The following is a 50,477-nucleotide window of genomic DNA, read 5'->3' as shown; positions in this document are numbered from 1 at the left end:
GGTCGGGCTCCGCCCTCCCTACGCCACGCGCAGCGCAAGGAGCGTTCCTCGACCGTCGTGCCATACTCGAAAGGGGGTCCCTTTTGCGCGCCGATCGGGGGTCCCGTTTGGACGCCGATTGACAGCTGCGGCCACCAATCAGGCGGCGAGTGCGCCCCAGAGCAGCGATAAGGAGAGCGAAACGCAGGCGCTGCGGGATGAGATTGCGCAGCTTCGCCGCGAACTCATGAGCGCACTTGCGCAGGTTGCGAGCAATACCGGCAAGACCGCGCGCATCCTTGACGATGTGACGGCCGATAGCGGTGGCCAGGCGATCAGCGTCGGGCAGGCCGCATGAAGCCGTTACTGTGGCTCCAAGGCCCTTTCTATCAGCTGCCGTATCGCTTCGGGGCGCGTGGGTCGGGGATCGGCCTGGCACTCGATCCAGCGATCGAGGGCGGCCAGCTGCTCGGGGTGCAGGCGCACGTTGATGCTTTCGCCCCGTCCGGTTGCAGGCCGTCCCCGTCTTTTTGTGGTGCCCGTAATTGACATTGCGAATAAGGGGTGCCATAAATTTCGAGCCGAAGCAAGGTTGCACCCTCGCTCCGGCTCTAACCATTCGACACGGAGCGAACCCATGTCTCAGGCTGACGCCGCCCCTATCACGGGCGAACCCGTTCTTACAGGCGGTAAATCCACTGCCGTTACCGTTTCCCGTCGCGCCGCGATTGGTGCGTTGGCGGTGCTTCCCGTGGCGACCGTAGCCGCGCCCTCGACCTCATCGCCGGCGGCGCTCTGGCGAGATGCGCTGCGCGCCTATCACTCCGCCGAAGCCGATTACCTCGGACATCTCAACAATGTCTGGAATCCGCTCATGGTGCGGCTTGAGCAGCTGTGCCCGATGCCCCCGATGCATGAAATTGTTGAGCGAAACGGAAGACCGTTGAAAGTCGTCTATAAATCGGCCGAGCCGGATAGTTGGATGAGGCTTCCTTCCGTCGAGGCGCGGGAAGTGGGACGGAAGCTCGCTGCGCAGTGGTCGACATGGTCGGAAGGCTACGGCGCACGGCAAGCTGAATACAACTTCTGGGAAATTGAGCAGGAGGATCTGCGCCTGTACGACCTCTACCAGGAGGCGCAGGATCGACTGATGCGAATGCCTGCTCCGGACGCAGCTGCCCTCCTGACGAAACTGGAGATCATTTGGGCTGATGAGTACCAGGATCGCCAGATTGAGAATGAGCGCCTGATTAGGCGCGACCTGCAGCGGCTAGCGGCGTGATCGTGGGAGCTTCGCCGGCCTTGGGAGGGTGGCACGTTTCCGCCCCAAAGGGGCGAGGAAAACGTCGCGGGTGGGATTCTGTATTATTACAGCTTGCGCCCGCATCCATTGCTGATAAAAGCACTGTATTGTTACAGGATGCCGCGATGAGCCAGACGATCGACTTCGATGAGCCAATATTTGCGCGCGACATGGCGCTTGCGATGTTGCGCGCTGATGAGACGACCCTCGATAACTGGCTTCGACATGGGCACGTGGTGCCCGCTGGGCCGAAAGGTAAGCGACTGTTCAGCCCGATGCATTTGATCGAAGCTGAACTGATCTATTCCCTTGCGAACACCTTCCGCGTGCCGCCTGGGATCGGGCGCGCCATAGCCCTGGACGCGATCGCGGAATATCGCCAGTTCGCTGACGCTGACATTCTCGATATCTGGAACGGTTCCGGCATCGGATCTTTGGCCGATGGTGGGGCCGGTCGAACCGTCATGAGCTTGGTTCGCGGATCAGACGGCGAGCTTCGGGCTTGGGAACGCGGAGACCGCCAAGAAGACGAGGTTACGTTGGTGTTGCCCACGAGGCTAATTGCTCGGTCTGTCTTCGCCAAAATGAAGGTGATGATGGAAGCCGTCACCAAGAAAGTGCCGGCGTGATGAGTGCAAGACGGGCCTCATTCAAGCAGGCTGATGCTACCCGCGCGCTCAAAGGAGCCGTGGCCGCTGGTCTAAGGCCGACAGGATTTCGGATTGATCCTTCGGGTGCGATCGAGGTGCAGTTCGAGGGTCAAGCGCGCTCGGCTGCCATCAACTCCTTTGACGACATACTAGGTCGGTGAAGAAGCGCTGGCTCCCCGAATGGGTCAGCGAATATCGCGACCGCCACGGCAAGCCGCGCTACCGGTTTCGTCGCAAGGGCTTCGCGCCTTACGCCTTCAAAGCAGCGCCCGGCACGGAAGCATTTCGTCAGGAGTACGCGGCTTGCTTGGATGGCACTGTCGCGCCGGCGATCGAGGCCGGAGCCGATCGCGCCGCACCGGGTAGCTTTGACGACCTGATTGCAAGGTACTATCGAAGCCCCGATTTCCTTGATCCGGGAGAGACGACGAGGGTTGTCTATCGCGGCGTCATAGAGCGATGGCGTAACCGTAAGCCTACAAACGGTCGCCGGTATGGAGAAGCGCTGGTTCGTGACCTTCAGCCCCGCCATGTCGAGAAGATGATGACGGATATGCTGCCGCACCGGACAGCAGCCAATATGTTGCGTAAGCGGCTGAAGGCGCTGATGCAATTTGCGATCAGGCAAGGTCTGGCAAAGACAAACCCTGTTGACGCCACGCGACCGTTCAAGGTCGAAGGCGAGGGCTTCCACACCTGGAGCGAGGATGAGATCGCCGCGTATGAGGCCAAGCATGCGCTCGGCACCATGGCACGCCTCGCTTTCGATCTCCTGCTATTCACCGGGCAACGCGGTGGCGACATTCGGCTGCTCGGCCCGGGACATGTCAAAGGCAAGCGCATTACGCTCACTCAGGAGAAGACGGGGGTAACGGTCAGCCTGCCAATCCTTCCGCCGCTCGCCGCGTCAATTCTCGCCACGCCCTCAAAGGCGATGATCTTCATAGTAAACGGCCTTGGGAGGCCATTTACCCGAAAAGGCTTTGGCAATCGCTTCCGCGTCTGGTGCGACGAGGCGGGCCTGTCAGAGTGTAGCGCGCATGGCCTTCGCAAGGCAGCCGCCCGCCGATTCGCTGAAGCTGGGTGTAGCAACCAGCAGATCAAGGCGTGGACCGGTCATACGACTGACAGCGAGGTCGCTCGATATACTTCAGCGGCCGATCAAAAGCTGCTTTCAGATGAAGCTGGCGACAAGCTGATGGCTAACCTTCGCAAAAGGTTAGCCAACGAAACTAGTAACCCGTTGGAAAAGGGCGCTTAAATGTCAAAGGTGGCGCACCCAAGAGGATTCGAACCTCTGGCCTTTGCCTTCGGAGGGCAACGCTCTATCCAGCTGAGCTATGGGTGCGTGACGCTGGTCAGGAGGGGCGGTTAGCAAAGTCCTTTGCGCCGCGCCAGCGTCAAATGCGCGCGCCGCGCATCTTTTCCCGCCAATCCTATTTGCCGGCGCGCGCCATGGGCTGGAACGGGCCGAGGCCGCAGCTTGCGCCCGGCTGCAGGCTGGAGCCGACATTGTAGAGCACGGTGATGATGTCCACGGAGCAGAGCTGCGACAGGCTGGTCCGGTAGGAGAAGCGCTTTTCGAAGCCCAGCGTGGGACAGCTGTTGGGCAAGATGTTCCGATAGACCTTGTTGCCGTTCATGATGAAATCGATGGTCCGGTCGTCGCGCACCTGCGTCGTGCGGATGGAGCGCAGTTGGATGCAGTCGACGGGCTTTCCCTTGGCGACATAGGGATCGGGCTTGGGCGGAGTCCGTCCGATGGCCGGGGGGGCGATGCCGGCCAGGGCCAGGCCGATGAACAGGGGGATCGAAGGACGGATCATGGATTTTCTCCAGCGTGTCTGTCGGCAAGAAGACGGCGAGGGCCGGCTGGTTCCGTCCCATCATAACATGGGTCGCATGGAGCAGGATAGCGGCGATCAGGCTGCGGGAAGCGTTGAGGGAACAGCGCCCTTGGGCGGCGGCGTCTTGGGCTTGTAGCGGCACAGGTCCGCGACGATGCAGCGCCAGCATTCGGGCCGCCGCGCCTTGCACACATAGCGGCCGTGCAGGATCAGCCAATGATGCGCGTCGCGGCGGAACGGGGCGGGGACGCGCTTGTCGAGTTTCTGTTCGACCGCCAGCACCGTCTTGCCCGGCGCAAGGCCGGTGCGGTTGCCGACGCGGAAGATATGGGTATCGACCGCGAACGCCTCCTGCCCGAAGGCGGTGTTGACGACGACATTGGCGGTCTTGCGCCCGACGCCGGGAAGGGTGGTGAGCGTATCGCGATCCTGCGGCACCTGCCCGCCGAAGTCCCGTACCAATATCTCCGAGAGGGCAATGACGTTCTTCGCCTTCGCGTTGAAGAGGCCGATGGTCTTGATATGCTGCTTGAGGCCGTCTTCGCCCAGGTCGACCATCTGCTGCGGTGTCGTCACCTCGCGGAAGAGGGCGCGGGTCGCCTTGTTCACCCCGACATCGGTCGCCTGCGCCGACAGGACGACCGCGACCAGCAACTGATAGTCGTTGCCATATTCCAGCTCGGTCTGCGGCGCCGGGTTCGCCTCCGCCAGGCGGCTGAAGAAGTCGAAAATCTGCGCCTTGTTCATCTACAGGCCCAGTACGCCCTTCATGTCGTAGCGGCCGGCGGGCTGGGCGGCGAGCCAGCGCGCGCCCTTCACCGCGCCGCGCGCGAAGATGATGCGGTTTTCGGCGCGATGGCCGATCTCGATCCGCTCGCCGTCTGTGGCGAAGATCACCTGATGGTCGCCCGCGACCGATCCGCCGCGCAGTGCTGCAAAGCCGATCGCGCCCGGCGCGCGCGCGCCGGTGATGCCGTCGCGGCCCCGCTCACTATGGTTCGCAAGGGCAATGCCGCGCCCGCGCGCCGCCGCTTCACCCAGCAGCAGGGCGGTGCCGGAGGGCGCATCGACCTTGTGCCGGTGGTGCATCTCGACAATCTCTATGTCCCAATCGTCGCCGAGGGAGGCGGAAGCGCGCTCCACCAGAGCGGCGAGGATGTTGACGCCGAGCGAGGTGTTGCCGGTCTGGAGCACGGGGATGTGCGCGGCCGCCTGGTCGATCAGGGCATGGTGAACGGGTTCGAGGCCGGTGGTGCCGATCAGGATCGGCGTCTTCGCGGCCACGCAGGCGTCCAGATGCGCGGACAGCGCGCCGGGCACGGAAAAGTCGATGAGAACGTCCGCCGCCTCCGCCAGCGTCAGGGGATCGGCGGTCATGGGGATGCCGGGCGCAATGTCTCCGGCAGGATCGCGATCGGTGCCGCCGGCAATGGGCAGCCCGCCCTCCGCGGCCACCTGCGCAATGGCCCGTCCCATGCGCCCCGCCGCGCCGAAGATACCGATGCTGGTCATCCGATGTCCGTCCTTATCCTGTGACCGCGCCAGTGCCAGAGCGGCGCGTCCTTGTCATCCCCAGGGGCGCAAGCAGGCGCCACGAAATGCGACAGGTGAAGTTCACACCGTTGTGCAATATTTTTTCGGCGGAAGCACTCGCGACGCGTTCGCGAAGCGGCTGCCGTGCACGTCCGGCGCGCCATCGGAGCGGCATGCGCGCGACAAGTAGGTCATGGCAAGGGCACGGTCGCGCGACAGGAACGGGACAGCGCGAATGGAGCGACAAGGGCGGGACGGCGACGGGCATCGGCCGAATAAAACAGAGGCGCGGAGGTTAGGAAAGCCTACGTCGATGCCCTTCAATCAATAGCTGTCCCCACCGCAGGTCACTTGCCCGACGCCGCGATTGTCGACGGTGCAGGCGGCTTTCCCTGCGATGCTGATCGTCCCCGATCCGGTCGAGACCAGCTTTGCAGCGACATCGGCGGTCAGCGCGACGCTGCCCGCGCCCTCATTGCCGACCGTCGCCTGGCGCACGCGCAGCGGTTCGGCGGCGACGGAGCCGGGGCCGGTCACATGGATCGTCGCAACGCCCGCGCGCCCCGCCAGGTTGACCCTGCCGCCGCCCGCCAGATTGACGTCGATCCGGTCGAGCTGCACGTCCGCGATCGCGATGTCGCCGCTGCCGCCCACCGCGATCCGCGCGCCCAGGCCTTTCAGCCGGTTGACCGCCACGGACCCGCCGCCGGTCAGCATCACCCGGTCCAGCATGCCGGTGGACAGGCGCAGCGTCGCCGCGCCGCTGCTCTTTTCGCCGGTGGTCAGCCGGTCCATCGACACGATGAGCAGGCGGCCCGAAACATCGACCTTCAGCCGGTCAAGCGCGGCCTGATCGCCCTCCGCCCGCGCCGACACGCCGACCCCGGTGGTGATGACGACGCTGACCGGCGCATCGACGCGGATCGCGTCGAAACTGTTGATGGTGAAGCTGCGCGTGGCCGCGCTGGCGGGCTGCGCGCCCAGCGCCGCCACCAGCGCCGCCACCTTTAGGGCCGACAGCGCGCCTCGCCCGATCCCATGATGCTCGTCTTGCACTGCGCCTTGCCCTTTACCGTCACGTCGCCCGATCCCAGGATGCTGATATCAAGCACGCCGTCGGAGGCAAGGGAGGCATTGCCCGATCCCAGCACGGACACCTCGCCGCCGCCGGCCTTCAGCCCTTCGCCAGAGAAATTGCCGGAGCCGGTCACGGACAGGTCCAGCTTGTCGGCCGATCCGGTCGCGCTCATGTCACCCGAGCCGGTGATTTCCGCCTCCAGCGACTGGACCGCCATGGCCGCGATCCTGACATTGCCCGATCCGGTCAGGTCGGCGTCGAACGATGCGCCGTCGACCCGGTCCACATCGATATCGCCCGATCCGGTCGCCTCCACGGCGCGGATCGCCGGCATCGAAACACGGATGGTGACGCCCTTGTCGTCGCTCCAGTTCATGCCGTACCGCCGCTTGCGCCCGATCTCCAGCGTGTCGCCGTCGCGCCGGATCTCCAGCCGGTCGAGGATCTTCTGGTCGCCCTCGGCCTTCACGGAAAAGGCGCCGCGCGTGATGATGACGGTGTCCGGCCCGGTCGCCTCGACCTTCGTGAAATCCTTGATCGCGGCCCAGGCGGCGGGATCGGCCGGCGTGGACGCGTCTGAATCGCTGCCGCCGCCCTCGCGCGAGCAGGCAGCGGGGATCAGCGCCAGCGATGCGATCAGCATGGCAGGGGCCAGAAGGGGTCGAGCGGCGGGGGCGCGCATGTCAGTCTCCTCTCGTGTGTTGCCTGCATAATACACAAGAGGATGGCGGTTCCAAGCCCCCTTGTTCGTCGCACCGCTTCAGGCAAGATCATTCCGTCATCGCCTGTGAATTTGGAGCGTCCTTCATGCGTCTGTCCCAGCTTGCCCGGCCCTTGCTGGCCCTGCCGTCGATTGCCCTGGCGCTGCCCGTAGCGGCGCAGCAGGATGCGGGCGCGCGCTGGTGCAGCCATGTGCAGGCCATCGCCAATGACGGGATGGAAGGGCGCGGTACGGGGACGCCGGGCTATGACCGGGCGGCCGACTATGTCATCGGGCAGTTGCGGGCGCTGGGCCTGAAGCCCGCCGGGATCGAAGGCTACAAGCAGCCGGTCGCCTTCGTCGAGCAGGTGGTGCAGTCCGACCGGAGCAGCGCCGCGCTGATCGGCGCGAAGGGCGAGACGAAGCTGGCGGTGCCGGGCGACCTGATCTTTTCGGGCGGGGGCGGGCCTGTGCCGGACGCTATGGAAGCGCCGATGGTGTTCGCGGGCTATGGCCTGCACCTGCCCGAGGCGGGGCATGACGATTTCGCCGGGCTGGACCTCAAGGGCAAGATCGTGGTGGTGCTGTCGGGCGGGCCGTCCACCCTGTCGGGCGCGCTCAAATCCCATGCGCGGTCGGAGCGGGCGAAATGGCTGGCCGAGCAGGGGGCGGTGGGCCTTATCAGCCTGGTGACGCCCAAGCAGGTGGAGATACCGTGGGATCGGCGGGTCGCGCTCGCCAGCGCACCTGCCCTCTATTATGCCGACGCGCAGCTGCGCGAGACGCGCGCGCCATTCCTCAGCGCGCAGCTCGACCCGGCGAAGTCGGCGCTGCTGTTCGAAGGGTCGGGCAAGGATTTCTCCGCGATCGCCGCGGCGGCGGACGCTTCCGCCCCGGTGCCGGGCTTCCCTCTGGCACAGCGGCTGAAGGCGAGCGTGGCGGCGACCCGGCGCGACCTGTCCTCGCCCAACCTGATCGCGGTGATGCCGGGCAGCGATCCGAAGCTGCGGGGCGAATATGTCGTGCTGTCGGCGCATCTGGACGGCTATGGCGTCGGCACGCCGATCCGGGGCGATGCCATCTACAACGGCGCGTTCGACAATGCGTCGGGTGTCGCCAGCCTCCTCGAAATCGCCCGCGCGCTCAAGAACGGCAAGGTGAAGCCGAAGCGCTCCATCCTCTTCGCCTTCGTGACGGCGGAGGAGAAGGGGCTGCTGGGATCGCGCTATTTCGCGCGGCGGCCGACCGTGCCGCAGAGGAGCATCGTCGCCGACCTGAATTTCGACATGGCGCTCCCCATCTTCCCGCTGACCAGCGTGACGCCGGTGGGTTACGACCAGAGCAGCCTGGGCAAGGACGCCGCGGCGGTGAGCGCGGCGATGAAGCTGCCCATTGTTCCCGATCCCTTCCCCGACCGCAACGTCTTCATCCGTTCCGACCAATATGCCTTCATCCGCGAAGGCATCCCTTCGCTCTTCTTCAAATATGGGTTCAAGGCCGGCACGCCGGAGGCCGAAACGGAAAAGGCATGGCGCGCGAACATCTACCACTCGCCCTTCGACGACCTGAACCAGCCGGTCATGCCCGCGGAAAGCGCGAAGCTGAACGACTATGTGACTGCGGTGACCCTGCGCGTCGCGAACAACCCGCAGCGGCCGTCATGGAACGCGGACAGCTTCTTCAGGCGCTTTGCGCAGTGAGGCGCTCGTAAAGCTCCAGCGGCAGTCCATCGGGGTCGGCGAAGAAGGTGAAGCGCTGCCCCGTATATTCGTCCACGCGGATCGGCTCGCACACGACGCCCGCCGCCGAAAGCCGAGCGACCTCCCCGTCGAGATCATCGACGTTGAACGCCAGATGCCGCAGCCCCTGCGCTTCGGGGCGGCTGGGCCGGGGCGGCGGCGCGGGGAAGGAAAACAGCTCGATCTGCGCCTTCCCCGCATCGAGATCGCACTTCCACGAGTCCCGCTCCGCCCGATACACTTCCCGGATCACTGGGAAGCCCAATATGTCGCGGTAGAAGGCGCGGGACCGCTCATAGTCGGAACAGATGATCGCGATGTGGTGGATACTGAGCATGGGGTTGAAGGTAGGGAATGCGGGGGTGAGGGAAAGGGCGGGTTGGGGAAGAGGTCGCGTGTGGTAAGTAGCAATCAGTTTGATTGTCTCTCTTCATGTCGCCGCTGCAACTCTTCTTGCGTTTCAAAACATTCAATGGGCATCGCTTGAAAGTCTATCCGGCCGCGTTCAGTTGATGTGCCGGATAGACCTTTCCAGCCCCCTAAAAAACAATAATCTTCTGAGAATTTATGGTTGAAAACATCAGAGAATATAATGCTGATAACCAGAGAAATAGATAAGCCGGCGTCCAGAGTATTCAAAGCTCTGTGTTCAAATTCTGATAGGGAAAACATTAATGTCGTGTCATAAGAAAGTTCGCCAGATGCTGGTATTATCTCGCCCCAATCTTCCGTATCATCAACATCTCTAGGGAACCGACGTTCACTCTGACGTTCTTGCATATAGTGGGAGCCATCCTTGAGAAAGTGGCTCATAAACTTTATCGAAAAATTGAATGACACTCCCATAGCAGGGCTATTTCCGTGGTTGCGAACCTTGAAAAAAATATTGGGATAAATTGAGTCTTTTTTGTTCGGATCATTCGGTTCGAACGTCGTTATCGAACTAGTTTCAGATTCTCGGCTGAGAGAAACCTGTACATTTTGGATGCTGAGGTAGCATCTCACTTGGGCTTCACCAGTCTGCTGTGCGATTTTGTTCGCTTCACGTGCTTCGGTAACGGCTTCCGAAGCCGCCGATGCGCTCTTTTTAGTCTCGTTAGCAGCCTGCTTAGCGAAAAACGCAGCGGCTATAGCGGCGCCCATTGTCACTATGCCGACCAACAAGCCACCCCCGGCGATTAGCATCTGCCACCATGACCAAGAAGCCGAACTGCTAGCTGCGTCTGCGGCCTTCCATTGAGCGCAGAGATCATCTTTGCTCTCATACTGCCCCGGTCCGCAGGGCGGCGGCATTATCGCGGGCTGCGTCATTAGGACGGGAGCGGCAATTGAAACTGCGAGCGGTTGCGTGCGCTTAATTATCTTAGTTTCGGGTGTCGCCTCTTTGGGTTTGGCCGCCGTGTTTTGTTCGGGGCTAGCGGCGAGGGTCAAGGTCGCAGCGGCTAACAAGATAATGCTGCGGCAAATTGCGTCGATTCGCTTGGAAAGGTGCCTGACCATTTAAGGATCATAGCGAAGCTTCCGCCGCTGTCATCTGGCCGCTAATGGAAACTCAACTGCCCCCCTGTCCTACACGCCCGCCGCATGATCCACTTGCGTCATGTCCTGCCGCCGCTCCGCTCGCCCGCGCCTCACTGTCGCCTCACTGGCGCGACCCCGTCGCCTCGCTGTCGCCTTCGCGTCGCCTCGCCGCCGCCTCGCAGCCGCGTCGCAGTCGCCTTGCGCCCGCAATCCGCGCCGAAAACCGCCATTCGCTTATTCCAAGAATGGTGTGAACTTCGCCCCTGTTGCCACTGACGCGTCAGTGTCGCGCCGCGCCTTGATCCGCTGCGCCCGCGCGCTTACACCCGCACCCCATGACCCAAGCCCCCTATCCCGCGCTTCGCCTGCGCCGCACGCGCGCCACGGCGTGGAGCCGGGCGATGCACGCCGAAAACCGCCTGTCGCCCGCCGACTTCATCTGGCCGCTGTTCGTGACCGAGGGGGAGGGCGTAGAGGAGCCGATCGTCGCGCTCCCCGGCGTGTCGCGCTGGTCGGTGGATAGGATCGTCGACCGCGCGAGGGAAGCGCGCGACGCGGGCATTCCCTGCCTCGCCCTCTTCCCCAACACGCAGGCCAATCGCCGTAGCGATGACGGGGCGGAAGCGCTCAATCCAGATAATCTCATGTGCCGGGCGATCCGCGCGATCAAGGATGCGGTGCCCGACATCGGCGTGCTGACCGACGTCGCGCTCGACCCTTATACCGCCCATGGGCAGGACGGGTTGCTCGATCCCAACGGCTATGTCGTCAACGACGCGACCGTGGACGTGCTGATCGGCCAGTCGCTCAACCAGGCGGCGGCGGGTGCGGACATCATCGCGCCCAGCGACATGATGGACGGGCGCGTCGGCGCGATCCGCGAGGCGCTGGAGGAGGAAGGCCATGCCAATGTGCAGATCATGGCCTATGCCGCCAAATATGCCAGCGCCTTCTACGGCCCGTTCCGCGACGCGGTGGGATCGCGCGGGCTGCTGAAGGGCGACAAGAAGAATTACCAGATGGACCCCGCCAATGGCGAGGAAGCGCTACGCGAAGTCGCGCTCGACCTGGCCGAAGGGGCCGACAGCGTGATGGTGAAGCCGGGCCTGCCCTATCTCGACATCGTGGCGCGGGTGCGCGACCGCTTCGCCGTGCCCGTCTTCGCCTATCAGGTGTCGGGCGAATATGCGATGATCGAACATGCGGCGGCGGCCGGCGCGGGCGACCGCGACGCCCTGATCCTGGAAACGCTGATGGCGTTCAAGCGGGCGGGCTGCTCGGGCGTGCTCACCTATCACGCGCTCCACGCCGCCCGGCTGCTGAATGGGTGAGGGCGGATGCATGACGCGGGCGGCATGATACATCCCGGAACCCGCGCCCGTTTCGTCCTGACGATCTGTGCGGGATCGTTCCTGCTGTTCCTGGTCCAGCCGATGATCGCGCGGATGGCGTTGCCGCGGCTGGGCGGATCGCCGGCCGTGTGGAACAGCGCGATGCTGGTCTATCAGGCGCTGCTGCTGGGCGGTTATGCCTATGCGCACTGGCTGGGCCGCTTTCCCGCGCGGCGGCAGGCGGTGATCCATCTCGGCCTGTTCCTGCTGGCGGCGATCTTCCTGCCGATCGGCCTGGCCGACTGGCAGCCTGCCGCGGACATCGAGCCGGCGCTGTGGGTGCTATGGCTGTTCGGCGCGTCGATCGGGCCGCTCTTCTTCGTGGTGGCGGCGCAGGCACCGTTGCTTCAACGCTGGTATGGGGAAACCGGGGAGGGGGATCCCTATCCGCTCTATTCGGCGTCCAACCTCGGCAGTTTCGCGGGGCTGATCGCCTATCCGCTGCTGGTCGAGCCGCTGATGACCCTCCATGCCCAGAGCATCCTCTGGTCGCTCGGCTATGCTGCGCTCTTCTTCCTCGTCTATGCGAGCACGCGGCGATTGCCCGCCGTTCCGGTCGAGCGCGAAGAGGCGAAGGACGCATCTGCCCCCGCGCCACATGCTCGGACGATGCTGCTATGGACGGTCCTTGCCGCCGTGCCTTCGGGCCTGATGCTGGCGACCAGCCTCTACCTCACCACCGACATCGTCGCGATGCCGATGCTGTGGGTGCTGCCGCTTGGCCTTTATCTGCTGAGTTTCTCGGTCGCCTTTGCCACGCGGCGAGGGGGCGCGGACCTGTGCGTCCTGATCGCCCCGCTCATCCTGCTGATCGGCGCGTGCATCGCCTTTACCGGGGGCGTGCATTTTCCCGTGTTCATCGCCATCGGCATCCTGGCGGTGCTGTTCGTCAGCGCGACGGCGCTGCATGCGCGGCTTTACGACCTGCGCCCCGCGCCCGAGCAGCTGACCCGATTTTACCTCGTCATGTCGGTGGGGGGAATGGTTGGCGGGCTGTTCTGCGCGCTGGTTGCGCCGCTGATCTTCGACTGGACCTATGAATATCCGCTGCTGCTGCTGGCCGCGTCGCTGCTGTTACCCGACCGGGAGGCGATGCTGCGGCTGCCGCGCCTGTTGTGGGACGATCCGCGGCGGCGCATCTGGCTGGCGGCGGCGATGCTGCTGCTGGGACTGCTGCTGTCGGCGGTGGGCGGCGGCCTGCTGGGGCCGGAATGGAATGCGCCGCCGATCAAGTCCATCTGCTTCGTCACCATCATCGCCATGGGCGTGATGGCGCTTGGCCACCGCATCCTGTCCGCCGGGCTGTTGCTTTATCTGATGCTGTGCCTCAGCGGCTGGGAGAAGCTGTCCCAGTCCGCGTCGGGCATGCTGACGCGCAGCTATTTCGGCGTCTATGGCGTCGCGAACCGTAGCCCGACCGAGCGCGTCCTGTTCCATGGCACCACCCTGCATGGCATTCAGGACCGCGCACCGGGTCGGGAGCGGAACCCGACCAGCTATTATGCGCCGGGATCGGGCGTGGGGCTGGCGTTGCGGGCCGCGCCCACGCTGTTCGGGCCACATGCGCGAATCGACATCGTGGGCCTGGGGGCGGGCACTTTGGCCTGCTACATGCGGCCGGGGCAAAGCTGGCGCTTCTACGAGATCGATCCGGCGATGGCGCGAATCGCCGTCGATCCTGCGCATTTCACCTTCCTGTCGCTGTGCCAGCCGCGCGCCGACATCGTGATCGGGGACGCGCGCATGACGCTGGCGCGGCAGCCGGCGGGCGGGGCCGACATATTGGTGATCGACGCCTTCTCCTCCGATTCCATCCCCACGCACCTGCTGACGCGGGAAGCGCTGGGCGTCTATGCCCGCAGGCTCTCGCCTGACGGGCTGCTCCTGATCCACATTTCCAACCGCTATCTCGACCTGCGGCCGGTGCTGGCGGCGGATGCGAAGGCGGAAGGATGGCGCGCCATGCTGCGCCACTACCGGCCCAGCGTGCGCGAGGCGGAGCGCCATTATTCCGCGTCCATCTGGGTCGCGCTGTCCCGCGATCCCGCGCAGCTCGCGCGGCTGGAGACGCGCAGCAAGCCCGCGCCGTGGCAGGCGCTGGAAGGACGGCCGGGCTTTTCGCCCTGGACCGACGACCATGCCAGCATCCTGCCGATCCTGAAAATCAGACCATAGGAGAGACGCATGTCGCACCCCGACTACCCCGATGTCAGCATCATCCCGTTCAACGGCAAGACACCGGTCATCCACCCCAGCGCCTTCATCGCGCCGGGTTGCCGCATCATCGGCGACGTGGAGATCGGGGAGGACAGCAGCGTCTGGTATAATTGCGTCATCCGGGCGGACGTGAACCGCATCCGCATCGGCGCGCGCACCAATATCCAGGACGGCACCGTCATCCATTGCGACGGCGCGGGCGAGCGGCAGGACGGCCGGCCGCTGGACGGATGGCCGACGATCATCGGAGACGACGTGCTGATCGGTCACATCGCGATGGTGCATGGCTGCGTGCTGCACGACCGCGCCTTCGTGGGGCTGGGCGCGGTGGTGATGAGCGGGTGCACCGTGGAAAGCGATGCGATGCTGGCGGCGGGCGCGATGCTGACCTCGGGCAAGACGGTGGGAAATCGCCAGCTTTGGGCCGGGCGTCCTGCAAAGTTCATGCGCGACCTGTCCGACGAGGCGCTGATCGATATGCGCGAAGGCGTGGACCATTATGTCCACAATGCCAAGGCGCATAAGGGCGCGGTGAAGGGAATGGGGTAGGGCAGCGCTACCCCCGCTTTCGTCACCCCGGATCAAGTCCGGGGTGACGATAAAGGCGGCCAGACTGCTGGCGGCTCCGCTCGCCCTTCAAGGCTGGGGCAGGCGGGCCTTCATCGCGTCGATGCGGTCGTTTTGTTGATCGACTTGGGCGAGCGCTGCCGTGCGGGCGGCGTCGATTTCCGCCAAGCCGCCGTCCGCCTTGCCATCCGCCACGCTGTTGCTGCGGCTGACATAGAGGGTGTCGAGGCTGGCGAGTGCGGAGACGCTGTCGTTGCGAGCCGCCTCCAATGCGCTGATCGCGACTTGCGCCGCGACCCAGGCGTCGCTGGAAACGGCGGATCCCTTCGCTGCGTCGACCGCCTTGTCGGCCTTGGCATAGGCGGCGTCGAAGGCTGCGGCGCCCTTGTCCGCCTGCGCCACGTTGCGGTCGATCTCCTGCTTGAGCGCCGGATCGGCGGCGGCAGGGGCGGAGGGCGGAGCGGCCTCCGCTACCGGCGCGCTTTCGATCGGGCGTTTGGCGAGCGAGGGGTAGCTTTGCGGCGCGCCGGCGCAGCCCGACAGGAACAGGGCGAAGGCGGCAAGGAGGCGGCGCGGAGTCATGGCTTGCATCTAGGGCGGCAGGCCAGGCGGCGCAACCGGGTCAGCGCGCCGAACCGTGCCGGGGCAGGGCGGCAGCCTCGCGGGCCAGGGCCTCGATCTTTTCCGCGTCGACTGGCCCCTTGGGCACGACCCAGCTGCCGCCCACGCATTTGATGAAGGGCTGGGCCAGCCATTCGGGCGCGTTCTGAGGCGTGATCCCGCCGGTGGGGCAGAAGCGGGCGGTGTGCAGCGGCGCGGCGAGCGCCTTCAGCGCGGGAAGCCCGCCCGACGTTTCCGCCGGGAAGAATTTGAAGTGGGAAAGGCCCATGTCCATGCCGCGCATGATGTCGGCGGCGGTGGCGGTGCCGGGCAGGAAGGGAATCCCTGCGTCGAGCGCCGCCTTGCCGAGAGGCTCGGTGAGGCCTGGGCTGACGACGAACCGCGCGCCCGCCTTCATGGCAGATTCCAGTTGCGCGGGGTTGAGCACCGTGCCCGCGCCCACGACAGCGCCTTCCACCTGCGCCATTTCGCGGATCACGTCGAGCGCGGCGGGGGTGCGCAGCGTCACTTCCAGAGCGGGCAGGCCGCCCTTCACCAGCGCTTGCGCGATGGGGAGGGCATCCTCCACCCGCTCGACCACCAGCACCGGGATCACCGGGGCCAGTTCCATCACCTGCGCGACGGTCAGGTTGCTCATCTTCACTTCTCCCTAAAGGCTGCGGCGGCGCCGAACAGCCCGATTTCTTCGTGGATGGCGCAGCGGATCGGCACGGTCGCCATCAGGCTTTCGAACCGGCCCTTCGCCTTGAAGCGGGTATGGAAGCCGCTTTGCGTCAGAAAATCCTTCATCCGCTGGGTGAGGCCGCCGGCCAGCACCACGCTATGCGGGCCATGGGCCAGCGCCAGGTCGCCCGCCACCGAGCCGTAGCACATGCAGAAACGCTCCAGCGCGCGGCGGGCGAAGGGGTCGCTGCCGTCGAGAGCCGCCTGCCACAGTTCGGGATCTTCCATCAACACGACCCGCTCATGGCCGATCGTCGCCAGCGCCTTGTAGATATAGTTGAGGCCCGGCCCGGACACGATGCGTTCGGTCGATACGCGCAGGAACTTGTCGCGCAGATAGGACAGGATGCGTTCTTCGATATGGTCGAGCGGCGCGAAATCCAGATGGCCCCCTTCGGTCGCGATGACATGCGGCTCGCCATTGTCATAGGCGATCATCGCCACGCCCAGGCCCGTGCCCGGTCCCATGACGGTGACGCCGCCATCATAGGGGAAAGGCCGGTCCTCACCGAAGAGCAGCGGCAGATTTTCAGGAGGCAGGCGCGAGACAGCGAAAGCGACAGCCTCGAAATCATTGACCAGGCGGACGGTGCGGACGCCGATATCCTGCGCCAGCGTGTCGGCGCGGATCACCCAATTGCTGTTGGTCAGCTTGATGACCTCGCGCCCGATCGCGGTGGCAAAGGCGATGGAGGCCGCATCAGGCAGGTCGCCCGCGCCGGCCTTCTTCTCATCCTCCGCAAAGGCGGCCCAGCAAGCCTGGAGGCTGGGATATTCCTCCACCTTATATTTGCGCACCGTGCCGAGCGTGGGCACGCCCTTTTCGTCCAGCGAGGCGCGGGCGAACCGGGCATTGGTCCCGCCGATGTCGGCGGCGATGATATCGGTCATCAGGGCATCCATTCTTTTACTCGTCATCGCAGCGAAGGCTGGGATCTCAGGAGGGCCGGGTCGCGCCGTGCCGCTTGAGATGCCAGCCTTTGCTGGCATGACGATGATTATTGAAGCTCAGTTTCCATCGCCGCCAGGATCGGCGACGCGCCCTGTTCGGCAAGGTCGCTGTGATGGCGGAAGAGGGCGAAGAGTTCGCGGCCGGTGTCGTAGGGCGGCGGCGGCGGGACGGGATGATCGCGCGCCTCCCATTCGGCCGCATCGACCAACGCCTCCACCACGCCCTGCTGCGCGCAGACGCGCACCATGTCGCCGTCGCGCAGCTTGCCGATGGGGCCGCCGCCGAGCGCTTCGGGCGACAAATGGATGGCGGCCGGCACCTTGCCGGAAGCCCCCGACATGCGGCCATCGGTCAGCAGCGCGACCTTGAAGCCGCGATCCTGAAGCACGCCGAGCGCCGGGGTCAGCTTGTGCAGTTCCGGCATGCCATTGGCGCGCGGCCCCTGAAAGCGGACGACAACCACGACATCCCGCTCCAGTTCGCCCGCCTTGAAGGCGCGCAGCACGTCGTCCTGGGTGTGGAAGACGGCTGCGGGCGCCTCGATCGTCCAGCGCTCCTTGTCCACCGCGCTCACCTTCATGACGCAGCGGCCCAGATTGCCCTGGAGCAGCTTCATGCCGCCGTCCGCCTGGAACGGATTGGACGCGGGCCGCAGCATATTTTCGTCGCGCGAGGCTGGAACGTCGCGCCATTGCAGCGCCTCGTCCTCCAGCACCGGCTCCTTGCCATAATCGGTGAGGTCGGCGCGCGCGACGGTCATGATGTCGCGGTGGAGCAGGCCGGCGTCGAGAAGCTCGCGGATCACGTAGCTGATGCCGCCAGCGGCATGGAAATGGTTCACGTCGCCGGAGCCATTGGGATAGACCCGCGCCAGCAGCGGCACGACATCGGAAATCTCCGCCAAGTCGGTCCAGTCGATGCTGATCCCCGCCGCCCGCGCTATGGCGGGCAGGTGGATCGCGTGGTTGGTCGAACCGCCCGTCGCCATCAGCCCGATCATCGCATTGACGATCGCCTTTTCATCGACGCAGTGACCCAGCGGGCGGTAATCGTCGCCATCCCAGCCGATGCTCGCCACCCGATGCACCGCCGCGCGGGTGAGTTCGGTGCGCAGCTTCGTGCCCGGGTTGACGAAGGAGGCGGCGGGCATGTGCAGGCCCATCATCTCCATCATCATCTGGTTGCTGTTCGCCGTGCCGTAGAAGGTGCAGGTGCCAGCCCCATGATAGGAGGCGCTTTCGGATTCCAGCAGTTCCTCGCGCCCGACCTTCCCTTCGGCATAGAGCTGGCGGATGCGCACCTTCTCCTTGTTGGCGAGGCCAGAGGGCATTGGCCCGGCGGGGATCAGTATGGTGGGCAGATGGCCGAAGCGCAGCGCGCCGATCAGCAGGCCGGGCACGATCTTGTCGCAGATGCCGAGCAGCAATGCGCCCTCGAACATGGCGTGGGACAGGGCGACGGCGGTGCCGAGCGCGATGGTGTCGCGGGAAAAGAGCGACAGGTCCATGCCCGCCTGCCCCTGCGTCACGCCGTCGCACATGGCGGGCACGCCGCCCGCCACCTGCGCCGTCGCGCCGACTTCCCGCGCGGCGATCTTGATCTGCTCGGGGTAGCGGCCATAGGGCTGATGCGCCGACAGCATGTCGTTATAGGCGGTGACGATGCCGATGTTCATCGCCTTGCCGGTGCGGATCACCGGCTTGTCCTCGCCGCTCGCGGCGAAGCCGTGGGCCAGGTTGCCGCAGGACAGCTGGTCGCGATTGGTCCCCGCGTCCCTGCCGCGCTCGATCAGGTCCAGATATTGGCGGCGGCGCGGTCGGCTGCGCTCGATGATGCGCTCCGTCACCTTGGCGATGGTAGGGTGAAGATCAGTCATGCCAGCTTGCTCCGTCGCGTTCGATCAGGGCAATGGCCGAAGACGGCCCCCAGTTCCCCGAACTATAGGGGGAGGGCTTCATGTTGGCGTCCTTCCACCCTTCGATGATGCTGTCGATCCAGGTCCATTGCGCCTCCACCTCGTCTCGGCGGACGAACAGGGTCTGGTCGCCGGCGAGCAGGTCCAGGATCAGCCGTTCGTAGGCGATGCGGCGGCGCTGCCCGGCGAAGGCGGCGGTCAGTGACACGTCGAGCGTGACTTCCTCCAGCCGCACCTGCCGTTCGAGACCCGGCCGCTTCGACATGATCTGAAGCCGGATATATTCCTCCGGCTGAAGGCGGATGACCAGGGTGTTGGGTTCAAGGCCAGTGCCATGCCCGTCGCGGCCGAAGATGCTGTGCCGCACCGGCTTGAACTGGATCACGATTTCCGACTGGCGCGCTGGCATCCGCTTGCCGGTGCGCAGATAGAAGGGAACCCCCTGCCAGCGCCAATTGTCGATATGCGCCTTCAACGCCACGAAGGTTTCGGTATCGGACGGTTGGCCCAGCTCGTCGGCATAGCCGGTCACGATCTCTCCGCAGACCGCGCCTGGCGTATATTGGCCGCGCACGCTGTGGGTCTTCACCGTCTCGTCGGTCATGGGGCGGAGCGAGCGCAGCGCCTTCACCTTCTCGTCGCGCACGGCGGTCGGGTCCATCCGCGCGGGCGGCTCCATCGCGATGATCGACAGGATCTGGAGCACATGATTCTGCACCATGTCACGCAGCGCACCCACGCCGTCATAATAGGAGACGCGCCCCTCCAGTCCGACCGTCTCTCCTACGGTGATCTGGACATGGTCGATGGCGGTCGCGTTCCACAGCGGCTCGAACATGACATTGCCGAAGCGCAGCGCGAGAAGATTCTGGACCGTTTCCTTGCCCAGATAATGATCGACGCGGAAAATCTGGCTTTCGTCGAACAGCGCGCCGATGCCGTCATTCACTTGGCGGGAGGAGGCGAGATCCTTGCCAATCGGCTTTTCCATGGCGATGCGGGTGTCCGGCTGGATCAGGCCTGCGTCCGCCAGTCCCTGCGCCGTCGGGGCGAAGAGCGAGGGCGGGGTGGACAGATAGACGGACAGGCCGCGAGCCGCCCGGCCGTCCAGCCGCTCGGCCAGCGCCTTGAACTGGTCCGCATTGCCGGCCTCGACCGGCTGATACTGGATCATCGGCAGGAAGGCGGAAGCGATCGCCTCGTCATAGCGGTCGGCTGCCAGGAACTTGCGCAGCGCCGCGTCCACATCCTTGCGGAAAGCCTCGTCGTCCATTTCCGAACGGCCCGACGCGACGATCAGGAAGTCGTCCGGCAGCAGCCCGTCCGCGTGAAGATTGTAGAGCGAGGGGAAGATCATCCTGCGCGCCAGATCGCCGGTGGCGCCGAACAGCAGGAACGTGGCAGACGGTTCGGTCAAAGGATGGTCCTTCTCCGTTTGGGTCACAACGATGTCTGCACGAGGCCGTCTTATAGCGGGGACGGTTCGTTACGCAAGCAGGCTATCGTGCTGGCATCGCGGCCGCAATGCTGCGGAACTTCGCTCCCTTTCGCGCGCTTCAAATTGCGTCTGCACGATCATTTTTCCCATCCATTCCTTGAAAGGAGCGTCCCATGCTGACGGCTCAGCCGCTCAACTGTACCCTGAAGCGCGGCACGGGCGAGCCCAGCTCGACCGACGCGATGATCGCCGTCCTGGCGGAGCAATTCGCCGCGCAGGGCGTAGAGGTGGCCGACACGATCCGCATCGCCGCGCACAATGTCTTGCCCGGCGTCACGTCCGACGAAGGCGAAGGCGACGACTGGCCCGCCATTAGGGAGAAGATATTGGCGGCCGACATCCTGATCCTGGGCACGCCGATCTGGATGGGACAGGCGGGCAGCGTCGCCAAGCGGGTGCTGGAGCGGATGGACGCCTTCCTTTCCGAAACCGACGGGCGCGGGCGGATGCCGAGCTATTCCAAGGTGGCGGTGGCGGCTATCGTCGGCAATGAGGATGGCGCGCACGCCGCATCCGCCCAGATTTTCCAGAGCCTGAACGATGTCGGCTGGACCATTCCCGCAGTCGCTGCCTGCTACTGGGTGGGAGAGGCGATGGGATCGACCGACTTCAAGGATCTGGAAAAGACGCCGGACAAGGTTCTGGAAACGGCGAAGATGGTGGCTGGAAATGCCGCGCATCTGGCCGGCGTGCTGAAGGCGCATGCCTATCCGGGGCAAGCGCAGAAGGACTGACCGGGGAACCGGCGCGTGCGTCCGGCCGTTAAGCAAGCGGAATGAAAGCCCTTGCCGCCAGTCTCCTGATCGTCCTTGCCGGATGCGGCGCCATGCCCCGTGATCCTGAAGGAACGAGCGAGGCGATCGCTCGGTCACGGCAGATCAGGGTCGGGCTGGTGCAGGGCGACAGCGACTTTGCCCGCCCGGCCGCCGCTCGGCTGCTGCGCCGCCTTGCCCACGAGACCGGCGCGCGGCCCGTGCTGCGCGCCGGATCCACCGAGACACTGTTCAAGCAACTGGAACGGGGCGATCTCGACCTCGTACTCGCGCCGCTCGATCCCAAGAGTCCATGGATGATCGACGTGACGCCCGGCCCACCGCTGGCCGCGACGGGGCAGGGGGAAGCGCGGATCGAATATTACCCGGTGCTGCGCAACGGCGAGAATCGATGGATCATGCAGGTGGAGCGGATCGCGCGTACCGTCGCCGAGTCGGGGGCTGAGCAATGACGGCCACCGCCGATGCCCTGCCCGATGACGTCCTGCACGCGCTGCGGCGGGCGGAACGCCTGGAATATTGGAATATCGGATGGACCATCAGCATCGTCATAGTGATGGGCGTCGTCATGGGGCAGAGCCAGACGATGAAGACCGCCTGGACCGAGGATATGCTCGGCCTTGTGCCACCCATCGCCTTCCTCGTGGCCGCACGGATGGAACGCAAGGCGCGGCGGACGAAGCGCTTCCCCTTCGGATTCGAGCGGGTGAATGGCCTTGGCTTCTTCATCGCCGCCATCTCACTGGCTGCGACGGGGGCGCTGCTGCTGTGGGATTCGATCATGACGCTGATCCGCGCCGAACATGCCACGGTAGGGTCGGTGCGGCTGTTGGGCCGCGACATCTGGCTGGGGTGGCTGATGCTGGCGGCGCAGTTTTATGCCCTGGTCCCGCCGCTCATCATCGGGCGGAAGGAATTACCGCTCGCGGAAAAGCTGAGCGACAAGCTGCTGCATACCGACGCGCTGATGAACAAGGCCAACTGGATGACCGGCGCGGCGGGGTTTGCCGGGATCATCGGCCTCGGCCTTGGCTGGTGGTGGGCGGATTCCGTCGCCGCCGCGATCATATCGGTCGACATCATCCATGACGGGATCAAGGCGTTGCGGTCATCGACGGCGGAACTGGTGGACGGCGCGCCGCGTGCCCTGTCCGGCCCGGACCTGTCGCCGGATGCGGAAGCGCTGCGTTTGCGGCTGGAGCAGCGCTGTCCCGGCGCGACCGTGCGGCTGCGCGAAACCGGCCGCCTTATCCGCGCGGAAGTGCATGGCCATGCAGGCCCGCAGGAGCCGGTGGATATCGATGCCCTGTGGCCCGGCGAGCCGGATCAGGCATGGCGGCTGGCGCAAGTCAGCTTCGCGCCGCCGACCCGGCGGGACGATTGAAGCAGGTCAACGGGATTTTCGGCTGGACGCTGCGCGCGGATTTTGCCATTTGGCCTTTCCCAGCCGTGCGGGTGTGGTGAAACTGGTAGACGCGCCGGACTCAAAATCCGGTTCCGCAAGGAGTGTCGGTTCGAGCCCGACCACCCGCACCATCTTTTGTCAGTCCTCAATCGCCGGCGGCGGCATCCGCCGCCTTGGCTTCCTCGCATAAGCTCGGGTGGCCGTTCGGCCTTGCGGCCCCTCCGGGACCGGTCGCTATCTCTGCATGCCTTGCGCCTGAAACCAAGGCGTCATGCGTGCGATGGCGTCTTCCACCCGATCGGTCGACACCGCGAAGCTGAAGCGGATGAAACGGTGGCCGTCCACCGGATCGAAATCCACGCCCGGCGCGGTCGCTACGCCGGTTTCGCGGAGCAGCTTCTGGCAGAAGGCGAGGCTGTCGTTGGTCAGGTGGCTGATGTCGGCATAGATATAGAAGGCGCCGTCGGGTGGCGCGATCCGGGCCAGGCCGAGCGCGGGCAGCGCGTGCAGCAACAGCTTCCGGTTGCGGCGATAGGTATCGACATGCCCCTCCAATTCGTCAACGCAGTCGAAGGCGGTGAGGCCGGCCCGCTGCGCCAGCACCGGTGGCGTCAGGAACAGATTGCCCATCCGCGCCCGCGCCGCGCCGATCACGTCCGGCGGCACCACGATCCAGCCGAGCCGCCAGCCCGCCATGCTGTAATATTTGGAAAAGCTGTTCACGATCACCGCGTCCGGCGCATATTCCAGCATGCTGTGGGCCGGCTCGCCGAAGCTGAGGCCATGATAGATTTCGTCGGAGACGATGCGGATGCCCCGTTCGGCGCAGACGCGGGCGATCGCGGCCAGTTCGTCCGGCGGGATGATCGTTCCGGTGGGATTGGCGGGGCTGGCGAGGATCAGGCCATCGGGCGCGGGATCGATCCCAGCCAGCGCGTCGGCGCTGATCTGATAGCGTTCGGCCGGGCCGCAGGCGATCTCCAGCGGCTCAAGATAGAGGGCTTTCAATGTATTGCGATAGGCGACATAGCCCGGCCGCGCCGTCGCCACCCGCGCGCCCGGCGCGAACAGGCAGGTGAGCGCCAGCACTAGCCCGGGCGACGCGCCGCAGGTCAGCAGCACCTGTTCGGGATCGACCGCGACGCCGTGCCGGTCGGCATAGAGCCGCGCGATCCGTTCCTTGAGCGCCGTGCTTTCCCAATAGCCCATCGGATCGGTGTCGAGCACATGATGCGCCTGCGCGATCGCCTTGGCCGGGGCGCCGGTGGACGGCTGGCCGAATTCCATGTGCAGGATCGACCGGCCCTGCGCCTCCAGCGCGTGGGCCTCGCGGCTGATGGCGATGGCGTGGAAGGGAGAAATCTCGGCGATCATGAACCTGACTAACCTATGTGCGTTTCGGCAACGGGCGCGGGCTGCCCCGCGTTGGGAAGGACATGAACCAAAACATGCTCACCGTCCTGCAATATTATGGCGCGGGGGCGGCGACGCTCGCGGCGCTCATTGTCTCTCTGAACCTTGGCCGCCGGATTACCGGATGGGCGTTCGTGCTGTTCGTCACCAGTTCGCTGGCGCTGACGGCTTGGGGTTTCCTGGACAAAAATAGCGAGGGGATCGGCTGGCAGAATGTGGCCCTTCTATTCATCAACGCGACCGGCGTCTGGCGCTACCTGATCTCAAAGCATGCGCCGGACGCCTAGCTTTCCGCGATCCACACCTCCACCGACGTTTCGTCCTGCAGCAGGGCTAGGCGGATGGGCAGTTCCTCGACCGGCCCGCCGGCAAGCGCCCGGTCATAGACCGCCTTCTTCGCCGCGCCGCCGATCTGGAGGAAGATATGGCGGCTGGCGAGGATCGCGCTTGCGGTGAGGGACAGGCGCTGGTGCGGCGCGGCGGGCGGCGTCACGGAGATAATGCGTGCGGGCGAGGAGAGACCATCGGCCAGTTCGGCGGCCTGCGGGAAGAGCGACGCCGTATGGCCGTCATCGCCCATGCCCAGCAGGACGATGTCGAGCGGCCAGGGGAGGGCGGCGAAGGCCTGCTCCACCTCCGCCTGGCCCGCATAGGCGTCGGCCGCATGGGTCTTCATCGGCACGAAACGCGCCTCTGCCGCCGGGCCCTGCAACAAGGTCTCGCGCACCAGCCGTTCGTTGCTGTCGGCGCTAACGGGATCGACCCAGCGTTCATCGACCAGCGTGACGATCAGCTTCGTCCAGTCGATGGGTTCCTTCGACAGGGCCTCCAGCACCGGGCGGGGCGACCGTCCGCCAGACACGGCGAGGGTGGCGACGCCCCGCTGAGCGATGGCCTCCGTCAGCAGGATGGCGATGCGGCGGGCAAGGTCGGCGGCGGCCTCTCCGCCTGTCTGAAAAAGATGTTCGGTCGGCATGGCTCATTCCGTGTCCTGGGGAAGGGTGCAGATGTCCACCCATTGCGCTCCGGTCAAGGCCGCGAGCCGATCTGGCGTCAGTTCGACCGAGGCGGTGCGCGATCCGGCGGCCGGAAAGACCGTCTCGAACGCCTGGAGAGAGATGTCGCAATAGACGGGCAGGGGCGTCGCGAGGCCGAAGGGGCAGACGCCGCCGACCGGATGGCCAGTGATCTCCTCCACCTCATGCCCGCCCAACATCCGGGGCTTGGCGCCGAGAGCGGCCTTGGCCTTGCCATTGGAAAGCCGCGCGTCGCCCCGTGCGCAAAGGAGAACGACCTGCTCCCCGATCCGCAGCGACAGCGTCTTGGCGATGCGGGCCGGCTCCACGCCAAGGGCAGCGGCCGCGTCCGCCACCGTCGCGGTGCTCACCCCCTGATCGATGATCGCGATATCGGGCGCGTGGTCGGCGAGGAAGGCGCGGACGCTCTCCTCGCTCACGCGCCCCGCCGGTCGCTCAGCTTGCGTTCCCAGGCCAGCGCGTGGGTGACGATCTCGTTCAGGTCGTCATGGGCCGGTCGCCAGGGGAATTCCGCCATTATGGCGCGATTGTCGGAAATCAGGGAATCCGGGTCGCCCGCGCGGCGGCCCTCGATCCGGCGCTCGATGGTCATGTTGGTGACGCGATCGACCGCATCCAGCACTTCCAGCACGGAAAAGCCCCGGCCATAGCCGCAGTTCAGCATATGGCTGCGCGAAGGATCGGCGATCAGCGCCTCCAGCGCCAGCACATGCGCGGCGGCAAGGTCGGTCACATGGATATAGTCGCGTACGCCCGTGCCGTCCGGCGTGTCGAAATCGGTGCCGAAGACGCCGACATGGCTGCGCTTGCCGAGCGCCGCTTCGACCGCGACCTTGATAAGGTGGGTCGCGCCCGCCGTCGACTGGCCGCTGCGTCCCTGCGGGTCTGCGCCTGCGACGTTGAAGTAGCGCAGCGCGCAATAGTTCATCGGGTGCGCGGCCGCGACGTCTCGCAGCATATATTCGGTCATCAGCTTCGACATGCCATAGGGATTGATCGGCCGTTGCGGCGTGGTTTCCCTGACCGGGCTTTCCTCCGGTATGCCGTAGGTGGCGGCAGTGGAGGAAAAGATGAAGTGCGGCACGCCCACACGCACCGCGCTCTCGATCAGGTCGCGGGTCTTGGCACTGTTGTTGTGATAATATTTGAGCGGGTTTTCGACCGATTCCGGCACCACGACCGATCCGGCGAAATGCATGATCGCCCGCACGCCATGCTCGCGCAGCGTCGCTTCCACCAGCGGCTGGTCGGCAATGTCGCCGCGCACCAGCGGCACGCCCTGCGGCACAGCCCAGTCGAACCCCGTCACCAGATTGTCGATCACGACGACGCCATAGCCGGCGTCCTTCAGCGCCAGCACGGCATGACTGCCGATATAGCCCGCGCCGCCCGTCACCAGAACCGTAGGCTTGTCGCTCATAAACCAAAGTCTCCCCAGCAGATGCCGGGGAGACCTAGCTTAGTATCATGACGATTTACAGGGGCGATCAGGCCGCTTTCGCACTCGCCTTGCCATAGAAGGTCGCGCCGCTCGCCGCCATGTCGCGCAGCTGTTGCGTCGGGGCGAAGCGCGGGCCATGCTCGGCCGCCAGCCGGTCCAGCGTCTCGACTACCTGCGCGATGCCCACCGTATCCATATGGCTGAACGGCCCGCCGGTGTAAGGCGCGAAGCCCCAGCCGAAGATCGCGCCGATGTCGCCATCCTCGGGCGTTTCCAACACGCCTTCCTCGAAACAGCGGGCGCATTCGATCAGCTGGCGATAGAGCAGCCGCTCCTTCACCGCCTCGACATCGGGCTGGTGCAGCGCGCGCGGAAACATCTCGCCTATGACGGGCGACAGATGTTTCTTCCCGCCTTCAGGATAATCGTACCAGCCCTTGCCGTTCTTGCGGCCCAGCCGCCCGGCCTCGACCATCTTCACCGCGACATCGTCGGACGCCTGGTGGACGTAGGCGTCGCCCAGCTCCTTCTTGGCGGCGGTCATGATCTTGACGCCAAGTTCGATCGACACTTCGTCACTCACCGCCAGAGGTCCGGTCGGCATGCCGAGCTGCTTGCCGGCATTTTCGACCAGCGCCGGATTGACGCCTTCGCCAATCAGCTCCGCGCCTTCCTGCACATAGGTGCCGAAGCTGCGCGAAGTGTAGAAGCCACGGCTGTCATGCACCACGATCGGCGTCTTCTTGATCTGCGCCACGAAATCCAGTGCCTTGGCGATCGCAGCCGGCCCGGTCTTCTCGCCCAGGATGATCTCGACCAGCGGCATCTTTTCCACCGGCGAGAAGAAATGGACGCCGATGAAATTCTCGGGCTTGCTCCACGCCTGGGCCAGTTTCGTGATGGGAAGGGTGGAGGTGTTCGACCCGAAGATCGTGTCCGCGCCCAGAACCGCCTCGACCTGTTTCGTGACCTCCGCTTTGATCGCTACATCCTCGAACACGGCTTCGATCACGAAGTCGCTTCCGGCGAGCGCCGCATAGTCGGTGGTCGGCGTCACGCGCGCCAGCGTCTCGGCCATCTTTTCGGGCGTCATGCCCTTGCCGATGCGTTTCTTGAGCTGCTCCTCGACATGCGCCTTGCCCTTTTGCGCATAGGCGAGGTCGCGGTCGAACAGCACGACCTCCATCCCGGCCTGCGCCGCGACGGTGGCGATACCGGCACCCATCATGCCAGCGCCGAGCATCGCGAGCTTGCGCGTAGGCGCCTTCGCCTCATCCTTCGGCCGGCGCGCGCCGCGCTCGGCCGCCTGCTTGTTGACGAAGAGGGTGCGGATCATGTTGCTCGCCTGGGGGTCGGCGGCGACCTTGGCGAAATATTTGCTTTCGATCTGGATCGCGCGGTCCATGGGCAGGGTGATGCCTTCATAGACAGCGGACAGCAGGGCGATCGGCGCGTTCATGTTCCGCTGCGTCTGCTTGAGCGTCATCGGCAGCGCACCGGCCATCGTCTGCACGAAGGCGGGGTTGAAGCCGCCCGCCCCGCCGGGAACCTTGAAGCCCTTGACGTCCCATGGCTGCGTGTTGGCGGTCGGGTTCGCCTTCACCCATTCGCGCGCGGCGTCCAGCGCCGTGCCCTGCGGTACGACGGCGTCCACGACCTTCAGCATCGCGGCCTCGGCGGGGCGGAACAGCTTGCCCTGGAGCATGTACATCAGCGATGCCTGCACGCCCATGATGCGTGGTAGCCGCTGAGACCCGCCGCCACCGGGGAAGAGGCCGATCAGGATTTCGGGCAGGCCAAGCTGCGTCTTGCTGCTGTCGCCCACGAAACGGCGGTGGCAGGCCAGCGCCAGCTCGAAACCGCCGCCGACGCAGGTTCCTTCGATGGCGCAGGCGACCGGCTTGCCGCAGGTTTCCAGGCGGCGGAGCAGCTGGTTGAGGACGAACACCTTGTCGAAGATTTCGGCGGGGGCAGGACGCTCGCCGGTGCCGGTCGCCAGCATCGACCCGAAATATTTGAGGTCCATGCCGGCCATGAAGCCGCTGTCCTTGCCGGATGCGATCACCGCGCCCTTGATGCCGTCTTCCGATCCGATGCGCGTGATCGCGGCATCCAGATCGGCAAGGAGGTCGGGACCGATGACGTTCATCGACTGGCCCGGCACGTCGATCGTCAGGGTGGCGATGCCGTCGCCGTCGATGTCGAAGCGGATGGTTTTCATGTCAGTCTCTCCTAATCCGCTGCTTACACGCGCTCGATGATGATGCCGGTGCCCATCCCTGCGCCCACGCACAGGTTGATGAGCGCCGTGCCCTTGCCCGAGCGTTCCAGCTCATCCAGCGCGGTGCCCAGCACCATCGCGCCGGTCGCGCCGAGTGGGTGGCCCATGGCGATCGCGCCGCCGTTGACGTTGATCTTCGAATGGTCGAGGTCCATCGCCTGCATGTAGCGCAGCACAACGGACGCGAACGCTTCGTTCAGTTCCCACAGGTCGATGTCGCTCTGTGTCATGCCGGCGCGGGCGAGCAGCTTGCCTGCCACGAATTCCGGCCCGGTCAGCATGATCAGCGGTTCGGACCCGATGGAAGCCATCGCCTTGATCCGGGCGCGGGGCTTCAACCCATATTTCTCGCCCATCTGCGCGTTGCCGACCAGCACGGCTGCCGCGCCGTCCACGATGCCGCTGCTGTTGCCGGCATGGTGAACATGGTTGACCTTCTCCAGCTCCGGGTAGCGCAGCAGGGCGACGGTGTCGAAGCCCGGCATCTCCTCGCCCAATGCCGCAAAGCTGGGCTTCAGTGCGCCCAGCGACTGCATCGTCGCGTCGGGCCGCATATGTTCGTCATGGTCGAGGACCACGCGGCCGATCACGTCCCTCACCGGCACGATGGACTTGGCGAAGCACCCTTCGTCCCACGCCTGCTTCGCGCGCTTCTGGCTCTCCACGGCATAGGCGTCCGCATCGTCGCGGCTGATGCCGAACTTGGTCGCGATCACGTCGGCGCCGATGCCCTGCGGCGCGAAATAGGTCTTGTAGGCGACCGCCGGGTCCATCGCCCATGCGCCGCCGTCCGACGCCATGGGCACGCGGCTCATGGATTCGACGCCGCCGCCGATGGCGAACATAGCCTCACCCGAAAAGACCTTTGCCGCCGCCATGTTAACGGCTTCGAGGCCGGACGCGCAGAAGCGGTTGATCTGAACGCCCGGTACGGTCTGGGCATAATCGGCGTTCAGCACCGCGACGCGCGCAATGTCCGCGCCCTGTTCGCCCACCGGGCTGACGCAGCCCAGGATCACGTCGTCCACGTCGGCTGTGTCAATGGCGTTGCGGTCGCGCACCGCTTCCAGCACCTGCGTCGCAAGCTGGATCGGCGTGATTTCGTGCAGCGACCCGTCCGCCTTGCCCCGGCCTCGCGGCGTTCGGACGGCGTCGTAAATATAGGCTTCCATGTTCATTCCCTCTCCGGTGAGGCCATTGAGGCGCGTCGGATATGCAGAGGAATGTATTTACGTTTACGTAAAGTGCAAGTGTCTATTGCGTTGTTCGGTCCAGCCCCGCCGCGCCGTAGGGGCGGATGATCGGACAGGGTTTTGGCTGTCTACTTTGCTGTCGCATTTCGCCCGCGAATCCCCTGAGCCGGAGCAACATCCGGTGGTCGTACGGTATCGGCGTTGCGCCGGGGGGCGAGTGGCCTATATCGATCGCCATGGATGTCGCGACCCAAGCATCGGCGGAAAAGCTGCCTTCGCCTTTTTCCATCCCGGTGTTCCGCGCCATCTGGCTTGCCAGCCTTGCCTCCAATTTCGGCGGCCTGATCCAGTCCGTCGGCGCGGCGTGGATGATGACCTCATTGTCGGCTTCCCCACTGCTGATCGCGCTCGTGCCGGCGGCGACGACCCTGCCGATCATGCTGCTATCGTTGTGGGCGGGGGCGGTCGCTGACAACCTGGACCGGCGCAAGGTGATGATCGCCTGCCAGTCCGCGATGCTCGTCACGTCGGCCGCGCTTGCGGTAACGGCCTGGATCGGGTGGATGACGCCGTGGCTGCTGCTCGCCTTCACCTTCTTCATCGGCTGCGCGACGGCGGTGAACGGCCCTGCCTGGCAAGCGTCGGTCGGCGACATGGTGCCGCGCCCGGTGCTGCCGAGCGCGGTGGCGATGAACAGCATGGGCTTCAACCTTGCGCGCAGCATCGGCCCGGCGCTGGGCGGCGTGATCGTCGCGACGGCCGGCGCGGCGGCGGCGTTCCTCACCAACGCGTTCAGCTATGTCGCGCTGTTGGCGGTGTTGTTCCGCTGGCGGCCGACAATCCCGCCCAAGCTGCTGCCGCGCGAGCGCATCGGCTTCGCCATGCTCGACGGCATCGGCTATGTCGCGGCTTCGCCCAAGATCAGGCTGGTGCTGCTGCGATCCGGCGCGTTCGGGGTGGGGGCGAGTGCCGTGTCGGCGCTGATGCCGCTGGTCGCGCGCGATCTGCTGGGCGGCGGCGCGCTTACCTTCGGCATCACCAGCGGCGCGTTTGGCCTCGGCGCGGTGCTGGGCGCGCTGTCCTCGCGCCGGTTGCGGGCGCGCGTTTCGGTCGAAACCCTCGTGCGCTGTTCCGCCCTTGCCCTTGCGCTCGGCACCGCGCTCACGGCGGCGAGCCCCTGGCTCGTCCTCGCCCTGGTGGGTTATATGGTGGCCGGCGCCGGTTGGGTGCTGGCGCTCTCCACCTTCAACGTGTCGGTTCAGATGTCCGCGCCGCGCTGGGTGGTGGCGCGGGCGGTCGCGCTTTACCAGATGGTCGCATTCGGTGGCATGGCGCTGGGCGCGTGGCTGTTCGGCTGGGTCGCCGAAAGCCATGGCGTGGCGGCGGGCCTCTATGCGGCGGCAGGCGCGCAGTTCATCGCCGCTATCCTGGGCTTCTGGCGTGCCCTGCCGCAGATCGGCAACGACAATCTGGACCCGCGCGGCGATTGGCATGAGCCCGACACCGCCGTCCCGGTCGAGCCGCGCAGCGGCCCCATCGTCATCACCATCGAATATCGCATTCCGGCCGGATCGGTCGTGCCCTTCCTGACCGCGATGAACGAGCGCCGCCGCATCCGTCGGCGGGACGGTGCGCATGGCTGGCAACTGCTGCGCGACCTAGGCGAACCCGACCTGTGGGTCGAGCGCTATCACGTCGCCACATGGCTCGACTATGTCCGGCACAACCAGCGGCGCACGGTAGCCGACATCGCCAACAGCGACGCGATCCACGCGCTGCATGCCGGGCCTGACGCGCCGGTCGTGCATCGCCGGATCGAACGGCAGACGGGATCCCTGCCGCTCGGCCGCGCACCCGACGCGCGCGAGATGGGGGAGGGGTGGATCGACCCCACCCGGTCGAGCTGAGTCCAGATTTCTGGTTTGCCGCCTTTTCCGAGCCGGCAGACGATGCCGTCTGCCTGGAAAAGGCTCAGCCCGGCGTGACGGACCGCCAGGATTGCAGGTCTTCCACCGTGTCGATGTCGTGCAGCACCGCGCCGCTCGTCTCGATCTGGATGCCGTGGCTCAGCAGCGCGCGCGCGCCCTGGTCGCCCTTCAGCGCCAGCAGTTCGGGAAAATGCTTGCGGCCGATGAAGGCGGGCGGCGAGGAGGAGAAGCCGTCCGTGCTGGCGACCACCGAGCGAATATCCTCCGCCGCCAGGCAGACGCGATTATAATGGCTGGGCGGGATGTTCGGCATGTCGGCCAGGCAGATGAGGATGCCCCGCACCCGGCGCAGCGGCATCACATGCTCCACCGCACGGACGATGCTGGCCGATATGCCTTCTTCCGGCTTGTCGTTGACCAGGATCGTGTAACCGCGCCGCTCCAGCTTGCGGTGGATGACGGGCGCCAGAGCGATCGGACGTGCCACCGCGACCAGCTCGGCAAAGGCCATGGAAGCGACCGTCTCAAGCGTGTGCGCCGCCACGGGCTTGCCGCGCAGATCGGCCATCAGCTTGTCGTCCTCGCCGAAGCGGGACGACGTGCCCGCCGCAAGCAGGACGGCGGCGATCCGTTCAGTACGCATGATGTGAAGGCAGGGGATGCATCGATTTGGCCGGTCCGGTAGGAGAATCGATGTGCCACCAGCCGGCCATCCTGTCCAGCGGGCCGAAAAGCCGCTGGCCATTGCGGGGCCGACCCGCCATATGCGGCCCAAAGTCGGAAGGAGGCGCCAGTCCATGGCACATGACATCGATGCGGAAACCGTTGGAGAGGGCAAGGAGCCGGTTCCGGCCGAAGTCAGCGACGCCATCCGCACCCTGATCCGCTGGGCGGGCGACGAGCCGGCTCGCGAGGGGCTGGTCGAGACGCCCGAGCGCGTGGCGCGCGCCTGGCGCGAATATTGCCGCGGCTATGGCGACGATCCCGCCTACCATCTGTCCCGCATCTTCCACGAAGTGGGCGGCTATGACGATGTCGTGCTGTTGAAGGACATTCCGTTCCAGTCCCATTGCGAACATCATATGGCGCCGATCGTGGGCAAGGCGCATATCGCCTATCTGCCCGGCCAATATGTCGTCGGCATATCCAAGCTCGCGCGGGTGCTCCATGCCTTCGCCAACCGGCTTCAGGTGCAGGAACGGCTGACGTCGGAAGTCGCCAATTGCATCTGGGAACATCTAAAGCCCCAGGGCGTGGCCGTGGTGATCGAGGCGACGCATGGCTGCATGACCGGGCGCGGCGTGCGGACGCCCAACGTGATCATGAAGACGAGCCGCATGTTGGGGGTATTCCGGGACGATGAAAAGTCGCGGGAGGAAGTGCTGAAGCTCATCGCTTCATGAGCGAGCCGCAGGAACCCTCCTATCGCCCGCTGGGCAAGGCGCGGACGACAGCCGAGCCGGTAGGCGCGCCGCTCGCGCCCAAGCGGCTGGCGCTCGTCACCGGCGGTCACCGCCGGCTGGGCGGGATGATCGCCGGCGCGCTGGCGCGGGCGGGCCATTCGCTCGCCATCCACGGCAGTCATGACACGCGGCTCGATTCCCATCTGGCGCTGACCTTCGAGAAGGAGGCGACCGAGTGGGAGGGGTTCGTCGTGGATTTCGCCGATCCGGAGGGCGCGGAAGAATTGGTGGCGAAGGTCGCCGAACGGTTCGGGCGGCCGCCCGACATCCTGGTCAACAGTGCGGCGATTTTCGGCCAGGACCGGCTGGAGAATGTGACTGCCGACGACCTGATGCGCCACTATGCGGTGAACTGCGCCGCGCCGGCGATGCTGACCAAGGCGTTCGCCACCATTCCTGCGGGCGTGGGCGACCGATGCATCGTCAACATCCTGGACCAACGGATCGACCATCCCCACGCCGACCAACTGGCCTACACCCTCTCGAAGGTGGCGCTCGCCGGCCTCACCCGCACCGCCGCGCACAGCCTGGCCCCGCGCGTCCGCGTCAATGCCGTCGCGCCGGGGCTTACCATCGCCACGCCCGATTATGACGAGGCGCAGATGGAAAGGCTGGCGGACCTGATGCCGCTCCAGCGGCTTCCCCAAGCCGAACAGATTGCGCAGGCCGTGCTGTACCTGACGGAAGCGACCGCGACGACGGGCCAGACGCTCTATGTCGATGGCGGCGCGCATCTCAAAAGCTACGACCGGGATTTCATGCATTTGTGCCGCTAGGTGCTGCATTTTTGCTTGCGGGCCAGGCTGGCGAATGGGCACTTCGCCGCATAAGGTCCGCCGAAAGGATAAGGGGAGACGGCAATGACTTACGAAACGATCCTGGTGGAACAGCGCGATGCGGTGACGCTCATCACGCTCAACCGGCCGCAGGCGCTCAACGCGCTCAACAGCGATGTGCTGGCCGACCTCAGCGCCGCGTTCGCCGCCTTCGACGCCGATCCGGGCCAGCGCTGCGCGGTGCTGACCGGCAGCGGCGAGAAAGCATTCGCTGCCGGCGCGGACATCAAGGAAATGGTCGAGAAGGACGCGGCCGACTTCTTCCTGCAAGACTTCTTCTCCGGCTGGCAGACCGGCGTCGTCGCCACGCGCAAGCCCTGGATCGCCGCGGTGCAGGGCTTTGCGCTGGGTGGCGGATGCGAGCTGGCGATGATGGCCGACTTCATCATCGCCGGCGACACGGCGAAGTTCGGCCAGCCCGAAATCAAGCTGGGCGTTGCGCCGGGTATGGGCGGATCGCAGAGACTGACCCGCGCGGTGGGCAAGGCGAAGGCGATGGAGATGTGCCTGACCGGCCGCATGATGGATGCCGCCGAGGCGGAACGCGCCGGGCTTGTCAGCCGCATCGTCCCCGCCGCTGACCTGCTGGACGAAGCGCTGAAAACGGCGGCGACCATCGCCGCGCTGCCGCCCATGGCCGCGATGGTGAACAAGGAAATGGTCAACATCGCGTTCGAAACTGGCCTGTCGCAGGGCATCCTGACCGAACGCCGCCTGTTCCAGATCCTGACCGCGACGGAGGACCGGAAGGAAGGCATGACCGCCTTTATCGAGAAGCGGCAGGGCGTCTGGAAGGGGCGCTGAGGCCCTGCGGCTTATGAGCCGCGGCGCGGACGGCTGAGAAATCGTCATTGGTCGGTGGCGGACTCCGTCGCCATTCTCGTTTCACAAGAAAACTATAATGCGCCGGCCGCCTTGGCTCGTGCGCGCAGGAGGGGTGTGGCGCGACCGTGCGCCGCCTGATCGGCTCGTTGTGAAACAGGGAGCCAAATTTCGATGTTCGTATCCTCCACCGTCCGCCTGTCCTCCCGCGCCGCGCTGCTGACCGCGTGTGCCGCCGCCGTCATGGGCATCGCCCATGCGCAGGAGCCGGTGGAAGGCGACGAAGGCCTCATCACCGTTACGGGGCGGCGTATTTCCCAGTCTTCCGAAGCGATCGGCGAGGACAAGGTCACCAACGTCGTGGCGGTGACGCGCGAAGCGCTCCTGTCTGCGCCGTCGGGTATTTCGGGCCTAAAGATGCTGGAGCAGCTGCCGGGCTTCAACGTGCAGACCGACGGCGCGCTCGGCCTCTACGAATTCGGCAACAGCGTGCAGACGCGCGCCTTCAACCTGGACCAGATCGGCTTCGTCGTGGACGGCATCCCCACCGGCCGCAGCGACGCGTTCGGCGGTAGCCCGGTGTTCCGTTACGTCGATAATGAAAATCTAGGCGTGGTCGAAGCTGCGATCGGCGCGGGCGACGTGTCGCTGCCCAGCTATTCGACGCTTGGCCCGGTGGTGCAGTATAACAGCATCGCCCCGCAGGAGGAGATGGGCCTCTTCGTGTCGCAGAGCTTTGGCGACTTCAACATGAAGCGCACCTTCATCCGCGCAAGCACGGGCCAAGTCGGCCCGTTCCGCGCCTATGTCAGCCGCACCAAGCTGGACAGCGATCTGTGGCGCGGCCCCGGATCGGTCGACCGCGAGCATTGGGAAGGTCAGATCCACGCGGACCTTGGCGGCGACAGCTGGGCGCGGTTCAAGTTCGTGTCGAACGACTTTTTCGACTATGACTCTCCGACCATCAGCCGCGCGCAGTACAACTGCACCGTGCGCAGCGTGGTCGGCGCGTGCGGCCGCGATTTCGCCTATATCGAGAATGTGCCGAACACGACGCCGGGCTTCACGCCCAACCCTCTGGCTTCAGGAATCTATTATTCTAACAGCGCTTACACCGCCGTTTACAACCTCGCCATCAACGTGCGCAAGGACAAGCTCTATGGCGCGACCTTCCATGCCGGGATTGCCGAAGGCGTGTGGGCGGAATCGACGCTCTACTGGGAGAACAAGGACGGTTATGGGGTGTCGCCTGATGCTTATGGCAGCACCGTCCGCGGAACCACTGGTTCCACCCTGAACAGCTATTTGCGCTATCTCTATCAGGCTGACGCAGGGCTGCCTGTTTTCGCCCCGAAGGGTGTGCAATATGGGCTGTCCGGCGTAGGCGGCGATCGTTACGGCATTACCAGCAAGCTGCACTGGGAAATGGGGAGCAACGCCATCGAAGCTGGCCTTTGGGCGGAGGTGGACAAATATCATCGTACCCAAGCGCGCTACAATACGCTGGATGGCTCGCCGGCTGGTCAACCCAACCTTGATGAACTGGTATATCTGCGCCGTGACTACCGGTCGAAGCGCGACACGCTTCAGGTCTTTCTGAAGGACACGCTCAAGCTGGCTGACGAGCGGCTCGTGCTCGATCTCGGCTTTAAAGGGCTGATGCTGGACTATAGCTATCGCGGGTATCGGGATTTCGATGATTATTACCGCACGACCGGGACCGGCCTCGCCACGAGGGGCATTGCAGGCTGGGGACCGAAGTCGAACCGGGCGCAGTATCGAGATTTCTTCCTGCCGATGGCGGGCCTGCTCTACAAGATCGACGGCCGCACGCAGGTCTTTGCTTCCTATGCCGAGAATATGGCGTTGCCCAAGGGGATGGATGACATCTATTCGGTGATCCGGCCCGGCGGCGCGCTGGTGCCGCAGCCCGATGCCGAACGCTCCACCAACATGGAAGTCGGCATCCGTACCAACCAGGGACAGCTCTACGCGTCGCTCGCGGGCTTCTATACGAAGTTCAAGAACCGCATCCAGTCGATCACGACGTTCGTGCAAGGCGGTGGTTCGGCAACCGAAACCTTCTTCCAGAATGTTGGCCGCGTCCGTTCCTACGGCGTCGAATTTGCCGGAACCTACAAGCCGTCTTTCCTGAACGGCCTTGCCTATGGCAACCTCAACGTCACCTACAACAACGCCAAGTTCAAGGATGACATTCCGGCCTCCACGCCGATCCTGATCGCTGACAAATATATTCCCGACAGCGCCAAATGGATCGTCAGCGGCGGCGTGACGGTGGAGCCAGCGAGCTGGCTCGTCGGCAATATCTCGGGCAAATATACCTCGAAGCGCTGGTCGACCTTCACCAATGCACCGGGATCGAGCGTGAAGGGCTTCACCGTGTTCAGCGCCTATGTCGACATTGGCGACGGCTGGAGCTTCGGCCCGGTCAAGAGCATCAAGGCGCGGCTCAACGTCGACAATCTGTTCGACAAGGATACTTTGTCCTACATCTCCTCGTCGGTGACCGGCGACGGCAGCTTCCGGCCGCTGTCGCCGCGCACCTTCCAGTTCACGATCACGGGCGAGATTTGATGCGGGGCAAATATATGGTGAGCGTGGCATTGGCCGCGCTCTTTCCTATGACGGCGCAGGCGCAGGGGCCGGTGGTGTCGAAGAAGGACTATCAGCTTCACCAGCGGCTGGTGACGCTCGACAGCCATCTCGACACGCCCGCCTCGCTGGACCTGCCGGGCTGGTCGATCGAGGACGAGCATGGCGTCCATAGCGACTATACGCAGGTCGACCTGCCGCGCATGAAGAAGGGCGGGCTGGATGGCGGTTTCTGGGCGATCTACACGCCGCAAGGGCCGCTGACCATCGAGGGATTCCGCAAGTCGCGCGACTTCGCGCTGCTGCGCGGCATGTCGATCCGGTCGATGGTGGCGGCGGACCCGGACAATTTCGCTTTGGCGACGGAGGCAAAGGACGCCGCGCCCATCGCGGCGGCGGGCAAGCGGATCGTCTATATGTCGATCGAGAACGCCTATCCGCTGGGCGAGGACGTGTCGCTGCTCAAGACCTTCTACGACATGGGCGTGCGCGTATCAGGCTTTGCGCATTTTGCGCATAATCAGTTCGCGGACAGTTCCACCGACCCGTCGAAGAAGCCGCGCTATGGCGGGCTCTCGCCGCTGGGCAAGGAATTGCTGAAGGAGATGAACCGCCTCGGCATCGTGCCGGACGCGTCGCACAGCAGCGATCAGGTGCTGGACGATCTGCTGGCGCTCTCCACCACGCCGGTCCTTCTGACCCATTCGGGGTGTAAGGCGATCTACCACCATCCCCGCAACATCGACGACGATCATCTGAAGGCGCTGGCGGCCAAGGGCGGTGTCATCCAGATGAACGCCTATGGCGGCTACCTGAAGGCGTTGAAGCCGAACCCCGAGCGGCAGAAGGCGATGCAGGCGCTGATGGGACAGATGCGAGAGGACGCGAAAATGTCGGCGGAGGCGCGGGCCGCGCTGCTCGCCAAGCGGCAGGAGATCGATCGCCTCTATCCGGAAACCGACCGGGCGACCTTCGACGATTTCATGGCGCACATGCTCCATGCCTTGAAGGTTGTAGGGCCGGATCATGTCGGCATCGGCGCGGACTGGGACGGCGGCGGCGGCGTCGTGGGCATGGAGGATGTGGTCGACCTGCCCAAGATCACCGCCGCGCTGCTGAAGGCGGGCTATAGCGAGGCGGACGTGCAGAAAATCTGGTCGGGCAACGTGCTGCGCGTCTTGGCCGCAGCCGAAGCCGGGCGGGAAACAAAGGGTGCCGCCGCGCCCTGACCTACGGCGCGAGTGGACCGCGGACACGGCGGGGCTCTGATGCGTTGATGGGGCAAAACCCTCGCCGCAAAGGACAATCATGCCCCGCCAGAACGACAATCCCGCCCGCAAAGCCGTGCCGCGCCTTGCCCTCTACCTGCTGTTCGCCTTCATCGCTGGCGCGCTGCTCGTCTTCCTGTGGACCGGGGTGCACGGCTGATCCGATCAGAAATAGGTGGCGAGCGCCAGTTCCACGCTGCGCTGCGCACCGACATAGATGTTGGTGGTCGGATACCCGAATATTCGCCTTCGTAACGAGGGTGGCGGCAAAGGCGAGAAGGGGCGGGTGCATCAAATCGGGTCTCTCTAAAAAGAAAGGTGCGGCCGGCGGCGGTTGCGCCCGGCCCAGCGCAGCGATCCGGTGACGAAGAGAAGGGCTGGAAGGAAGCCGGCGACAAAGGCGATCAGCCGCGTCGCGAGACCCCCGACCGAGGCGTCGTGCAGCGGATGGAGCCAATTGTTGACCTGGGTCGAAAGGCCGTGCCTCCGCGCGTCGAACACGGCCAGCACTGCGCCGCTATATTGATCAACATGGATGTAGCTATGCGGGAAACGGCGGCTGGGGTCGCCCAGCACCTGTACGCGCAGACGGATGACGCCGGTTCCGGGCGGGGGCACCTCTATCCAGGCGAGGCGCGCGCCTGGCAGCGCGCGATGCCCTACCGCGAGGGCAGTCGCGAGCGGGACAGGCGCGCCGGGGCGGGGGGTGGATCGCGTGACCGGCTGGACGTCTATCGGTCCCGCCACGCGCGCCAGCATCCGATCGCCCAGCGCCGGCAGCGCGAGCATGAAACCGGTGACGGCAAACAGCATCAGCAGCGGCAGCGCGGCAAGGCCCACGAGCTTATGGATGTCGTAGAGCCGCCGGATGGGCGCGGCGTCGCGCTTGAAGGCGATCGCCTTGCGCCAGCTTCCCCGCGGCCACCATGCCGTAAGGCCGCTGAACAGCAGCAGCAGGAGCAGGACGCCAGACCATCCCACGATACTGTGCCCAGTTTCTCCCGACAGCAGGTCCATGTGCAGCTCGTAGATCCAGCTCATCGCATAATCGCCCCAGCGATCGTGGCGCAGGATCCGGCCGCCGTCGGGCGAGAGCCAGACCATCATGCGCTTGCTGATATGGCCGCTGGACGGGCCGCCGGGATAATGGCGCGCGGCGATGGGGCCGGGGGCGTCGCTGGCCTCGAACCGCCATTGCCCTTGATCACCCGGCCAGCGCGCACGCACGGTGGCGAGCGCCCGATCCCAGACCGGCGAGGACCAGCCGAGAGCAGGCGTGGTGGCCTCCACCCGGATCTGGGGGTGCAGCAGGGCGTCGATCTCCTGATAGAAGACCAGCGCCGATCCGGTCAGGCCCAGCAGGACGAATAACAGTCCGGCGCCTAGGCCGATCCACATATGGACCCGCCGCAGCACGGTGCGCATGCGTGAAGCCATGGCTGGCCGACCGCGTGAATTTGGGAGCATGATGAAAACCCGTTTCGCTCAGCCCATACGGGAACTGGCGGCAAGCCCGAGGGGAACACCCCCAAGCTATCCTGCGGCAAACGAGCGTCGCTTCGTCGGCCGCGCGGCTGTGCGTTACAGGCGCGGGGGCGGGGCCTGGGCCGGGGGCGGGGGCGCGGCGAGGCGGTGGACGGTGAGGTCCGCGATCGCGCGGCTGGCGATCAGCAGCGGCAATGCCCTCGCGATAACGGGCATCGACACGAGGGGTGGAACGATCAGCCCGCCGCCCAGCCCGATAGAAAAGGCGCAATCGCCCGCCTTGCCCAGATGATCGGGCAGGCCGCCGTGCTTTTCGATGGGCAGCACGGCCTTGACCGCACCCTGCCCGGTGCAAAGGGTGATGACGAGTCCGTGGACGCCGTGAGCCGGCATGAAGCCGGTCGGGATCGCCACCCGGACGGCGAGCGCGCATAGCAGCAACAGGGCGAAAAGCCCTTTCGCGCTTCGCGATCGCCTGATCCGGTCGTTCATCGGAATGACAAATCCCCCTTTTCGCGAACCGTTGCCGGCCCGCGATGGCGCAGGCGATACAGTCGTTGCCTGGACGGCGCAATCGCTTCGACGACCGGCACGGCGCGGGAGACGCCGGATTCCGCGCCAATCATATGCAAATACTATGCGGCCCGTATCTCCTGTCTCTCGAAAATAAACGACGCTCTGGCCTAATTACCACGCGGCATGGGAATCGGCCGCACCACCGCGGCCTCGCCCGCGGAGACGATGACATGCAGGACATTTACTGGATCGCCCTGACGCTGGGCTTGCTGGCGGCGACGCTCGGCTACGCGGCGCTGTGCGAGCGCGCCTGACCTTCAAAGAGGGAATGATCATGACGCTGGACCTCTGGCTGGCCGCGCTGACCGCCGCCGGCCTTCTTCTCTATCTCGTCGCCGTGCTCGCGCGGCCCGAACGCTTCTGACCGAAGGGAGCGACATCATGACTTTTCAGGGATGGCTGCTGATCCTTGCCTTCGTCGGCATAACGCTGGCGTTGGTGAAGCCGATCGGCCTTTGGCTCTTCGCGCTCTATGAAGGGCGAAACACGCCGTTGCACCGCCTGCTCGGGCCGGTGGAGCGGGGCTTCTACCGCCTGTCCGGCATCGATCCCGCGCAGGAACAGGGCTGGCGGCGCTACGCGGCGCACATGCTGATCTTCAACGTGGTGCTGCTGCTCTTCACCTATGCACTGTTGCGGCTCCAAGCGGTGTTGCCGCTCAACCCGCTGGGCTTTGCCGGGACGAGCGAGCATCTGTCTTTCAACACCGCTGTCAGCTTCACGACCAACACCAACTGGCAGAGCTACAGCGGGGAATCGACCATGTCGAACCTCAGCCAGATGCTGGCGCTCACCATCCACAACTTCCTGTCTTCGGCGACGGGCATCGCGCTCGCCTTTGCCCTGTTCCGCGGCTTCGCCCGGCGTGAGGCGGCGGGCATCGGCAACTTCTGGGCGGACATCACGCGCGTGACGCTGTATCTGCTGCTCCCGCTCTGCGTCGTCTATGCCCTATTCCTGATCGCGAGCGGCGTGCCGCAGACGCTGGCCGGATCGGTCGACGCCACAACGCTGGAAGGCGCGGGGCAGACGATCGCGCTGGGGCCGGTCGCCAGCCAGGAAGCGATCAAGATGCTGGGCACCAACGGCGGCGGCTTCTTCAACGCCAACTCGGCGCATCCGTTCGAAAATCCTACTGCGCTCACCAACTTCGTCCAGATGCTGTCGATCTTCGCGATCGGCGTCGGCCTGACCTATTGTTTCGGCAAGGCGGTGGGCAATGTCCGCCAGGGCTGGGCCATCCTGGCCGCGATGCTGACGATCTTCCTGATCGGCGTCACCATCACCTATTGGCAGGAAGGAACCGGCAATCCGGTCCTGCACCAGCTGGGCGCCATGGGCGGCAATATGGAGGGGAAGGAGGTGCGCTTCGGCATCGCCGCCTCCGCGCTCTTCTCCGTCATCACCACGGCGGCAAGCTGCGGCGCGGTCAACGCCATGCATGACAGCTTCACGGCGCTCGGCGGCATGATCCCACTACTGAACATCCAGCTTGGCGAAGTGGTCGTCGGCGGCGTGGGGGCCGGCATTTATGGCTTCCTGCTGTTCGCGATCCTCGCCGTGTTCGTCGCGGGCCTGATGGTGGGACGCACGCCCGAATATGTCGGCAAGAAGATCGAGAGCCACGAGGTGAAGCTCGCCGTACTGGCGATCGCGGTGTTGCCGCTCGTCATCCTGGGTTTCACCGCCGTCGCGAGCGTGCTGCCCGCCGGGCTTGCCGGGCCGCTGAACAAGGGACCGCACGGGTTCAGTGAAATGCTGTATGCCTTCACCTCCGGCGTCGGCAACAACGGGTCGGCCTTCGCTGGTCTCACCGCCAACACGCCCTTCTACGACGGCCTGCTGGGCGTTGCGATGTGGATCGGCCGCTTCTTCGTCATCGTGCCCATGCTGGCGATCGCCGGCGGGCTGGCGGCGAAGAAATATACGCCGGAAACTGCCGGCAGCTTCCCGACGACCGGCCCGCTGTGGACCGGTCTGCTGGTGGGCATCATCCTGATCCTTGGCGGCCTGACCTTTCTGCCGAGCCTCGCCCTCGGGCCGATCGCCGATCATCTCGCGATGATCCACGGCCAGACCTTCTAAAGCACCGGAGCCTGACCATGGCACGCACAGCGTCCAAATCGCTCTTCACCGCCGACCTGATCCTTCCCGCGATCAGTGACGCCTTCCGCAAACTCGATCCCCGCCAACTGATACGCAATCCGGTGATGTTCACCACCGCCGTGGTGGCGCTGCTCCTGACCGTGCTGCTTGGCGTGAGTCATGATGGCCTTGCCACCGGCTTCAAGCTGCAACTGGTCGTCTGGCTCTGGCTGACCGTCCTGTTCGGCACCATCGCCGAGGCGCTGGCCGAAGGGCGCGGCAAGGCGCAGGCCGCCTCGCTGCGCGCGACCAAGGCGGAACTGACCGCCAAGCGCCTGAAGGGCGACGGACGGGATGTCGAGCAAGTCCCCGCCAGCGCCCTGCGCATGGGAGATGTCGTGCTGGTCGAGACCGGCGACCTGATCCCGGCGGACGGCGAGGTCGTGTCCGGCGTCGCATCGGTCAACGAAGCCGCGATCACAGGCGAAAGCGCGCCCGTCATCCGCGAGGCGGGCGGGGACCGTTCCGCCGTCACCGCCGGCACCCGCGTCATTTCCGACGAGATACGCGTTCGTGTGACCGTCAATCCGGGGCAGGGGTTCCTCGACCGGATGATCGCGCTGGTCGAGGGCGCCGAGCGACAGAAGACGCCGAACGAAATTGCGCTGACGCTGCTGCTGGTCGGGCTGACCATCATCTTCCTGATCGCCGTGGGGACGATCCCCGCCTTCGCCAGCTATGCCGGCGGCGCGATCCCCGTCGCGATCCTCGCGGCGCTGCTCATCACGCTCATTCCCACAACCATCGCCGCGCTGCTGTCGGCCATCGGCATTGCGGGCATGGACCGGCTGGTGCGGTTCAACGTGCTGGCGAAGTCGGGCCGTGCGGTGGAGGCGGCGGGCGACATCGACGTGTTGCTGCTCGACAAGACCGGCACGATCACCGTGGGCGACCGGCAGGCGACCGAGTTCCGTCCGATGGGCGGCGCATCCGTCGCACAGCTTGCCGAAGCCGCCCTGCTAGCGAGCCTAGCAGACGAAACGCCGGAGGGCCGCTCGATCGTCGTGCTGGCACGCGACTCCTTCGGCCAGACCCTGACCGCGCTGCCGGACGGCGCGGAGGTCGTTCCCTTCACGGCGCAGACGCGCGTGTCAGGGGTGAAGATCGGCGGATCGACCGTTCGGAAGGGCGCCGTGGATTCGATCCTGAAGGCGGTTCCTGAAGCTGCCGCCACGCCGACGGCAACCGAACTGCGCCGCATCACCGACGAGATCGCCCGCGCCGGCGGCACGCCGCTCGCGGTCGAGTGGGACGGCGTTCTGATGGGCGCGATCTTCCTCAAGGATATCGTGAAGGCGGGTATCCGCGAACGCTTCGGCGAGCTGCGCGCCATGGGTATCCGCACCGTCATGATCACCGGCGATAATCCACTGACCGCCGCATCGATCGCGGCCGAGGCGGGGGTGGACGATTTCCTCGCCCAGGCGACGCCGGAGGACAAGTTGGCGCTGATCCGCAAGGAGCAGGAGGGCGGGCGGCTGGTCGCCATGTGCGGCGACGGCACTAACGATGCGCCCGCGCTGGCGCAGGCCGACGTCGGCGTGGCGATGAACACCGGCACGCAGGCCGCGCGTGAGGCTGGGAACATGGTCGACTTGGACAGCGACCCGACCAAGCTGATCGAGGTGGTGGGTTTGGGCAAGCAGCTCCTCATGACGCGCGGTGCGCTCACGACCTTTTCCGTCGCCAATGACGTCGCCAAATATTTCGCGATCATCCCGGCGATGTTCGTCGCGCTCTATCCGGGCCTTGGCGTGCTGAACCTGATGGGGCTCGCCACGCCGCAGAGCGCGATCCTGTCGGCGATCATCTTCAACGCGATCATCATCCCGCTGCTGGTGCCGCTGGCGCTCAAGGGCGTGACCTATCGTCCCATCGGCGCGGGGCCGCTGCTCGCCCGCAATCTCGCCATCTACGGCCTTGGCGGCCTGATCGCCCCGTTCGTGGGCATCAAGCTCATCGACCTGGCCGTCAACGGCCTTGGCCTTGCCTGAGGAGTGCCTCCAATGAACAAGGATATCTTTACCGCGTTGCGTCCGGCGCTCGTGATGACTTTGCTGTTCGCGCTGCTGCTGGGCATCGCCTATCCGCTGGCGCTGACCGGGATCGGCCAACTGGTCTTCCCGGCGCAGGCGAACGGCAGCCTGATCCGACAGGACGGCAGGGTCATGGGCTCCGCGCTCATCGGCCAGGCCTTTGCCAGCGACCGCTATTTCCACCCTCGTCCTTCGGCGGCGGGCAAGGGCTATGATGCCATGGCCTCGTCCGGCTCCAACCTTGGTCCCACATCGCGCGCGCTCGCGGACCGGGTGAAGCAGGACATCGCCGCCAACCGCACCTCACCTGATCCTGTTGTTCCGTCCGATCTGGTGACTGCCTCTGCGTCGGGGCTTGACCCCCATATCAGCCCCGACGCGGCATTTTATCAGGTCGGCAGGGTGGCACGGGCACGCGGCATTGCACCGGACAGGGTGGGCGCGCTGGTAAGCGCCAGCATCGAACGGCCGCTGCTGGGCTTTATCGGCGAGCCACGCGTCAATGTGCTGGAAATCAATCGACGGCTGGATGCGATTGGCGCTAGCAATATTTGATGACTGATCCCGCCCGACGCGATCCGGAGGCCTTCCTGCGCCAGGCGGCGCAGGAAGGTCGCGGTCGCCTGAAGATATTCCTCGGCGCGGCGCCGGGCGTAGGCAAGACATATGAGATGCTGACGGGCGGGATGCAGCGGCTGAAGGCCGGCGTGGATGTCGTGGTCGGCGTGGTCGAAACGCACGGACGGCGCGAAACCGAAGCGCTGCTGCATGGGCATGAGGTCATTCCCCGCCGCGCCGTCGATCACGCCGGACGGCAGCTGCACGAGATGGACCTGGACGCGATCCTCGCCCGCGCGCCGCGACTGGTGCTGGTGGACGAACTCGCCCACAGCAATGCGCCCGGCAGCCGCCACCCCAAACGCTACCAGGATGTCGAGGAACTGATGGACGCGGGGATCGACGTCTATTCGACCGTCAATATCCAGCATGTCGAGAGCCTCAACGATGTCGTCGCGTCCTTCACCCGCGTACGGGTGCGGGAAACGGTACCGGACGCCATATTGGAGATGGCGGAGATAGAGGTGATCGACATACCGCCAGACGAGCTGATCGAGCGGTTGAAGGACGGCAAGGTCTACATCCCGGCGGAGGCGAGCCGGGCGCTCAACCATTTCTTCTCCAAGTCCAATCTCACCGCCCTGCGTGAAATGGCGCTGCGCCGTGCAGCGCAGGCGGTGGACGCGCAGATGCTGGACTATGTCCGCGCCCATGCGCTGGCGGGCAGTTTCGCGGCCGGAGAGCGTGTGCTGGTCGCGATCAGCGAGGCTCCCGGCGCGCAGGGGCTGGTCCGTGCGGCCAAGCGGCTGGCGGATGCGCTCAAGGCGCGCTGGTCCGCCATCCATATCGAAACGCAGCGCAGCCTGGCGCTGACGCCGGAGGAGCGGGCGCAACTGGCCGATACGATGGCGCTCGCCTCGCGGCTGGGCGCGACGACGGGAACCATCGCTGCCCCCACCGTGGTCGAAGGCCTGCGCCATGCCGCCGCGGACGTTCGCGCGACCCAGATCGTCATCGGCAAATCCAGCCGCCCCTGGTGGTTCGAACTGCGCCACGGATCGGTCGTCGATCGCCTGGTGCGGGACGTCGGCGATGTCGCCGTCCATGTCCTGCCCGTCGAGGTGAAGGCCGCGCCGCGCCAGCATCCGCCCCGGCGCAACGCGCGCCAATGGGGCCGGCCGCTCGATTATCTCTGGTCCATACTGATGATCGCGGCGATGACGGCGGTTGGCCGGCTGCTGCTGGAAGTGATCGACCTCAGCAACATTGCCTTGCTCTACCTGGTGCCGGTGATGTTCGCGGCGGCATCCTTCGGCCTGCGCGAGGGTCTATTCGCGGGTGCGGTGTCCAGCCTCGCCTATAATTTCTTCTTCCTGCCGCCCACCGGCACGCTGACGGTCAGCAATCCGGAAAATGTCATCAGCATCCTCGTGTTTCTGGGCGTCGCGATCGTCACCGGCCAGTTCGGCGCGCGGGTGCGGGCACAGGCGGACCTTGCCCAGTCCAGCGCGCGGCAGAATGCGGCGCTGGCGGGTTTTTCGCGCGGCCTTACGGCATCCGCCAGCCGCGAGGAGCTGATGCAGGCGATCTGCGGCGAAGTGGCGCGGCTGCTGTCGGTGCGCACCGTGCTGCTGCTGCCGTCGCGCGACGGCCCGCAACTCGCCGCCGCGGTGCCGCCGGAGGACCGGCTGGGCCAGATCGAGAAGGCGGTGGCGCAATGGGCGATGGACAATGACCAGCCAGCCGGGCGCGGATCGTCCACGCTAACGGCGTCCGACTGGCTGTTCCACCCGCTGCGCACCTCACGCGGGGTGCTGGCGGTGCTTGGCCTCGCCAATGAGGATGCCGGGGAACCGCTACGCTCCGACCAGCTGCCGCTGCTCATGAGCCTGCTGGACCAGGCCTCGATCGCCTTCGATCGCATGGCGCTGGAGGAGGAGATGCTGGACGCGCGCCAGGTCCGCGAGCGAGACCGGCTGCGTTCGGCGCTGCTCTCGTCGGTCAGTCACGATCTGCGCACGCCGCTGACCACCATCCTGTCGGCGGTGCATGAACTGAAGCGCGAGCAGCCGTCCGACCTGCTCGACAGCGTGGACATGGAGGCGCAGCGCCTCAACCGCTTCGTCGCGAACCTGCTCGACATGGCGCGGGTGGAGGCGGGCGCGTTGCCGCTGAAGGCCGAACCCACCGACCTATTCGATGCGGTGGCGAGCGCCGTCCACGACACGCGACGATCGCTTGCGGGGCATGAGGTGCTCGTGGATATCTCGCCCGACATCCCCTTTGTCCAGGTCGATCCGACGCTGCTGCACCATTGCCTGATCAATCTGCTCGACAATACGGGGCGCTATGCCAATCCCGGCACGCCCGTGCGGGTGCGCGGGCGGCGCTCGCCCGATGCGATCCTCCTGTCCGTGATCGACGAAGGACCGGGCATCCCGCCGGGCATGGAGGAACGATTGTTCGAAACCTTCTCCCGGTTCGAAGGGTCTGACCGCATCAAGCATGGCACCGGCCTTGGCCTTGCCATCGTCAAGGGCTTTGCGGAAGCCATGGGTCTTTCCGTGGCGGCGGCGAACAATGCCGATCCGCACGGTGCCTGCTTCACCATCACCATCCCGGAACACTTGATCCTGTCCGCTCCCACTGCCGAGGATATCGCATGAAGTCGCGCCACAAGGTGCTGATCGTCGATGACGAACCGCAAATCCGCAAGCTGATCCACGCCGCCCTGACGCGCGCCGACTATGCGACGGTGGAGGCCGGCACTGCGCGCGAGGCGATGGACAGGCTGGCGGAGGAACGGCCCGACATCTGCCTGTTGGACCTTGGGCTGCCCGATCGTGACGGGCTGGAACTGGTGCCGCTCATCAAGCAGAAATCGGGTACTACGCTGATCGTCGTGTCTGCCCGGGATACGACCGATCAGAAGGTCGCCGCGCTTGATCTTGGCGCGGACGATTACCTCACCAAGCCGTTCGACACGGATGAACTGCTGGCGCGGGTGCGGGTCGCGCTGCGCAACCGCACCACGCGGGACGGCGGCAGCGCGACTGTGCGCGCGGGCGATGTGGAGATCGACCTTCTGACGCGCATGATCCGCAGAAGCGGGGCGGAGGTACATCTGACGCCGAAGGAATATGGCGTGCTGGCCCAGCTGGCGCGCTATCCCGGCCGCGTCATAACCCATCGGCAGATCATGACGGAAGTCTGGCCGAACGAGCATGACCATCATATCGAGTATCTGCGCGTGCTGGTCCGCACCCTGCGCCAGAAGCTGGAGGCCGACCCGCAACAGCCCCGTATCATCACCAACGAATTGGGGATCGGCTATCGCTTGCGGAGCGGCGCGGAGGCCGGCGACCCGGCGGCCTGACGCCGTTGCGGGCGCCAGGCTGCTCGCGCCTTATTCGCGAAAGAGCAGCGGGGCAAACTCCCGCAGGCTGCGCCGCCAGGACAGGAATTCATGGGCGGTGTCCTGCGACACGTAGAAGACGCTGGGGTAACCGGCCTTCTTGAGCGCATCGGACTCCACGCGCGGATCGGGCCGGGGCGTTCCCGCCGGCGCGCGGGCACGGCCGCCCTCCAGTTCCCGGCTGCCGAAGCTGACGAACACCAGCTTCACCTTGTCCTTGAAGCCCGGCGTCTTGTTGACATCGTCCAGCGAGAAGCTGCCGCCGCTGAACAGACCGATATGGGAGAATGTGTCGAGGTTCGCGGGCGCGATCGCCTTCGTTTCGAACCCGCCCATGGAAAGACCGGCCAGCGCGCGATGCTTCTGGTCCGACAATGTGCGGAAATGCGTGTCGACATAGGGGATGAGTTCGTTGACCAGCACGGTCTGGAACGGCTTGACGTCGAAGCTCGGCAGCGTGCCCGGCCGCGCGTCGTTGGTCATGCCATAGGTCATGACAATGATGAACGGCCGCGTCTTTCCTGCGGCGATCAGATTGTCCATGATGAGGTTGGCATGGCCCTGATTGGACCAAGCGGTCTCATCCTCGCCCCAGCCATGCTGCAGATAGAGAACCGGATAGCGCTGCTTGAGGTTCGCGTCATAGCCGGGTGGCGTATAGACGAAGGCGCGGCGGTGCGTGCCGGTGCTGGGCGACGGAAACAGGATCTGCGACACATTTCCGTGCGGCACGTCCTTGACCGCATAGAAGTCCGCATCGTGCGCCGGGACTTCGATGCCGCTTTCCCAGCGGATGCTGCCATAGAAGTTCTGCGCGCCCGGATCGTTGAAGGTGCCGCCGTCGACATTCAGATGATAATAGTGAAATCCTTCATCCAGCGGCCCTTCGGATGTGCCCATCCACGATCCGTCCGCCTGCTTGGTCAGTACCGTGCCGCCCCGCCCGCCGAGGCCGAGCGTCGCGCGCACCGCCTTCGCGTCGGGCGCGTTCACCTTGAACCGAACATAGCCTTGCGAATTGACCTGCGGATAGGCCTGACCCGGCTGGTTGAGCGAGGACGGCTTGAAATCCTCGGTGACAGCGGGTGCCGGAGGAGCGGGCGTGGCCGGGTTCGACGCGGGCTGGGCCGGCGCGCTACTGGCAGCTATCGTCAGGGCAAAACCAGCGATCAAGGCCGTCCGCATCTATCCCTCCATATCCTATATGATTATTGTTCCGGCTATATGCTTCTTCCCGGATCAGGCAAGCGCAAAAAAGGGACGCGGCCGACCCTTGAAGTGGGTGTTGGGAGCTATCGGGCCGGGTAACCGAGCTACGGCTTGGTGATCCAGGGGAATTGAACCGGTGCTAGCCGCGAGGGCGCTAGGCGGATCACCTTGGGCAATGAGTTGACGTAGCGGAATGGATTGGCTGATTTTGCGGGGAAGGTGTCAAACGGCGCGCAAACGGGACCCCGTATCGGCGTCGAAGAGGGACCCCCTTTTCGAGATTAGGCGGACGGTTGTGGGGAGCGCCCTGCGCTGGGTGCGGTGGAGGTCGGGCGTAGCCCGGCCG

Annotated in this window: 47 protein-coding genes and 2 tRNA genes; 26 read left to right on the top strand and 23 right to left on the bottom strand. The window is 65.5% G+C overall.

Annotated features, from left to right (window positions below):
• The first annotated feature begins 118 nt into the window (after window positions 1-118).
• The 4 genes from ACFQ24_RS09320 to ACFQ24_RS09305 all read left to right on the top strand — a co-directional run bounded on the left by ACFQ24_RS09320 (window position 119) and on the right by ACFQ24_RS09305 (window position 3,193).
• Window positions 119-337, top strand: a complete 219-nt coding sequence (locus ACFQ24_RS09320) for a hypothetical protein (protein WP_380910584.1) — start codon at window positions 119-121, stop codon at window positions 335-337.
• A 279-nt stretch (window positions 338-616) separates the two neighbouring features.
• On the top strand, window positions 617-1,261 hold the full coding sequence (locus ACFQ24_RS09315; protein ID WP_380910582.1) for a hypothetical protein: 645 nt from the start codon (window positions 617-619) through the stop codon (window positions 1,259-1,261).
• A 146-nt stretch (window positions 1,262-1,407) separates the two neighbouring features.
• The gene (locus ACFQ24_RS09310; RefSeq protein ID WP_380910580.1) at window positions 1,408-1,911 is read left to right on the top strand and encodes a hypothetical protein; all 504 of its coding nucleotides are present in this window, start codon (window positions 1,408-1,410) and stop codon (window positions 1,909-1,911) included.
• Between the two features lie 178 nt (window positions 1,912-2,089).
• Window positions 2,090-3,193, top strand: a complete 1,104-nt coding sequence (locus ACFQ24_RS09305) for a tyrosine-type recombinase/integrase (RefSeq protein ID WP_380910578.1) — start codon at window positions 2,090-2,092, stop codon at window positions 3,191-3,193.
• 10 nt (window positions 3,194-3,203) lie between these two features.
• Here the strand turns inward: ACFQ24_RS09305 and ACFQ24_RS09300 are convergent.
• The 6 genes from ACFQ24_RS09300 to ACFQ24_RS09275 all read right to left on the bottom strand — a co-directional run bounded on the left by ACFQ24_RS09300 (window position 3,204) and on the right by ACFQ24_RS09275 (window position 7,072).
• Window positions 3,204-3,280 (bottom strand) — tRNA-Arg (locus tag ACFQ24_RS09300).
• A gap of 88 nt (window positions 3,281-3,368) precedes the next feature.
• Window positions 3,369-3,758 (bottom strand): hypothetical protein, encoded by a 390-nt coding sequence (locus tag ACFQ24_RS09295; RefSeq protein ID WP_380910576.1) that lies wholly within the window; start codon window positions 3,756-3,758, stop codon window positions 3,369-3,371.
• Between the two features lie 96 nt (window positions 3,759-3,854).
• Window positions 3,855-4,526 (bottom strand): endonuclease III, encoded by a 672-nt coding sequence (gene nth, locus ACFQ24_RS09290; protein ID WP_380910574.1) that lies wholly within the window; start codon window positions 4,524-4,526, stop codon window positions 3,855-3,857.
• Window positions 4,527-5,291, bottom strand: a complete 765-nt coding sequence (gene dapB, locus ACFQ24_RS09285) for a 4-hydroxy-tetrahydrodipicolinate reductase (protein WP_380910572.1) — start codon at window positions 5,289-5,291, stop codon at window positions 4,527-4,529.
• Between the two features lie 345 nt (window positions 5,292-5,636).
• Window positions 5,637-6,368 (bottom strand): GIN domain-containing protein, encoded by a 732-nt coding sequence (locus ACFQ24_RS09280; RefSeq protein WP_380910571.1) that lies wholly within the window; start codon window positions 6,366-6,368, stop codon window positions 5,637-5,639.
• Complete coding sequence (locus ACFQ24_RS09275; RefSeq protein ID WP_380910569.1) at window positions 6,320-7,072, bottom strand: head GIN domain-containing protein; 753 nt, start codon at window positions 7,070-7,072, stop codon at window positions 6,320-6,322. The genes ACFQ24_RS09280 and ACFQ24_RS09275 overlap by 49 nt, the downstream gene beginning before the upstream one ends.
• Before the next feature lie 125 nt (window positions 7,073-7,197).
• Here ACFQ24_RS09275 and ACFQ24_RS09270 point away from each other — a divergent pair, with 125 nt between their 5' ends.
• Window positions 7,198-8,790, top strand: a complete 1,593-nt coding sequence (locus ACFQ24_RS09270; RefSeq protein WP_380910567.1) for a M28 family metallopeptidase — start codon at window positions 7,198-7,200, stop codon at window positions 8,788-8,790.
• On the opposite strand, the gene gloA2 is transcribed toward ACFQ24_RS09270, so the two are convergent.
• Together gloA2 and ACFQ24_RS09260 are read right to left on the bottom strand one after the other, a co-directional pair.
• Window positions 8,771-9,166, bottom strand: a complete 396-nt coding sequence (gene gloA2, locus ACFQ24_RS09265; RefSeq protein ID WP_380910565.1) for an SMU1112c/YaeR family gloxylase I-like metalloprotein — start codon at window positions 9,164-9,166, stop codon at window positions 8,771-8,773. The two genes, ACFQ24_RS09270 and gloA2, sit on opposite strands and share 20 nt — an antisense overlap.
• 74 nt (window positions 9,167-9,240) lie before the next feature.
• Window positions 9,241-10,329 (bottom strand): hypothetical protein, encoded by a 1,089-nt coding sequence (locus ACFQ24_RS09260; RefSeq protein ID WP_380910563.1) that lies wholly within the window; start codon window positions 10,327-10,329, stop codon window positions 9,241-9,243.
• Between the two features lie 356 nt (window positions 10,330-10,685).
• Between ACFQ24_RS09260 and hemB the strand changes: the two genes are divergently transcribed.
• The 3 genes from hemB to ACFQ24_RS09245 are packed head-to-tail and all read left to right on the top strand — an operon-like array spanning window position 10,686 to window position 14,507.
• A complete protein-coding gene (hemB, locus tag ACFQ24_RS09255) occupies window positions 10,686-11,681 on the top strand; it encodes a porphobilinogen synthase (RefSeq protein ID WP_380910561.1) in 996 nt (331 codons plus the stop codon).
• 6 nt (window positions 11,682-11,687) lie between these two features.
• On the top strand, window positions 11,688-13,916 hold the full coding sequence (locus ACFQ24_RS09250) for a fused MFS/spermidine synthase (RefSeq protein ID WP_380910559.1): 2,229 nt from the start codon (window positions 11,688-11,690) through the stop codon (window positions 13,914-13,916).
• A gap of 9 nt (window positions 13,917-13,925) precedes the next feature.
• Entirely contained in the window at window positions 13,926-14,507 is a 582-nt protein-coding gene (locus ACFQ24_RS09245) for a gamma carbonic anhydrase family protein (RefSeq protein ID WP_380910557.1), read from the top strand.
• A gap of 87 nt (window positions 14,508-14,594) precedes the next feature.
• Here the strand turns inward: ACFQ24_RS09245 and ACFQ24_RS09240 are convergent, their stop codons facing one another.
• The 5 genes from ACFQ24_RS09240 to zwf all read right to left on the bottom strand — a co-directional run bounded on the left by ACFQ24_RS09240 (window position 14,595) and on the right by zwf (window position 20,153).
• On the bottom strand, window positions 14,595-15,107 hold the full coding sequence (locus tag ACFQ24_RS09240; protein ID WP_380910556.1) for a hypothetical protein: 513 nt from the start codon (window positions 15,105-15,107) through the stop codon (window positions 14,595-14,597).
• A 40-nt stretch (window positions 15,108-15,147) separates the two neighbouring features.
• Window positions 15,148-15,783: a bifunctional 4-hydroxy-2-oxoglutarate aldolase/2-dehydro-3-deoxy-phosphogluconate aldolase gene (gene eda, locus ACFQ24_RS09235; protein ID WP_380910554.1), complete on the bottom strand. Its 636-nt coding sequence runs from the start codon at window positions 15,781-15,783 to the stop codon at window positions 15,148-15,150.
• 2 nt (window positions 15,784-15,785) lie between these two features.
• Window positions 15,786-16,760 (bottom strand): glucokinase, encoded by a 975-nt coding sequence (gene glk / locus ACFQ24_RS09230; RefSeq protein ID WP_380910552.1) that lies wholly within the window; start codon window positions 16,758-16,760, stop codon window positions 15,786-15,788.
• 107 nt (window positions 16,761-16,867) lie between these two features.
• The gene (gene edd / locus ACFQ24_RS09225) at window positions 16,868-18,697 is read right to left on the bottom strand and encodes a phosphogluconate dehydratase (RefSeq protein WP_380910550.1); all 1,830 of its coding nucleotides are present in this window, start codon (window positions 18,695-18,697) and stop codon (window positions 16,868-16,870) included.
• Window positions 18,690-20,153 (bottom strand): glucose-6-phosphate dehydrogenase, encoded by a 1,464-nt coding sequence (gene zwf / locus ACFQ24_RS09220; protein ID WP_380910548.1) that lies wholly within the window; start codon window positions 20,151-20,153, stop codon window positions 18,690-18,692. The genes edd and zwf overlap by 8 nt, the downstream gene beginning before the upstream one ends.
• A 194-nt stretch (window positions 20,154-20,347) precedes the next feature.
• On the opposite strand from zwf, the gene ACFQ24_RS09215 reads away from it, so the two are divergent.
• The 4 genes from ACFQ24_RS09215 to ACFQ24_RS09200 all read left to right on the top strand — a co-directional run bounded on the left by ACFQ24_RS09215 (window position 20,348) and on the right by ACFQ24_RS09200 (window position 22,543).
• Window positions 20,348-20,968 carry a flavodoxin family protein gene (locus ACFQ24_RS09215; protein ID WP_380910546.1) on the top strand — a complete coding sequence of 207 codons (621 nt, stop codon included), beginning with the start codon at window positions 20,348-20,350 and terminating at the stop codon, window positions 20,966-20,968.
• 41 nt (window positions 20,969-21,009) lie between these two features.
• Complete coding sequence (locus tag ACFQ24_RS09210; protein WP_380910544.1) at window positions 21,010-21,459, top strand: hypothetical protein; 450 nt, start codon at window positions 21,010-21,012, stop codon at window positions 21,457-21,459.
• Window positions 21,456-22,391 (top strand): cation transporter, encoded by a 936-nt coding sequence (locus ACFQ24_RS09205; protein WP_380910542.1) that lies wholly within the window; start codon window positions 21,456-21,458, stop codon window positions 22,389-22,391. The genes ACFQ24_RS09210 and ACFQ24_RS09205 overlap by 4 nt, the downstream gene beginning before the upstream one ends.
• Before the next feature lie 67 nt (window positions 22,392-22,458).
• Window positions 22,459-22,543: transfer RNA gene (locus ACFQ24_RS09200), tRNA-Leu, on the top strand.
• Window positions 22,544-22,646: 103 nt separating this feature from the next.
• On the opposite strand, the gene ACFQ24_RS09195 is transcribed toward ACFQ24_RS09200, so the two are convergent.
• Window positions 22,647-23,786, bottom strand: coding sequence for a pyridoxal phosphate-dependent aminotransferase (locus tag ACFQ24_RS09195; protein ID WP_380910540.1), 1,140 nt, complete (start codon window positions 23,784-23,786; stop codon window positions 22,647-22,649).
• 62 nt (window positions 23,787-23,848) lie between these two features.
• Between ACFQ24_RS09195 and ACFQ24_RS09190 the strand changes: the two genes are divergently transcribed.
• Window positions 23,849-24,112: a hypothetical protein gene (locus tag ACFQ24_RS09190; RefSeq protein ID WP_380910538.1), complete on the top strand. Its 264-nt coding sequence runs from the start codon at window positions 23,849-23,851 to the stop codon at window positions 24,110-24,112.
• On the opposite strand, the gene pgl is transcribed toward ACFQ24_RS09190, so the two are convergent.
• From pgl to ACFQ24_RS09165, 5 genes are all read right to left on the bottom strand, one after another.
• Window positions 24,109-24,801: a 6-phosphogluconolactonase gene (gene pgl, locus ACFQ24_RS09185; protein WP_380910536.1), complete on the bottom strand. Its 693-nt coding sequence runs from the start codon at window positions 24,799-24,801 to the stop codon at window positions 24,109-24,111. The genes ACFQ24_RS09190 and pgl overlap by 4 nt on opposite strands.
• Before the next feature lie 3 nt (window positions 24,802-24,804).
• The gene (locus ACFQ24_RS09180) at window positions 24,805-25,281 is read right to left on the bottom strand and encodes a YbaK/EbsC family protein (protein ID WP_380910534.1); all 477 of its coding nucleotides are present in this window, start codon (window positions 25,279-25,281) and stop codon (window positions 24,805-24,807) included.
• Window positions 25,278-26,282, bottom strand: a complete 1,005-nt coding sequence (gene galE / locus ACFQ24_RS09175; RefSeq protein ID WP_380910532.1) for a UDP-glucose 4-epimerase GalE — start codon at window positions 26,280-26,282, stop codon at window positions 25,278-25,280. The genes ACFQ24_RS09180 and galE overlap by 4 nt, the downstream gene beginning before the upstream one ends.
• Before the next feature lie 67 nt (window positions 26,283-26,349).
• A complete protein-coding gene (locus tag ACFQ24_RS09170; RefSeq protein WP_380910530.1) occupies window positions 26,350-28,524 on the bottom strand; it encodes a 3-hydroxyacyl-CoA dehydrogenase NAD-binding domain-containing protein in 2,175 nt (724 codons plus the stop codon).
• Between the two features lie 23 nt (window positions 28,525-28,547).
• The gene (locus tag ACFQ24_RS09165; RefSeq protein WP_380910528.1) at window positions 28,548-29,756 is read right to left on the bottom strand and encodes an acetyl-CoA C-acetyltransferase; all 1,209 of its coding nucleotides are present in this window, start codon (window positions 29,754-29,756) and stop codon (window positions 28,548-28,550) included.
• Between the two features lie 257 nt (window positions 29,757-30,013).
• Here ACFQ24_RS09165 and ACFQ24_RS09160 point away from each other — a divergent pair, with 257 nt between their 5' ends.
• Window positions 30,014-31,684 (top strand): MFS transporter, encoded by a 1,671-nt coding sequence (locus ACFQ24_RS09160; RefSeq protein ID WP_380910526.1) that lies wholly within the window; start codon window positions 30,014-30,016, stop codon window positions 31,682-31,684.
• Window positions 31,685-31,748: 64 nt separating this feature from the next.
• Here ACFQ24_RS09160 and ACFQ24_RS09155 read toward each other — a convergent pair whose 3' ends face one another.
• Window positions 31,749-32,348 (bottom strand): nucleotidyltransferase family protein, encoded by a 600-nt coding sequence (locus ACFQ24_RS09155; RefSeq protein ID WP_380910524.1) that lies wholly within the window; start codon window positions 32,346-32,348, stop codon window positions 31,749-31,751.
• 154 nt (window positions 32,349-32,502) lie between these two features.
• Between ACFQ24_RS09155 and folE the strand changes: the two genes are divergently transcribed.
• The 5 genes from folE (at window position 32,503) to ACFQ24_RS09130 (ending at window position 38,668) form a co-directional block, all read left to right on the top strand.
• On the top strand, window positions 32,503-33,108 hold the full coding sequence (folE, locus tag ACFQ24_RS09150) for a GTP cyclohydrolase I FolE (protein WP_380910522.1): 606 nt from the start codon (window positions 32,503-32,505) through the stop codon (window positions 33,106-33,108).
• Window positions 33,105-33,944, top strand: a complete 840-nt coding sequence (locus ACFQ24_RS09145) for an SDR family oxidoreductase (RefSeq protein ID WP_380910520.1) — start codon at window positions 33,105-33,107, stop codon at window positions 33,942-33,944. The genes folE and ACFQ24_RS09145 overlap by 4 nt, the downstream gene beginning before the upstream one ends.
• Before the next feature lie 84 nt (window positions 33,945-34,028).
• Window positions 34,029-34,808: an enoyl-CoA hydratase-related protein gene (locus tag ACFQ24_RS09140; RefSeq protein WP_380910518.1), complete on the top strand. Its 780-nt coding sequence runs from the start codon at window positions 34,029-34,031 to the stop codon at window positions 34,806-34,808.
• 192 nt (window positions 34,809-35,000) lie between these two features.
• Entirely contained in the window at window positions 35,001-37,421 is a 2,421-nt protein-coding gene (locus ACFQ24_RS09135) for a TonB-dependent receptor (RefSeq protein WP_380910516.1), read from the top strand.
• On the top strand, window positions 37,421-38,668 hold the full coding sequence (locus ACFQ24_RS09130) for a dipeptidase (RefSeq protein ID WP_380910514.1): 1,248 nt from the start codon (window positions 37,421-37,423) through the stop codon (window positions 38,666-38,668). The genes ACFQ24_RS09135 and ACFQ24_RS09130 overlap by 1 nt, the downstream gene beginning before the upstream one ends.
• 345 nt (window positions 38,669-39,013) lie before the next feature.
• On the opposite strand, the gene ACFQ24_RS09125 is transcribed toward ACFQ24_RS09130, so the two are convergent.
• Both ACFQ24_RS09125 and ACFQ24_RS09120 read right to left on the bottom strand, forming a co-directional pair.
• Window positions 39,014-40,132: a PepSY-associated TM helix domain-containing protein gene (locus ACFQ24_RS09125; RefSeq protein WP_380910512.1), complete on the bottom strand. Its 1,119-nt coding sequence runs from the start codon at window positions 40,130-40,132 to the stop codon at window positions 39,014-39,016.
• Window positions 40,133-40,288: 156 nt separating this feature from the next.
• The gene (locus ACFQ24_RS09120; protein ID WP_380910510.1) at window positions 40,289-40,684 is read right to left on the bottom strand and encodes a hypothetical protein; all 396 of its coding nucleotides are present in this window, start codon (window positions 40,682-40,684) and stop codon (window positions 40,289-40,291) included.
• Window positions 40,685-40,728: 44 nt separating this feature from the next.
• Here ACFQ24_RS09120 and ACFQ24_RS09115 point away from each other — a divergent pair, with 44 nt between their 5' ends.
• Genes ACFQ24_RS09115 through ACFQ24_RS09085 form a run of 7 tightly spaced genes read left to right on the top strand, consistent with a single transcriptional unit; the run spans window position 40,729 to window position 48,883 of the window.
• Complete coding sequence (locus ACFQ24_RS09115; protein WP_380910508.1) at window positions 40,729-41,022, top strand: hypothetical protein; 294 nt, start codon at window positions 40,729-40,731, stop codon at window positions 41,020-41,022.
• Window positions 41,023-41,042: 20 nt separating this feature from the next.
• Window positions 41,043-41,132: a potassium-transporting ATPase subunit F gene (locus tag ACFQ24_RS09110; RefSeq protein WP_066767308.1), complete on the top strand. Its 90-nt coding sequence runs from the start codon at window positions 41,043-41,045 to the stop codon at window positions 41,130-41,132.
• A 17-nt stretch (window positions 41,133-41,149) separates the two neighbouring features.
• Window positions 41,150-42,853, top strand: a complete 1,704-nt coding sequence (kdpA, locus tag ACFQ24_RS09105) for a potassium-transporting ATPase subunit KdpA (RefSeq protein ID WP_380910506.1) — start codon at window positions 41,150-41,152, stop codon at window positions 42,851-42,853.
• A 17-nt stretch (window positions 42,854-42,870) separates the two neighbouring features.
• Window positions 42,871-44,907 carry a potassium-transporting ATPase subunit KdpB gene (kdpB, locus tag ACFQ24_RS09100; RefSeq protein ID WP_380910504.1) on the top strand — a complete coding sequence of 679 codons (2,037 nt, stop codon included), beginning with the start codon at window positions 42,871-42,873 and terminating at the stop codon, window positions 44,905-44,907.
• Window positions 44,908-44,919: 12 nt separating this feature from the next.
• Window positions 44,920-45,504 (top strand): potassium-transporting ATPase subunit KdpC, encoded by a 585-nt coding sequence (gene kdpC / locus ACFQ24_RS09095; protein ID WP_380910502.1) that lies wholly within the window; start codon window positions 44,920-44,922, stop codon window positions 45,502-45,504.
• Window positions 45,504-48,173: a DUF4118 domain-containing protein gene (locus ACFQ24_RS09090; RefSeq protein ID WP_380910500.1), complete on the top strand. Its 2,670-nt coding sequence runs from the start codon at window positions 45,504-45,506 to the stop codon at window positions 48,171-48,173. Before kdpC ends, ACFQ24_RS09090 begins: the two co-directional genes overlap by 1 nt.
• Window positions 48,170-48,883 (top strand): response regulator, encoded by a 714-nt coding sequence (locus ACFQ24_RS09085; protein WP_380910498.1) that lies wholly within the window; start codon window positions 48,170-48,172, stop codon window positions 48,881-48,883. The genes ACFQ24_RS09090 and ACFQ24_RS09085 overlap by 4 nt, the downstream gene beginning before the upstream one ends.
• A 30-nt stretch (window positions 48,884-48,913) precedes the next feature.
• Here the strand turns inward: ACFQ24_RS09085 and ACFQ24_RS09080 are convergent, their stop codons facing one another.
• Window positions 48,914-50,107, bottom strand: a complete 1,194-nt coding sequence (locus ACFQ24_RS09080) for an alpha/beta hydrolase (RefSeq protein ID WP_380910497.1) — start codon at window positions 50,105-50,107, stop codon at window positions 48,914-48,916.
• Window positions 50,108-50,477: the final 370 nt, after the last annotated feature.

Origin of the sequence: Sphingobium olei, assembly GCF_042678845.1 — a bacterium.
Lineage (GTDB): Bacteria > Pseudomonadota > Alphaproteobacteria > Sphingomonadales > Sphingomonadaceae > Sphingobium > Sphingobium olei.
Note: the sequence above shows the minus strand (reverse complement) of the source record. Positions and strands in the feature narration are given on the sequence as shown.

Coding starts and splice junctions, on each gene's coding strand:
- ACFQ24_RS09315 (WP_380910582.1), top strand. CDS start 617: ATGTCTCAGGCTGACGCCGCCCCTATCACGGGCGAACCCGTTCTTACA.
- ACFQ24_RS09310 (WP_380910580.1), top strand. CDS start 1,408: ATGAGCCAGACGATCGACTTCGATGAGCCAATATTTGCGCGCGACATG.
- ACFQ24_RS09295 (WP_380910576.1), bottom strand. CDS start 3,758: ATGATCCGTCCTTCGATCCCCCTGTTCATCGGCCTGGCCCTGGCCGGC.
- nth (WP_380910574.1), bottom strand. CDS start 4,526: ATGAACAAGGCGCAGATTTTCGACTTCTTCAGCCGCCTGGCGGAGGCG.
- dapB (WP_380910572.1), bottom strand. CDS start 5,291: ATGACCAGCATCGGTATCTTCGGCGCGGCGGGGCGCATGGGACGGGCC.
- ACFQ24_RS09275 (WP_380910569.1), bottom strand. CDS start 7,072: ATGCGCGCCCCCGCCGCTCGACCCCTTCTGGCCCCTGCCATGCTGATC.
- ACFQ24_RS09270 (WP_380910567.1), top strand. CDS start 7,198: ATGCGTCTGTCCCAGCTTGCCCGGCCCTTGCTGGCCCTGCCGTCGATT.
- gloA2 (WP_380910565.1), bottom strand. CDS start 9,166: ATGCTCAGTATCCACCACATCGCGATCATCTGTTCCGACTATGAGCGG.
- ACFQ24_RS09260 (WP_380910563.1), bottom strand. CDS start 10,329: ATGGTCAGGCACCTTTCCAAGCGAATCGACGCAATTTGCCGCAGCATT.
- hemB (WP_380910561.1), top strand. CDS start 10,686: ATGACCCAAGCCCCCTATCCCGCGCTTCGCCTGCGCCGCACGCGCGCC.
- ACFQ24_RS09250 (WP_380910559.1), top strand. CDS start 11,688: ATGCATGACGCGGGCGGCATGATACATCCCGGAACCCGCGCCCGTTTC.
- ACFQ24_RS09245 (WP_380910557.1), top strand. CDS start 13,926: ATGTCGCACCCCGACTACCCCGATGTCAGCATCATCCCGTTCAACGGC.
- ACFQ24_RS09240 (WP_380910556.1), bottom strand. CDS start 15,107: ATGACTCCGCGCCGCCTCCTTGCCGCCTTCGCCCTGTTCCTGTCGGGC.
- eda (WP_380910554.1), bottom strand. CDS start 15,783: ATGAGCAACCTGACCGTCGCGCAGGTGATGGAACTGGCCCCGGTGATC.
- glk (WP_380910552.1), bottom strand. CDS start 16,760: ATGACCGATATCATCGCCGCCGACATCGGCGGGACCAATGCCCGGTTC.
- edd (WP_380910550.1), bottom strand. CDS start 18,697: ATGACTGATCTTCACCCTACCATCGCCAAGGTGACGGAGCGCATCATC.
- ACFQ24_RS09215 (WP_380910546.1), top strand. CDS start 20,348: ATGCTGACGGCTCAGCCGCTCAACTGTACCCTGAAGCGCGGCACGGGC.
- ACFQ24_RS09210 (WP_380910544.1), top strand. CDS start 21,010: ATGAAAGCCCTTGCCGCCAGTCTCCTGATCGTCCTTGCCGGATGCGGC.
- ACFQ24_RS09205 (WP_380910542.1), top strand. CDS start 21,456: ATGACGGCCACCGCCGATGCCCTGCCCGATGACGTCCTGCACGCGCTG.
- ACFQ24_RS09195 (WP_380910540.1), bottom strand. CDS start 23,786: ATGATCGCCGAGATTTCTCCCTTCCACGCCATCGCCATCAGCCGCGAG.
- ACFQ24_RS09190 (WP_380910538.1), top strand. CDS start 23,849: ATGAACCAAAACATGCTCACCGTCCTGCAATATTATGGCGCGGGGGCG.
- pgl (WP_380910536.1), bottom strand. CDS start 24,801: ATGCCGACCGAACATCTTTTTCAGACAGGCGGAGAGGCCGCCGCCGAC.
- galE (WP_380910532.1), bottom strand. CDS start 26,282: ATGAGCGACAAGCCTACGGTTCTGGTGACGGGCGGCGCGGGCTATATC.
- ACFQ24_RS09170 (WP_380910530.1), bottom strand. CDS start 28,524: ATGAAAACCATCCGCTTCGACATCGACGGCGACGGCATCGCCACCCTG.
- ACFQ24_RS09165 (WP_380910528.1), bottom strand. CDS start 29,756: ATGGAAGCCTATATTTACGACGCCGTCCGAACGCCGCGAGGCCGGGGC.
- ACFQ24_RS09160 (WP_380910526.1), top strand. CDS start 30,014: ATGGATGTCGCGACCCAAGCATCGGCGGAAAAGCTGCCTTCGCCTTTT.
- ACFQ24_RS09155 (WP_380910524.1), bottom strand. CDS start 32,348: ATGCGTACTGAACGGATCGCCGCCGTCCTGCTTGCGGCGGGCACGTCG.
- folE (WP_380910522.1), top strand. CDS start 32,503: ATGGCACATGACATCGATGCGGAAACCGTTGGAGAGGGCAAGGAGCCG.
- ACFQ24_RS09145 (WP_380910520.1), top strand. CDS start 33,105: ATGAGCGAGCCGCAGGAACCCTCCTATCGCCCGCTGGGCAAGGCGCGG.
- ACFQ24_RS09140 (WP_380910518.1), top strand. CDS start 34,029: ATGACTTACGAAACGATCCTGGTGGAACAGCGCGATGCGGTGACGCTC.
- ACFQ24_RS09135 (WP_380910516.1), top strand. CDS start 35,001: ATGTTCGTATCCTCCACCGTCCGCCTGTCCTCCCGCGCCGCGCTGCTG.
- ACFQ24_RS09130 (WP_380910514.1), top strand. CDS start 37,421: ATGCGGGGCAAATATATGGTGAGCGTGGCATTGGCCGCGCTCTTTCCT.
- ACFQ24_RS09125 (WP_380910512.1), bottom strand. CDS start 40,132: ATGCGCACCGTGCTGCGGCGGGTCCATATGTGGATCGGCCTAGGCGCC.
- ACFQ24_RS09120 (WP_380910510.1), bottom strand. CDS start 40,684: ATGAACGACCGGATCAGGCGATCGCGAAGCGCGAAAGGGCTTTTCGCC.
- ACFQ24_RS09115 (WP_380910508.1), top strand. CDS start 40,729: ATGGCGCAGGCGATACAGTCGTTGCCTGGACGGCGCAATCGCTTCGAC.
- ACFQ24_RS09110 (WP_066767308.1), top strand. CDS start 41,043: ATGACGCTGGACCTCTGGCTGGCCGCGCTGACCGCCGCCGGCCTTCTT.
- kdpA (WP_380910506.1), top strand. CDS start 41,150: ATGACTTTTCAGGGATGGCTGCTGATCCTTGCCTTCGTCGGCATAACG.
- kdpB (WP_380910504.1), top strand. CDS start 42,871: ATGGCACGCACAGCGTCCAAATCGCTCTTCACCGCCGACCTGATCCTT.
- kdpC (WP_380910502.1), top strand. CDS start 44,920: ATGAACAAGGATATCTTTACCGCGTTGCGTCCGGCGCTCGTGATGACT.
- ACFQ24_RS09090 (WP_380910500.1), top strand. CDS start 45,504: ATGACTGATCCCGCCCGACGCGATCCGGAGGCCTTCCTGCGCCAGGCG.
- ACFQ24_RS09085 (WP_380910498.1), top strand. CDS start 48,170: ATGAAGTCGCGCCACAAGGTGCTGATCGTCGATGACGAACCGCAAATC.
- ACFQ24_RS09080 (WP_380910497.1), bottom strand. CDS start 50,107: ATGCGGACGGCCTTGATCGCTGGTTTTGCCCTGACGATAGCTGCCAGT.